This is a genomic window from Psychromarinibacter sp. S121 (assembly GCF_049801035.1).
In the GTDB taxonomy this organism is placed as follows: domain Bacteria; phylum Pseudomonadota; class Alphaproteobacteria; order Rhodobacterales; family Rhodobacteraceae; genus Psychromarinibacter.
Map to the genome: position 1 here is coordinate 113892 of NZ_JBNAGE010000005.1, position 57127 is coordinate 171018.

Annotated in this window: 56 protein-coding genes (2 of these 56 only partly in view); 23 read left to right on the plus strand and 33 right to left on the minus strand. The window is 64.1% G+C overall.

The features are described 5' to 3' along the window. Positions 1 to 675, plus strand: the end of a protein-coding gene (locus ACP156_RS21150) for a glycosyltransferase (RefSeq protein WP_425053520.1). It extends 2343 nt beyond the left edge of the window; 675 of the gene's 3018 nt are visible here — the last part of the coding sequence; its start codon lies off the left edge, out of view; it ends in the stop codon at positions 673 to 675. Between the two features lie 65 nt (positions 676 to 740). Here the strand turns inward: ACP156_RS21150 and ACP156_RS21155 are convergent, their stop codons facing one another. From ACP156_RS21155 to ACP156_RS21175, 5 genes are all read right to left on the minus strand, one after another. Continuing rightward, entirely contained in the window at positions 741 to 1457 is a 717-nt protein-coding gene (locus ACP156_RS21155; RefSeq protein WP_425053377.1) for a sugar transferase, read from the minus strand. 397 nt (positions 1458 to 1854) lie between these two features. Then, the gene (locus tag ACP156_RS21160) at positions 1855 to 3018 is read right to left on the minus strand and encodes a glycosyltransferase family 4 protein (protein ID WP_425053378.1); all 1164 of its coding nucleotides are present in this window, start codon (positions 3016 to 3018) and stop codon (positions 1855 to 1857) included. After that, on the minus strand, positions 3015 to 3995 hold the full coding sequence (locus ACP156_RS21165) for a glycosyltransferase family 2 protein (RefSeq protein WP_425053379.1): 981 nt from the start codon (positions 3993 to 3995) through the stop codon (positions 3015 to 3017). Before ACP156_RS21165 ends, ACP156_RS21160 begins: the two co-directional genes overlap by 4 nt. After that, positions 3982 to 5196, minus strand: a complete 1215-nt coding sequence (locus ACP156_RS21170) for a glycosyltransferase family 4 protein (protein ID WP_425053380.1) — start codon at positions 5194 to 5196, stop codon at positions 3982 to 3984. The genes ACP156_RS21165 and ACP156_RS21170 overlap by 14 nt, the downstream gene beginning before the upstream one ends. Beyond that, complete coding sequence (locus tag ACP156_RS21175) at positions 5189 to 6130, minus strand: sulfotransferase family protein (protein WP_425053381.1); 942 nt, start codon at positions 6128 to 6130, stop codon at positions 5189 to 5191. Before ACP156_RS21175 ends, ACP156_RS21170 begins: the two co-directional genes overlap by 8 nt. A 315-nt stretch (positions 6131 to 6445) precedes the next feature. Between ACP156_RS21175 and ACP156_RS21180 the strand changes: the two genes are divergently transcribed. From ACP156_RS21180 to ACP156_RS21195, 4 genes are all read left to right on the plus strand, one after another. Beyond that, complete coding sequence (locus ACP156_RS21180; protein ID WP_425053382.1) at positions 6446 to 7366, plus strand: sulfotransferase; 921 nt, start codon at positions 6446 to 6448, stop codon at positions 7364 to 7366. A gap of 163 nt (positions 7367 to 7529) precedes the next feature. Beyond that, complete coding sequence (locus tag ACP156_RS21185) at positions 7530 to 8621, plus strand: glycosyltransferase family 4 protein (RefSeq protein WP_425053383.1); 1092 nt, start codon at positions 7530 to 7532, stop codon at positions 8619 to 8621. 70 nt (positions 8622 to 8691) lie between these two features. Further along, positions 8692 to 9420 carry a class I SAM-dependent methyltransferase gene (locus ACP156_RS21190; protein ID WP_425053384.1) on the plus strand — a complete coding sequence of 243 codons (729 nt, stop codon included), beginning with the start codon at positions 8692 to 8694 and terminating at the stop codon, positions 9418 to 9420. An 88-nt stretch (positions 9421 to 9508) separates the two neighbouring features. Further along, positions 9509 to 11029, plus strand: a complete 1521-nt coding sequence (locus tag ACP156_RS21195; RefSeq protein WP_425053385.1) for a GMC oxidoreductase — start codon at positions 9509 to 9511, stop codon at positions 11027 to 11029. A 6-nt stretch (positions 11030 to 11035) separates the two neighbouring features. Here the strand turns inward: ACP156_RS21195 and ACP156_RS21200 are convergent, their stop codons facing one another. The 3 genes from ACP156_RS21200 to ACP156_RS21210 form a co-directional block, all read right to left on the minus strand. Continuing rightward, on the minus strand, positions 11036 to 12541 hold the full coding sequence (locus ACP156_RS21200; RefSeq protein ID WP_425053386.1) for a lipopolysaccharide biosynthesis protein: 1506 nt from the start codon (positions 12539 to 12541) through the stop codon (positions 11036 to 11038). A gap of 130 nt (positions 12542 to 12671) precedes the next feature. After that, the gene (locus tag ACP156_RS21205) at positions 12672 to 14408 is read right to left on the minus strand and encodes a GumC family protein (RefSeq protein ID WP_425053387.1); all 1737 of its coding nucleotides are present in this window, start codon (positions 14406 to 14408) and stop codon (positions 12672 to 12674) included. A gap of 34 nt (positions 14409 to 14442) precedes the next feature. Beyond that, entirely contained in the window at positions 14443 to 15537 is a 1095-nt protein-coding gene (locus tag ACP156_RS21210; RefSeq protein ID WP_425053388.1) for a glycosyltransferase, read from the minus strand. A 485-nt stretch (positions 15538 to 16022) separates the two neighbouring features. On the opposite strand from ACP156_RS21210, the gene ACP156_RS21215 reads away from it, so the two are divergent. The 3 genes from ACP156_RS21215 (at position 16023) to ACP156_RS21225 (ending at position 21519) form a co-directional block, all read left to right on the plus strand. Then, positions 16023 to 17279 carry an O-antigen ligase family protein gene (locus ACP156_RS21215; protein WP_425053389.1) on the plus strand — a complete coding sequence of 419 codons (1257 nt, stop codon included), beginning with the start codon at positions 16023 to 16025 and terminating at the stop codon, positions 17277 to 17279. A gap of 288 nt (positions 17280 to 17567) precedes the next feature. Continuing rightward, the gene (locus ACP156_RS21220; protein WP_425053390.1) at positions 17568 to 19958 is read left to right on the plus strand and encodes a calcium-binding protein; all 2391 of its coding nucleotides are present in this window, start codon (positions 17568 to 17570) and stop codon (positions 19956 to 19958) included. A 253-nt stretch (positions 19959 to 20211) separates the two neighbouring features. After that, entirely contained in the window at positions 20212 to 21519 is a 1308-nt protein-coding gene (locus ACP156_RS21225; RefSeq protein WP_425053391.1) for a protoporphyrinogen/coproporphyrinogen oxidase, read from the plus strand. A 54-nt stretch (positions 21520 to 21573) separates the two neighbouring features. Here ACP156_RS21225 and ACP156_RS21230 read toward each other — a convergent pair whose 3' ends face one another. The 6 genes from ACP156_RS21230 to ACP156_RS21255 all read right to left on the minus strand — a co-directional run bounded on the left by ACP156_RS21230 (position 21574) and on the right by ACP156_RS21255 (position 27152). Further along, entirely contained in the window at positions 21574 to 21945 is a 372-nt protein-coding gene (locus ACP156_RS21230; protein WP_425053392.1) for a DUF5368 domain-containing protein, read from the minus strand. Between the two features lie 12 nt (positions 21946 to 21957). Continuing rightward, on the minus strand, positions 21958 to 23274 hold the full coding sequence (locus ACP156_RS21235; protein ID WP_425053393.1) for an NAD(P)/FAD-dependent oxidoreductase: 1317 nt from the start codon (positions 23272 to 23274) through the stop codon (positions 21958 to 21960). Between the two features lie 128 nt (positions 23275 to 23402). Next, positions 23403 to 23525, minus strand: coding sequence for a cytochrome bd-I oxidase subunit CydX (gene cydX, locus ACP156_RS21240; RefSeq protein WP_425053394.1), 123 nt, complete (start codon positions 23523 to 23525; stop codon positions 23403 to 23405). A gap of 14 nt (positions 23526 to 23539) precedes the next feature. After that, positions 23540 to 24703: a cytochrome d ubiquinol oxidase subunit II gene (cydB, locus tag ACP156_RS21245; protein WP_425053395.1), complete on the minus strand. Its 1164-nt coding sequence runs from the start codon at positions 24701 to 24703 to the stop codon at positions 23540 to 23542. 5 nt (positions 24704 to 24708) lie between these two features. Then, the gene (locus tag ACP156_RS21250; RefSeq protein WP_425053396.1) at positions 24709 to 26322 is read right to left on the minus strand and encodes a cytochrome ubiquinol oxidase subunit I; all 1614 of its coding nucleotides are present in this window, start codon (positions 26320 to 26322) and stop codon (positions 24709 to 24711) included. Positions 26323 to 26507: 185 nt separating this feature from the next. After that, on the minus strand, positions 26508 to 27152 hold the full coding sequence (locus ACP156_RS21255; RefSeq protein ID WP_425053397.1) for a peroxiredoxin: 645 nt from the start codon (positions 27150 to 27152) through the stop codon (positions 26508 to 26510). A gap of 115 nt (positions 27153 to 27267) precedes the next feature. Here ACP156_RS21255 and ACP156_RS21260 point away from each other — a divergent pair, with 115 nt between their 5' ends. Beyond that, complete coding sequence (locus ACP156_RS21260) at positions 27268 to 28167, plus strand: LysR substrate-binding domain-containing protein (protein WP_425053398.1); 900 nt, start codon at positions 27268 to 27270, stop codon at positions 28165 to 28167. A 34-nt stretch (positions 28168 to 28201) separates the two neighbouring features. On the opposite strand, the gene ACP156_RS21265 is transcribed toward ACP156_RS21260, so the two are convergent. Genes ACP156_RS21265 through ACP156_RS21275 form a run of 3 tightly spaced genes read right to left on the minus strand, consistent with a single transcriptional unit; the run spans position 28202 to position 30542 of the window. Then, positions 28202 to 28660: an NUDIX hydrolase gene (locus ACP156_RS21265; protein ID WP_425053399.1), complete on the minus strand. Its 459-nt coding sequence runs from the start codon at positions 28658 to 28660 to the stop codon at positions 28202 to 28204. Beyond that, a complete protein-coding gene (locus tag ACP156_RS21270; RefSeq protein ID WP_425053400.1) occupies positions 28657 to 30354 on the minus strand; it encodes a Na/Pi cotransporter family protein in 1698 nt (565 codons plus the stop codon). The genes ACP156_RS21265 and ACP156_RS21270 overlap by 4 nt, the downstream gene beginning before the upstream one ends. Then, entirely contained in the window at positions 30351 to 30542 is a 192-nt protein-coding gene (locus tag ACP156_RS21275) for a hypothetical protein (protein ID WP_425053401.1), read from the minus strand. The genes ACP156_RS21270 and ACP156_RS21275 overlap by 4 nt, the downstream gene beginning before the upstream one ends. Positions 30543 to 30624: 82 nt before the next feature. Between ACP156_RS21275 and ACP156_RS21280 the strand changes: the two genes are divergently transcribed. The 8 genes from ACP156_RS21280 (at position 30625) to ACP156_RS21315 (ending at position 37396) form a co-directional block, all read left to right on the plus strand. Further along, a complete protein-coding gene (locus ACP156_RS21280) occupies positions 30625 to 31425 on the plus strand; it encodes a DeoR/GlpR family DNA-binding transcription regulator (protein ID WP_425053402.1) in 801 nt (266 codons plus the stop codon). Positions 31426 to 31489: 64 nt separating this feature from the next. Then, entirely contained in the window at positions 31490 to 32467 is a 978-nt protein-coding gene (phnD, locus tag ACP156_RS21285) for a phosphate/phosphite/phosphonate ABC transporter substrate-binding protein (protein WP_425053403.1), read from the plus strand. Positions 32468 to 32544: 77 nt separating this feature from the next. Continuing rightward, positions 32545 to 33333 carry a phosphonate ABC transporter ATP-binding protein gene (phnC, locus tag ACP156_RS21290; protein WP_425053521.1) on the plus strand — a complete coding sequence of 263 codons (789 nt, stop codon included), beginning with the start codon at positions 32545 to 32547 and terminating at the stop codon, positions 33331 to 33333. Continuing rightward, positions 33330 to 34163: a phosphonate ABC transporter, permease protein PhnE gene (gene phnE, locus ACP156_RS21295; protein WP_425053404.1), complete on the plus strand. Its 834-nt coding sequence runs from the start codon at positions 33330 to 33332 to the stop codon at positions 34161 to 34163. The genes phnC and phnE (ACP156_RS21295) overlap by 4 nt, the downstream gene beginning before the upstream one ends. Then, positions 34163 to 34981, plus strand: coding sequence for a phosphonate ABC transporter, permease protein PhnE (gene phnE / locus ACP156_RS21300; protein WP_425053405.1), 819 nt, complete (start codon positions 34163 to 34165; stop codon positions 34979 to 34981). Before phnE (ACP156_RS21295) ends, phnE (ACP156_RS21300) begins: the two co-directional genes overlap by 1 nt. A 5-nt stretch (positions 34982 to 34986) precedes the next feature. Next, entirely contained in the window at positions 34987 to 35883 is an 897-nt protein-coding gene (locus ACP156_RS21305) for an HAD-IIA family hydrolase (RefSeq protein WP_425053406.1), read from the plus strand. Positions 35884 to 36137: 254 nt separating this feature from the next. After that, positions 36138 to 36659, plus strand: a complete 522-nt coding sequence (locus ACP156_RS21310; protein WP_425053407.1) for a VOC family protein — start codon at positions 36138 to 36140, stop codon at positions 36657 to 36659. 35 nt (positions 36660 to 36694) lie between these two features. Further along, the gene (locus ACP156_RS21315) at positions 36695 to 37396 is read left to right on the plus strand and encodes an SDR family oxidoreductase (protein ID WP_425053408.1); all 702 of its coding nucleotides are present in this window, start codon (positions 36695 to 36697) and stop codon (positions 37394 to 37396) included. 18 nt (positions 37397 to 37414) lie between these two features. On the opposite strand, the gene ACP156_RS21320 is transcribed toward ACP156_RS21315, so the two are convergent. Beyond that, positions 37415 to 38317 (minus strand): LysR family transcriptional regulator, encoded by a 903-nt coding sequence (locus tag ACP156_RS21320; RefSeq protein ID WP_425053409.1) that lies wholly within the window; start codon positions 38315 to 38317, stop codon positions 37415 to 37417. Positions 38318 to 38580: 263 nt separating this feature from the next. Here ACP156_RS21320 and ACP156_RS21325 point away from each other — a divergent pair, with 263 nt between their 5' ends. From ACP156_RS21325 to ACP156_RS21350, 6 genes are all read left to right on the plus strand, one after another. Then, the gene (locus tag ACP156_RS21325) at positions 38581 to 39570 is read left to right on the plus strand and encodes a TRAP transporter substrate-binding protein (protein ID WP_425053410.1); all 990 of its coding nucleotides are present in this window, start codon (positions 38581 to 38583) and stop codon (positions 39568 to 39570) included. A gap of 5 nt (positions 39571 to 39575) precedes the next feature. Further along, on the plus strand, positions 39576 to 40097 hold the full coding sequence (locus tag ACP156_RS21330) for a TRAP transporter small permease (RefSeq protein ID WP_425053411.1): 522 nt from the start codon (positions 39576 to 39578) through the stop codon (positions 40095 to 40097). Continuing rightward, entirely contained in the window at positions 40090 to 41394 is a 1305-nt protein-coding gene (locus tag ACP156_RS21335; protein ID WP_425053412.1) for a TRAP transporter large permease, read from the plus strand. The genes ACP156_RS21330 and ACP156_RS21335 overlap by 8 nt, the downstream gene beginning before the upstream one ends. Positions 41395 to 41462: 68 nt before the next feature. After that, entirely contained in the window at positions 41463 to 42425 is a 963-nt protein-coding gene (locus ACP156_RS21340) for a VOC family protein (RefSeq protein ID WP_425053413.1), read from the plus strand. Between the two features lie 94 nt (positions 42426 to 42519). Then, the gene (locus ACP156_RS21345) at positions 42520 to 43620 is read left to right on the plus strand and encodes a DUF3500 domain-containing protein (protein ID WP_425053414.1); all 1101 of its coding nucleotides are present in this window, start codon (positions 42520 to 42522) and stop codon (positions 43618 to 43620) included. Next, positions 43602 to 44177, plus strand: coding sequence for a hypothetical protein (locus ACP156_RS21350; RefSeq protein WP_425053415.1), 576 nt, complete (start codon positions 43602 to 43604; stop codon positions 44175 to 44177). Before ACP156_RS21345 ends, ACP156_RS21350 begins: the two co-directional genes overlap by 19 nt. Positions 44178 to 44287: 110 nt before the next feature. On the opposite strand, the gene ACP156_RS21355 is transcribed toward ACP156_RS21350, so the two are convergent. The 15 genes from ACP156_RS21355 to ACP156_RS21425 form a co-directional block, all read right to left on the minus strand. Then, a complete protein-coding gene (locus ACP156_RS21355) occupies positions 44288 to 45097 on the minus strand; it encodes an HpcH/HpaI aldolase/citrate lyase family protein (RefSeq protein ID WP_425053416.1) in 810 nt (269 codons plus the stop codon). Further along, entirely contained in the window at positions 45097 to 45939 is an 843-nt protein-coding gene (locus tag ACP156_RS21360; protein WP_425053522.1) for an FAS1-like dehydratase domain-containing protein, read from the minus strand. Before ACP156_RS21360 ends, ACP156_RS21355 begins: the two co-directional genes overlap by 1 nt. Positions 45940 to 45982: 43 nt before the next feature. Next, positions 45983 to 47179: a CaiB/BaiF CoA transferase family protein gene (locus ACP156_RS21365; RefSeq protein WP_425053417.1), complete on the minus strand. Its 1197-nt coding sequence runs from the start codon at positions 47177 to 47179 to the stop codon at positions 45983 to 45985. Further along, complete coding sequence (locus ACP156_RS21370; protein ID WP_425053418.1) at positions 47176 to 48342, minus strand: CoA transferase; 1167 nt, start codon at positions 48340 to 48342, stop codon at positions 47176 to 47178. The genes ACP156_RS21365 and ACP156_RS21370 overlap by 4 nt, the downstream gene beginning before the upstream one ends. 22 nt (positions 48343 to 48364) lie before the next feature. Further along, the gene (locus ACP156_RS21375; RefSeq protein ID WP_425053419.1) at positions 48365 to 49585 is read right to left on the minus strand and encodes an FAS1-like dehydratase domain-containing protein; all 1221 of its coding nucleotides are present in this window, start codon (positions 49583 to 49585) and stop codon (positions 48365 to 48367) included. A 226-nt stretch (positions 49586 to 49811) separates the two neighbouring features. Continuing rightward, positions 49812 to 50390 carry a cysteine hydrolase family protein gene (locus ACP156_RS21380; protein ID WP_425053420.1) on the minus strand — a complete coding sequence of 193 codons (579 nt, stop codon included), beginning with the start codon at positions 50388 to 50390 and terminating at the stop codon, positions 49812 to 49814. Between the two features lie 66 nt (positions 50391 to 50456). Then, complete coding sequence (locus tag ACP156_RS21385) at positions 50457 to 51092, minus strand: GntR family transcriptional regulator (protein ID WP_425053421.1); 636 nt, start codon at positions 51090 to 51092, stop codon at positions 50457 to 50459. Between the two features lie 66 nt (positions 51093 to 51158). Then, positions 51159 to 51980 carry an N-acyl homoserine lactonase family protein gene (locus tag ACP156_RS21390; protein WP_425053422.1) on the minus strand — a complete coding sequence of 274 codons (822 nt, stop codon included), beginning with the start codon at positions 51978 to 51980 and terminating at the stop codon, positions 51159 to 51161. Positions 51981 to 51987: 7 nt separating this feature from the next. Beyond that, on the minus strand, positions 51988 to 52725 hold the full coding sequence (locus tag ACP156_RS21395) for an ABC transporter ATP-binding protein (RefSeq protein WP_425053423.1): 738 nt from the start codon (positions 52723 to 52725) through the stop codon (positions 51988 to 51990). After that, positions 52718 to 53494, minus strand: a complete 777-nt coding sequence (locus ACP156_RS21400) for an ABC transporter ATP-binding protein (protein ID WP_425053424.1) — start codon at positions 53492 to 53494, stop codon at positions 52718 to 52720. Before ACP156_RS21400 ends, ACP156_RS21395 begins: the two co-directional genes overlap by 8 nt. Then, positions 53494 to 54480 carry a branched-chain amino acid ABC transporter permease gene (locus tag ACP156_RS21405; RefSeq protein ID WP_425053425.1) on the minus strand — a complete coding sequence of 329 codons (987 nt, stop codon included), beginning with the start codon at positions 54478 to 54480 and terminating at the stop codon, positions 53494 to 53496. The genes ACP156_RS21400 and ACP156_RS21405 overlap by 1 nt, the downstream gene beginning before the upstream one ends. Then, positions 54473 to 55363, minus strand: a complete 891-nt coding sequence (locus ACP156_RS21410; RefSeq protein ID WP_425053426.1) for a branched-chain amino acid ABC transporter permease — start codon at positions 55361 to 55363, stop codon at positions 54473 to 54475. Before ACP156_RS21410 ends, ACP156_RS21405 begins: the two co-directional genes overlap by 8 nt. Next, positions 55360 to 56256 (minus strand): NAD(P)-dependent oxidoreductase, encoded by an 897-nt coding sequence (locus ACP156_RS21415; RefSeq protein ID WP_425053427.1) that lies wholly within the window; start codon positions 56254 to 56256, stop codon positions 55360 to 55362. Before ACP156_RS21415 ends, ACP156_RS21410 begins: the two co-directional genes overlap by 4 nt. 4 nt (positions 56257 to 56260) lie before the next feature. Then, complete coding sequence (locus ACP156_RS21420) at positions 56261 to 57010, minus strand: SDR family NAD(P)-dependent oxidoreductase (protein ID WP_425053428.1); 750 nt, start codon at positions 57008 to 57010, stop codon at positions 56261 to 56263. Positions 57011 to 57087: 77 nt separating this feature from the next. Continuing rightward, positions 57088 to 57127: the final stretch of an ABC transporter substrate-binding protein gene (locus tag ACP156_RS21425; RefSeq protein ID WP_425053429.1), read on the minus strand. It continues 1172 nt past the right edge of the window; 40 of the gene's 1212 nt are visible here — the last part of the coding sequence; its start codon lies beyond the right edge, outside the window — the gene reads right to left on this strand; it ends in the stop codon at positions 57088 to 57090.

The following is a 57127-nucleotide window of genomic DNA, read 5'->3' on the forward strand; positions in this document are numbered from 1 at the left end:
CAGATGCGTTATCTGGCGGACAACGGCTATCACGGCATCACGCTTGACGCGTGGCAGCGGTCGACCGATCGCTGCCGCGGCGTACCCGGCCGTGCGGTTTTGATCACTTTCGACGACGGTTATGTCGACTTCCGCGAGCACGCTTGGCCAATCCTGCAGAAGTATGGGTTCCCTGCCACGGTCTTCGTCGTGCCCGGGCTGGTTGGGAAAGCCGCGGAGTGGGACAGCAGGTTTGGCCCACCGGCGCCTCTTATGAATTGGGATCAAATCCGCGAGCTCGTCGCAGAGGGCGTGCAGATCGGCTCGCACACAATGACGCACCCTCTCCTCACCACGCTCTCGCACGACGAGGTCGCTTCGGAAGCGCTAATGTCGAGGACCGTGATCGAGCAGCAGATCGGTCATGCGGTCGACACCATCGCTTACCCCTACGGCGATCACAGCGAGATAGTCGAGCGGATCTTCGAAGATAACGGATATGCGATGGGTGTGACCACCAGCGGGATGCCGGCGAACGTGTTCGACCGTCATTTGCGGATAGGACGAATGGAACTATCGCCGACGGACGGGCCCGACGAAATGCGGGCAAAACTGCCAGCGCCCCGCCAGACGAACGCGCTGAGGCACCGGCGCGTCGCCCTGAAACAGGCAATGCGCAAGTTTCACAGCCGTTAACGGCTTATTAGGAACTTGCGCGCTATGGAGGGATCAGGACGTGCTGCGGCTTTGTGAAGGGGCGGTTAAAAAGCCCCTTCTCCGCTTAGCACAGTACGGCCGGTGCGAAGGATGATCCGCATGTCGCTATTGAAGGACCAATCACGGACGTAGCTCTCGTCCAGCTTACAACGCTCGGCAAAGGTCAACCGATTGCGGCCCGAGACCTGCCAAAGACCGGTGATCCCCGGACGTGCGCTGAGGTACGACGACATCCTTGGGCCGTAAAGGTCGACTTCCTTCCGCGTAACCGGGCGGGGTCCGACGACGCTCATGTCCCCGCGAAGAACGTTCACGAACTGCGGGATTTCATCGAGACTGCTTTTGCGGAGGAAATGACCGATCAGCGGAATAATCCGGGGGTCGTTCCGAAGTTTTCGGGTCGTTTCAAACTCTATTCGCGCCTTGGGGTTCGCAGCCAGATGGTCTTCCAGGATCTTGTCTGCACCGACTTTCATCGTGCGAAATTTGAGGCAGTCAAACCGAGCCCCTTGAAACCCGATGCGCTCGTGTCTGAAGATGATCGGACCCGGGCTTAGCAACCGGATCAGCACCGCGATAGCGACGAACAGAACCGCTCCTGCGGCGATCGCAAGGCCACTGAAAACCAAATCGAAGAGCCGTTTGGAAAACCGTCCTGCAGGCTGACTTTCCGCTAACGCAGCAGTGCTACAATTGAAGCAGGGACTGTTTCCGTTACACAGCGGGCAAGCCGCTCCTGCGGATACAAACGTCAAATCCATACTACCCTCATCCACAAATGATTCGTCCGGCAGTTGGCCGCCGTTAATTATTTTTGCTGCAACGATAGGTAGGCTTGTTGTGATTATCTCATTTAAATAGCTTCATTAATTTATTGGCAAACAGTTTCTGGCACGCGGACGCCGGAGCCGCCGAAAACCGACCATGCTGCGTCGCAGCGCCCGTCTGAGGGCAGCGAAAGGGCAAGATGGCTAAAATTAGGCAGAAGCTGGAAAATCTCCGGGCGCCGCTTTGGCTGCGACGGCCGGATCGATTGCTTTAAGCTTGGATGAATTTTTCTTTCAGACCGTTACGGCGATCGACAAAAGGCGCAAGGGCAGCCGGGCGCGCCCGATAGGCCCGCCACGACCGCAGTCCGGGCACGCTAGGAACAGCCGCTCAGTCCGCCGATGCGGACACCGCGTGAGGACTTATCCGCGCTTCAAGACCCTTCTTCCGGGCCAGGCCCAATAGGATCTCGTTGATCTTCGGCTCCATGCCCGCGACCGACCAGCGGGACAGATCGACCGCTCGCGAGGCACGCGCCATCCTCTCTGCAAGGCCATGCTCGCTCAGCAAGCGTTCAATCACATTCTCCATATCGTCGAACGCCTTCATTCCGACGACAAAGCCGTTCTCTCCGTCCTGAACGATTTCTTCGATACCCGGCAGGTCCGTGACCACGACCGGCTTCCCAGCAGCCACGTACTGAACGACGACGCGCGGCAGACCCTCGCGCAGCGACGGCAGGACGCAGATGTCAGCTGCTGTAATCCACTCCCCGACGTCCGAACGGAAGCCCATGAACCTGACGCTGTCCCCGACACCCAGGTCCGCCGCTTCCGCCTTCAGCTGATCTTCCAGTTCGCCTTGACCAAACAGGCACAGCGTCAGATCCGGATGACGACCGACCAGATTTGCGAAGATCCTGAGGAAGGCGCCGTGTTGCTTGCGCTCTTCAAGCGACGCAACGAAGACAATCATGCGTCCCGTCGGACGGCCATAGGGCACCGAGGCCAAGCGGAACCGTTCAAGGTCCATTCCGGAATAGACGATGTGATGCTGGTCAGGCTTGCCCAGACCGGCTGCAATGCCCGCATCCCGCATCCCCTTCGATACGGATAAGAAGGCGTCCGTATAGGGCGCTACAAGACGTTCCATCGCAAGATAAACTGCCCGTTTCGGCGCAGACACGTTCAGAAACGGCAGGATATGAACGCCATGCACAATGATCGGCACCTTTGCACGTCTGGCGGCATAGCGGGCCAGAAATCCGGCCTTCGACTGATGCGTGTGAACGACGTCCGGGGCAATCTCCCGAAAAATCCGTGTCAGGCGAAAGATGGCCTTTGCGTCGGCGACGGGTGAAATCTCTCGCAGGAGGATCGGCTCCTGCACGGTCTGCACCCGGTCATCGACCGTCGCCAGCGTCGATTGATCAACGTCGCGCCCGAAGACCAGCCACACGTCATGTCCACGGGCCGCCTGCGCATTGCAGGTTGCGATGGTGTTCTCCTCTGCGCCCGCGCGCAGCAGGCAAGTGATTGCGTGAACGATCCTCACTTGCGCGCGCCACCCAGCGAAAGGGACCGGGCACGGGACGCAAGATGGCGGGCGTGGGTCAGAAACGTCTCGGGCCGAGCGGTGACATAGGAAATCGCGAGGTAAAGCCGGGCTTTGCGCAAAGAGCCGTCAAGCGCGATGGCCTTGCGCAAATGAGCGCGGGCAGAGGCCTTGTCGTTTAGCCTGAAGTAGTGAACCGCCGTCTTGAACTCGATCTGTGCCTCACGTTTCGGCGCTACGCGTTCGAGGTCAGGCTGCAGGTTCAGCATGATCCTGGTGATCTCGCGCTTGCAGGCGATATTCTCCAGCCCGTAGGTCACCGAGCCAAGGCTTCCCTCCCATGCACGCCTGCGCACCAGCGCCTCGCGGATATGCTGCGCCCGCGACGTAGTCAGGATGCGAAGCCAGAATTCCTGTTCTTCGTTAAATCGCAGGTTCTCGTTCATCAGACCAGCGGCCCTGACCGCCTCGGCTGACACTACGGCGCACGACGGCAGGATCGGCCCGCCTCGGACGAAGATCTTCGCAAGCTGGTTGGTATCGTCCGCATCCACATGCGTGCAGACGGTGCGGCGGTCGTCGTAGTCCTGCGAGAAGGTCACGAAGTCGCAATAGATCAAGCCAACACCCGGATGCTTTTCCAGCACCGCTAGCTCTGTCTCCAGCTTGTGCGGCAGCCAGATGTCGTCGCCATCGAGAAAGGCGATATGACTGCCCTTTGCGATCCGCAAACCGTCGTTACGAGGCGCGGCGGCACCACCGCTGTTGGTCTCGCGCCGGACGATGCGGACCTTGGATTGCCCCTCTGCCGCTTTCTCCGCCGCCTCCACAGAGCCATCCGTCGACGCATCGTCTACCACGAGGATTTCAGCGATGCTGTCAAAAGCGGTCTGGGCCAGCACGCTTTCGATGCATTCTGCGATGCAGTCCTCCTGGTGGTAGGAGATGATGATGACTGTGAAGCTAGGCGACGGCATGTATCTGAGTTTCCGACAGCAAATCGTCATAGAGGCCGAGGTATCGCTTCGCCACCGCCTCTATAGAATAGAACTCTCGCACCCGGTGCTGTGCTGTTGCGCCGACGTTATCCAGCGCGGCGTCTTCCATCGACAGCGCCGTCTCCAGTTTGGCCCGAAGCGCGTCGGCGTCGCGGGGCGCTCCATAAAGCCAACCGGTCTCTCCCTGAACTATCAGGTCCGTGTTGCCCGAGACGCTGGACGCTACTTGCGGCACGCCGGCGGCCATTGCTTCCAGCAACGCATTGGACATGCCCTCGGCCAGCGCGGGCAGAACGAAAAGGTCAGAGGCGCCAAGGTAGCGCCCGACGTCCGAGACCCGCCCCACGAACACGGCTCGACCGTCAAGACCGACCGATTGCGCCATGTCGCGGTGAACATCCAGCAGGGCACCGTCGCCCAACAGCGCAAGTCGCGTCGGAAAGCGGTCATAGGGGATCTGCGAAAGTGCCGTCAGCAACGACTCGACGTTCTTTTGCCGCTCCATTCGCCCCACAAACAGCAGCAACCGTTCGCCCGGCAGAACGCCGAGTTCGCCGCGCAGGGCCGCTCGTTCTTCGGCTGTGATCGGGGTCACGGGTTCAACCCCGTTCGGGATAAGCTGACAGCGCGGCTCGGGGATACCGAAGGCCCGCGTGTCGTCGTACATTTCCTTGCTGATCGACACGATCCGCGTCGCATCCCTGGCAATCTCTTGCGCGGCGACTTTCCCCCAGACGAATTTCTTTCGCTCGAGGCTATAGAAATCAAGGTTCTGGCCCGCCGTTCCCAGCTTGACCAGCGACGGGACTCCAAGACGTTTCGCGGCACGCACCCCGACCCAGGCGTTCAGTTTCGCTTGGTGACAGTGGATCAACGAGATTTCGCCCGCGTGCTGCTTGATCCACTTCTGCGCCGCCAACATCCATTTCACCGAAGAGAAGATCCTGCGCCCACCCATCTGGGGCGGGGACGGCACCCGAAGACGGGTGATCGGAATGCCGTCCACAATTTCGTGCTCCGGGATGCCGTCGGTGCTGACGCTGGTCAGGATCTGGGGCCGCTCGCCCATCGCCTTCAGCGCCCGGCTCAGGCGGAGGCACTGCTGTTCGGCGCCCCCGAACACTTCGGGCATCATCTGACAACTGAGCATCAGGATTCCGCGACCGCCGGTTTCAGACATAACCAAACTTCCTAGCGGTGCGGCCACAGACGCAGCGAAGCGCAGCGGAATGCGCCATCGGAAGCCGCGGGACAGGCTTCGGCGACAGCGAAACGACCTGCGGGGCAAGTCGCGTGCGGTTTCCGCCGACGTTGTGCCCAGCCTCAAAGGCTTTGCCGTTTGTCACGGCGCGGCCGAGTTCACCGGTCTCTAGATCTGCGAACGTCCCGATGCGGCCTAGCACGGTCGCGGGGTCGCGCTGGAAATCTTCATAGCGCACGTGCATGTACCGATCCGGCCCTAGGGCCTGACCGATGCGCTGCGAAATCTTGTTGGCAAGCATCCAGCCCATGACGGGTCGCAGGGTATCCAAGGGCCGAGGTTTGCGGCGGCCTTCCAGCACCCAGTTGGACCCGGACTGCAGGTAAGAATTGGCCACCGCTCTCGGATCGCGGGTCAGGTGCAGGACGCGAACGTCAAGACCGCCCAGCCGCGCAAGCGCGATGGGCCGGCCGGCCGCGTCCTTTGCCGATTTGGAACTGTCCACGATCACTTCGGCATCGTGCTTGGCCGCCAAATGGTTGAACAGGCTGAGTGCATAGTCCCGGTAGACCGTGCAGTCGCCCTCTGCGATGTGACCCGCGATCAATTGGTCGAGATTGGCCCGCGACTCGACCCGGCGCACGACCCCGCCTTCTCCGTCCGGCCTGTCCGCAAGCCAATCCCCGTAGACCGGGCAGTCGCGGAAGATCGCGCCACAACTGCACGTCAGCGTGGTATCGGCCGCGTCATCGTGCAGGAAAGTAAGCTCGCCTGTCGACGCCACGTCCGGGTGGCCGTTCAACACCATGTCCATGATCGTGGAACCCGAGCGGCTGTATCCGGCAATGTAGAGAACGCGAGGCGTCTTTGGACTTTGCATCTGGTCCTGAGGGGAGCGGTCGTGTCTGGGCAACGTTAACTTATGGGAATTACGATGTCAGGCGCATTCCGGAAAACAGCGCCGTATACGTGGGATTTGACCTAACGATGAACAACTTAGCGCATTCCGCGCATCATCAACGCTCAATCCGTCGGCATCCTGAAAGAACCCGCTCGGTTTGATGGCTGCCACCATCACATTAGCATGCCCGCCGCGCACCCACGCCACCAATCCCCGAAGGGGCAGTTGCATCCGGTTAAGTTTCCGTGAACCCTAAGCCCATCATTCGGCACCATGCCGAAGGTCCGCGAAGGCGCTTGAAAACCGCCGGAGTGGACGGATGAAGGAATGCATATGCTGCCACATTTCCTCGTAGTCGGCGCAGAGAAAGCCGGGACCACGTGGCTCTATGATGTCATGCGCGGGCACCCTGCCCTGTTCCTCCCCGACACGAAAGAGGTGCACTTCTTCAACCGCCGGGATTCGAACCTGATCGAGACCGACAACTTTGCGCGTCGCGGGCTGGACTGGTATGAAAGGCACTTCGCGGCGGCGGCTCCGGACCAGATCCGGGGCGAGGCCACCCCGATGTACATCTGCGACGAAGACGCACCCGACCGCATCCGGAAGACTCTGGAAGATCCGCGGTTCATCCTGCTGCTGCGCGACCCGGTAACGCGAGCCATCTCGCACTACCGGATGGCGATGGCAAAATCCCATATCGACACCCCGCTCGACGCACTTGTCGACGCAGGCGACGCGCGCGTCCTCGAGCGCGGTCTGTATGCATCGCAACTGGAACGCTGGTTTTCGCTGTTTTCCCGCGAAAGCACGAAGGTCCTCATTTTTGAAGAGGTCATGGCCGCGCCCGAGACCGCGATGACGGAGATCGCGGACTGGTTCGGGATCGACCCCGAGCCGTTCATGGAGGCGCGGCTTGGCGAGCGCCGGAACGAGGCCAGCGGTTATCGCAGCGCCTGGGCCTATAACGCCTCTGTCCGCGGTGCCCGCGCCCTGCGCAATTTCCCCGCAACGCGCGGGATCGCCAAAAGGCTGAAGGCCATCGGCGTCTACGACTTTATCAAGTCCGCGAACCGGACCGCCCCACCTGAAACGAAGATCACCGCGACGGACCGTACGCGGCTTTGCGACTATTACCGCGACGACGTCAAACGCGTCGCCGCTTTGCTTGGTCGCGACGGACTTCCATGGGAGTGCGCCGCGCCGGCGGTGCCAGCGGATGGTCAGGACGTGGGCGAACTGATTTGAAGATCGACGTGAGACGAGTGGTGGAATGGTAACCTACGGAGTTTCAGAGCCGACCTATCCGACTCGTCGGGTGTCCACGCCACATGGGGCATTCAACGAACTCATCTATGTTCACCAAGTTCCGTTGCCCGGAAGCGCTGCGAACACCGTGCAGGTGGCGAAGATGTGCGATGCCTTCATCCGTGCGGGCGCGAAAACGACGCTTGTTCAGCCTGCGCCGCCTACCGATGCCGGCCACCGTCTCGCTGCATTCTACGGGCTGTCGCACCCGCCGAAAGTCGCGGCCGGCTTTGCCCCGAAGCTGCCCGGCCGGATGCTCATGTTCGGTCTCAGTGCCTGCCTGCGGCATGCCTGCAGGCGACACTCGCTGATCTACACCCGCTCGATCAGCGTGGCCTATGTTGCGGCGCGGCTGGGATATAACGTCGCCATCGAGATGCACGAGCCTCTTTGGGGCGACAAACCAAATGATCGCAAACGGTTCGAGAAACTCATCCAGGCGCGCGCGTTCACCTCTCTGGTCGTGATCAGCGAGAAGCTGGCCGACTGGTACGCCGAAACCTGCCCGGCGCTGGCCGGGCGCATCATCGTCGCACATGACGGGGCTGATCCGGTGACGAAGCCTGCCTCCCCCTTGGACCTGAAGGGAGACTTCCGCATCGGATATACCGGGCATCTCTACCCCGGAAAGGGCATGGAGTTGATCGCCGCTATCGCGCCGCTTCTGCCGGACGCCCAACTGCACGTCGTGGGAGGGCGGCCCGAAGACATCTCGTATTGGCAGGATGAGTTGGCGAAAGTGGGGACCGGCGAGAACATTACGTTCCACGGGCACCGGCCGCATTCCGAGGTCGCGGGCTATATCGAAGCCATGGACATCGTGCTCGCGCCATATCTGAGGTTCGTTCAGGGGCTTGGTGGCAAGGGCCGCAACCTGTCCGACTGGATGTCACCGCTTAAGCTGTTCGAATACATGGGACACGGCAAAGCCATCGTCTGCTCCGACCTGCCGGTCCTGCGCGAGGTTCTGACTGACGGCGTGAACGCCCGCCTTGCAAACCCCGATGCCCCGGAAGAGTGGGTCAGCGCGATCCGCGCGTTACATTCCTCGCCAGAGACGCGCGTGGCGTTGGGCGCTCGTGCCCGCGTCGACTTTGTCGAGAAGTACTCTTGGGACAGACGGGCCGAGCACATTCTTGACGGGTTGCGCATGGCCCGCACCCCAGCCGCCGAGGTATCGAGGGGGCAGCCTTGATGACGAGGTCTCTGCGCCGAGACAACTATCCGACCGCCAAAGCGGCAAACGACCCAAAGGACACCGACAGATGAACCAAACGACCGCGCCTGCCCCTCCGAAACCGACTGGCTGGCGGAAGAAATGGCGCAATGCGAAACGCTTTACCTTCTCGAAAAAAAAGCTCTCGACGCGCAACCTCGACCGACTGTGCCGAGACACCGCCACCGACGAGATGACGTTGGTCATCCACTCCGAAGACGTCGACCACGCACCTTATTTTCCAAACGCTTACACTGTCACAAAGCGCCCGGACGTTCCGGCGGACATGCACGTCGACTTGTACTACCGCGAACTCAACAAGATTGCGGACGAAAGCTACAACGTAATCCTCTGCACCGGGCTGCTGGAGCACATCCCCGATCCCGACCGCATCATTGGCGAGATGCACCGCATCCTTAAACCCGGCGGGCGTCTGATCATTTCTGCTTCGGCGGTGTTCTCGTTCCACGAATGTCCGAATAACTTCTTTCACTTCACGCCCTACGGTTTCCGGTTGCTGTTCAAGGATTGGCAGGGTTTCGACATGTTGCGCGGCGCCAGCCAACCCTTCGAGACTATCGGCATCTTGATCCAGCGCATCCTCCTGCAATGCGACATCATCCCGATTTTCCGTCCAATCATCGAGCTGATGGCGCACACAATGCGGCTGTTCGACTTTACAATCCTCAAACAGTACGAGACGCGAGAGTTCCGGGACGCCCGTAGCGAGTGCGACACCATGCTGCCGTCGAACATGCAGGCCGTGGTAGTGAAATGACACGCAGCGATTTGATTAAAGGCAGAGAGTTTCGCGACGCCTGGCATCCGCTGCGAACTGTTGGCCTTTAGCGTCGAGACTGATCTGAATGCCCAAACCGATCTGGTCGCTGCGTGACAGACCCGAGCTCACGACGCTCGACACCGATATCTGCATCGTGGGCTCGGGTCCGGCCGGCGGCGTGCCCGCGGTTGAACTGGCGCGGGCCGGTCGCCGCGTTCTGGTTCTCGAGGCAGGAACGGCGACAAAGCCGTTGCCCGATACCACCGTCCACGAAATGGTCCTCACAGGCACCGCAGACATTGCATTCGGGCGGGCGCTACAATTCGGCGGCTCTTCTAACCTTTGGGCGGGGCGCGTGGCGCCGCTGGACGCAGTGGATTTCGCCGAACGCCGCTGGGTCGATGGCAACTGGCCGATCCCTTACGAGGCGCTCGCGCCGTACTACGCCCGGGCGTTCGAGATGATGGGCGTGTCGCTAGGCAAGTGGCAGCCATCTAAAGGACTCGAAGGTCTCACGTACAAGCCCTTTGTCTGGTCCGAACCGCCCTTCCGCATCGGAACGCTGTTAAGGGAGGTGGCCGAGTCCTATGCGAACCTGCATGTCTGCACGGATGCGCCGGTCACGCGGATTCACGCGGATGAAGCAGGAACGGTAACAACACTAGATGTCGCGCATCCGGCGGGACACACACTATCGGTAAAAGCCCGCGTCTTCATCCTCGCCAGCGGCGGGCTGGAGGTTCCCCGGCTGATGCTAGCTAGTCGCAACGGCGATACGGGAATTGGGGGTCGCCTGCTGGGGCGATACTTCTCGACACATCCCAAGGCAGACATCGCGACGCTTACGCTGGGTCGCGCGGTCTCGACCCGCAACGCGTTGTTCAGCGACACGCGCGTTCAGGGGCAACTCATGCGGATCGGTATGGCCCTTTCGGCGCAGGATCAAGAAAGCATCGAAGGGCTGAATCACTATGTCCAGCTCAGCCCTTTCCTCGAATACCGCGCCAGCAAGCTGTTCGAAGCCGCGCGTCAGAAAGGCGTTTCTCGCAACTCTCTTGCGACCGGCAACCCGACCGCACGGCGCATTCTGGGAAGCATTGGGCTCAAGACGTTCAACACGCTGGGACGTCTCGGCAAGCTGGAGCCCCGCGCGAAGTCCTTCGTGCTACGTGGCTTTTTCGACCAGTTCCCGGACCCAGACAACCGGATCGCGCTAAGTGCCGAGCGCGACCAACTAGGAATGCCAAAGATCAATATAACTTGGCACTTCCGCGAGCGGGACCAGGCGTCGGTAGTCGGCTTCATGCAGCGGCTGGACGAACTGCTGAAGGCGCAACGCGTCGGCGCCGTGAACTACCGGAACCTCGCGGAGGCGAGCGACTGGGGGCTGACCGGGATTCACTCGCATTTTATGGGAACGACCCGCATGGGACACTCCGCGGCTAACGGTGTCGTCGACAGCGACAACTGCGTCTTTGGAACACCCAACCTTTATGTCTCTGGGCCATCGGTCTTTCCGACATACGGGAACGCGAATCCGTTCCTGACCATTGCCGCCCTCGGCATGCGCCTAGCGGACCACCTGATCTTGATGCACCCCCGTTAAGTCGGGCTACTTATGCTTCGGTGCCTTCTTCCGGCGCAGCTTCGCGATGATGAAGCTGCGCAGCCAGTCGCCGTGCGGGCCCAGAAAACGCCCCGGCAGCATCAAGACGATGGGAAGCGCGAGCAGCATCGACAGCAGCAGCAGACCGCCTTCCGCCCAGAAGCCCGCACCGGTGCCCACCGCCAACCAGCGGCCAGCCAGCGCCACAAGGGTGATGATCGCGGCGCCAAGCAGGCCGGGAAGAAAGTAACCAAGAAGGTGCGACTGCCGCATGCGCTGAGCCCGCATGATCACCGCGGTGAACACGACAAAGTTCAACCACGCTACCCCGGTCACTGCGCCAGCCACAGCGTTCAGCCCATAGGGCGCAGCGATGAGACAGGCGGCGATCAGGAAGGTCAGGTTGCTCAGCTGAAGCGCAGTACTGGTCCACAGACGCGCGCTAGCCTGAAATAGAGCCGCGTTGATACGGTTCGCCGTGCGCGGAACGATCCCCAGACCAAGCAGCGCAAACGGCACCACCGCTGCGGTCCACTGCGGACCCAGCATAAGCAGTACGATCCACTCGCTAAGAAAGCAGACTGGCACCGTGATCAGAGCGGCACCAAACACCGCACCCGTCATCGACCGCCCATAACCGGATTCCAGTCGTTCCGGCTGATCCTGAATCGACGAAAGGACCGGAAACAGGACGAAGCTGAACGTCTGGCCAAGCCTTTTCGTCTGCTGCACGATCAATAGGAACGCCCGAGAGTATATGCCTAGCGCCTCGGCGCCAAGCAGACGACCGACTATTACATAGTCCGCCTCACCCGCGATACGGGCAACCGCAGTCGAGCTGGAGTAGCCGATCCCGAAACTTAGAAGCCGTCGGGCCGAGGATAAGCTAAACCGAATGCCGGGCAACGGCGGGTAATAGAGGCTGTACAGAAGCAGCGTCACCAGTGACTGTCCGATCTGCGCAATCACCAGCGCCCAGACGCCCCAGCCCAGCCATGCGAGCGGCAGAACCACCGCCGAATACCCCAGAACCACCGAAGCCGACGCAACCTTGGCCGCCTTTGAGAAATGCAAATCCCGCGACATGCGTGCCTTTGCGAGCGCTGTGAGGCCTTGCATGAAAAAGATAATCGCAACGGCGCGGAGGTAGGGCACGATCTCGGGCATCGCGAACAGTGCGGCGATAGCGTCCGCGAAGAGCCAGACCAGCACTGTGAAGATGGTGGCGAGGCAGACTGACAGCGTTTGCGCCGTCATCATGTCTACGCGATCGATATCCTTCCGTTGGATCAACGCTGGTGCGAGGCCCACGTTTCCGAGTATTTCCGATATGTTGACGACGGTCATGACGGCAGCGAAGAGGCCGAACTCTGAGGGCGTAATGAGACGGGCCAATACGACCAAGGTCCCAAGACGCACCAGAGCCTGCATCCCGGTGCCCAGCGCGATCCAACCCAATCCGCCGAGAAGCTTGTCGGACAGGCTTCCGCCGCCCTTGCCTTTGTCAGTCAATTCGATGCCACCGTTGCGATTTCCTGCCTGAGCGGCTCGGCGTGGTTCTCCTGAGCGGCGGCACTCGCAACGGCATCCTGTATACTCCGTCCATCCCGCCGGACCGCTCGGACAGTCGGCACGATCAGGACTACGACCGCAAGTGTGACCGGTAAGACCGGCGCGATAGGAGTTTGCGGTTCATCCGGTTCAGCACGATCCCGTGCGGCGTCACCCCTGCCCGTTCCAGCATCTCAAGGCCTTGCAGGATCTTGCTGCGTGGCGTGCGGTTCCAGTTGACGACGTACAGGCAGGTGTCCGCCGCCTGAGCCACGGCGATTGCGTCCGACACGGCCAGAAGCGGAGGCGTATCGATGACGACCAAACCGTAGTGTTCGCGCGCCGACTGCATCAATGCGCCAAATTCTTCAGTCGCGAAAAAGTCGATTGGGCTGTCGACGCCATGACCGACCCCAAGAAACCCGCCGCCGATGGGCTCGGACTGCTTGATCGTCCAGTCGATTTCGTTTGTTGCGTCGGCTTTTTTATCGTTCTGAAGCGTCTTGGTAAGGGCCGAGGTGCGGAAGTCCCCGTCGATCAACAGCACCTCGTCTTTGCTCTTGGCGAAGCTGCGGGTCAAAGCGAGCGCGACCGAGGTCTTTCCCTCCCCCGGTACGGCAGAGCATACGGCGACGACCCGTCCGGGTTTTCCGGGTGGCGGCAGCGACAGCGACAGGCGCAAGTCGTTGACAGCCTCGAAGTGCATCCGATCCCGAGGGTTTACCAGCCGTGCGATCTTATGGTTTCGGTTCAACATGCCGACTTTCGGCAGTTCGCCGACGACCGGGTAACCCGACACCGCCTCCATCTCTTTGGTCGAGCGGATTCCACGGTTGAAGCTCTCGCGCCAGAACACGAAGAACATCCCAAGGAAAAGGCCGCCCACCGCGCCGACCGCGATCAGCCGCTTCTTCTTGGGCGAGGACGGGCCGAACGGCGTGATCGCCTGCGACAGGACGCGGGCGTCCGCGCGATGCAGACCGTCCTGCACAGAGATCTCTTTCAGCCGCGACAGGAAATACTGGTAAAGTTCACGGGTCGCTTCGACATCGTTGGTCAGTTGATCAACCACAATCCGGTTCTCCAGCCGGTCGCCGGTTGCGTTGAACCGGCTGTCTTCAAGCTGACGTTCCGCATCCCGAAGCTCTTGCTGCAATTCGGTCACCCGGGTCGACAGCCACTCGACGCCCTCCTGCGTCGAAAGTGACTTCAACTCGATCTGCTGGTCGAGGTAGGAGGCTGCGATCGCGTTGGCGATCTCGGCCGATTTCTCGGCACCCGAGGTGACGACGCTGACCTCGATGATGTAGGTCAGCGGTTCGTTCCGAACCTCGATGCTGTTCATCAACGAAGATACCGCAACATCGCGACCTCTGGCCCTGAAGAGATCGGCCTCGTCCGCCGGAACGTCCTCAGGATCGGTCCAGGCAAGGTAGTTGAACTCGGTGTCTTCGATCAGGTTCAGCCGGTCCACGACCTTGCCGAGAAGCTCCCTGCTTTGCAGGATGCCAACCTCTGAGTTTAGCGACGACTGGTTGACCGCGAAATCTTCGGTCGGGCTATCAAGATCGACGAACTGGTTCTTCCGCGTCTCGATCAGGATGGTCGTATACGAGCGATAAAGCGGGGTCGCGACGTAATTGACATAGTACCAGACCAGTCCCACCGACACAGCGACGGCCAGAAGAAGGATCAGTGCGTTGCGCGCAAGTGCCCGGAAAACGTCGGACAGGCTGATAAGGTCGGGATCCGGGTTGATCCGGGCGGACAGCGGCCTGATGTCGACCCGTGATCCCTGCGCAAGGTCTATTCCGGGTTTTTGCTGCACTGTCTTGCCTCAAGGTTCATGATGCATTCCCACCTCATGCGGCGGCCCGATTGCCGGGCGCACGAACGCCGCAGAGCGTGTCGTAGAGTTCCAGATGCTTATCGACAGCATAGCCGATGTCATAGCGGTCCGCGAATGCGCCATTGTCTCGACGTCCGTCGGCGATGCGGATGAGTGCCTCGGCCATCTGCCGTGTGTCGTGCGGGTCGAAGGTCGGTTGATCGGTACCGGCAACCTCGCGCAGCGTGTCGATTGCGGACACGGCGACCGGAAGTCCGGCTGCCAGCGCCTCGACCAGCGCATTGCAGAACCCTTCAAACACCGACGGCATCACGAAACCGTCCCACTCGTAGAGCCTTTGGTACACCGCTTCGCGGGGAATGCCGCCGCAGAAGGTGACGGAGCCCGCCACGCCCGCTGCGGATGCTGCACCTTCCAGTTCAGCGCGGAGCTTTCCGTCGCCAACGATCTCCAACCGTATGTCCCGTCCCGACTGGCTGCGTGCAAGCGTCAGCGCCTCGATCAGGCGCCGCTGGTTTTTCTGAGGCACAAGCCGCCCAACGTTGCCGATGACGACCGGCGCGTTCCCGGCGGGGGCCGTCCGCGCGCCGGACGGCGCATGCGCCCGCACTCGCCGCAGATCGACACCGTTATATATCCGCTGACGCTTGTTTTTGGTCAGCCACCCTTCAAGGCGAGAGAACGACTGAAGTGTTGTGTCGGAATTGCAGACGACACGGGATACGAACGGGTAGATGATCGGGTTTATGACGCGTTGGTGCCACGGCAGAAAGCGATGGTCGTTGTGCTCGGTCTTGACCAGCACCGGCCGGGGTTTCATCCCAGCTGCGATCCTCGTGCACCAAAGGGCCGAGACGGTGTGGTGCATGTGAACAATGTCGGGCTGGACGTCGCGCATCAGGTCTCTCAACCGGCGAATGGCCGGTTTATCGAAGGCACCATCCGCCTTTATCTGCCGTACGTCAGCCGCACGTCCAACAGCAGGATGATCGCTGCGCTCGTAGAAGCTGGCGATCACCATGCCCTGACGTCGGTCCGAGATCGCCAGAGCCAGTTCCAGCGGGATCGACTGCTCGTCGGCGGCATTAACCACGTGGAGGACCTTCACCGCAGGACCCCTCGTATGGTGCAGCGAAGCGTGACACAGCCATCAGCGGCATTCCGGGGCACCGGAAGCGCCCGATGAACAGTCGCCCCATCGAGGCAAGTGGCGCTTGGCTTCAAAGTGCCGAACGGAGAAAAGTCGGAAATGTGCATTTTCGCGCGAAGCTGGTTTTGCCCCTCTCACGGAACCATTTAACTCTCTTTGATTTTGCCCATCATCGCAAGGGACCGGCAAAATTGCCGTTCAAATCGTGATAGTTCGGTCGAAAGTGCTGCCATTTCGATCAAGGCGCGCTCGCTTTGGCACAAACCTGCGCCGGGCGCTTTCGCCAGCTTTCAGCAAAGGCACAAGACGTATACAGTTCGATGGTGCGTCAGCGTTCCGTCCGCACAAGCAATCGGTGCCACATCGCCTTGGATACGAAAGACCGATCCCTTTCCGGGGCCTACGCATGGATCCCCATAGCCTTGGGCATCAGTTCCGGGCTCATGTTCTTTTACGAGGACGTAAGCGCCGGTGGCGTCCGTATTCGCGTCTTCGACGTTGGCGTTCTGCTCGTCGCCGGGTTCACCCTGCACATTCTCATCCGCAAGGGCGTGAGGCGTGACTGGGGCGCTTTCCTGACCGTGTATGGCTTGTACACGATCTATACCGTCTGCAATGCCGCTGTAATGACCGGAGCGAAAACTGCGATCAAAGAGGCCATCCAGTTCAGCCTGTTCGCTGTCTTTTTCCTCGCCGTTGCGAAATTCGTCGCATCCCCCAAGGCAACGTGGCGCTTCGCTTCATGGTTTTTGGGCTCGCTTTGGCTGTTGGCGTTCTGGAACGCCGCCTACCACCTGTCGCTGGGCAGCATCTCTGGCTGGAAGAACTTGGGCGACATGAAGGTTACGCACGGCGTAGTTCTGATTGTCATGGCAGCAATCGCACTGGCGTTGCCCGCGCGGCTGAAGAGAACGCAACGGCTGCTATGGTGGGGGCTGTTTCTGGTGGCCGTGCTGTTCCTGTTTCTCGCTGGCGAGCGAAAGGCGTGGCTCGCCGCGACGCCATCTTTGCTGCTGATCGTTCTGCTGTCAGATGCCGGCGGGCTTCGCTGGCAAGCGGTAAACAGGATCCTGATCGTTGCTGTGGGGTCGGCCCTCGCGGTGCTCGCGATCTTCTCGCTGGCCCCGTTCGTTCCCTATATCGACAAGCAGCTGACAAGCATCGGCGACCTGATCGGAGCACTCGCGGGAACCCAGACGTCGGCGACATCGACCCTGTCCAATCAGGGCCGGCTATTTTCGCTCAATTTCGCGATCTCGCAGTTCATGGAACATCCGGTGTTCGGAATCGGTCTCGACAACTATCTACGCGTCGTTCAACGCCTGCCAATCGAAGAGCACCTGCAGAAAGCGCCCCACAACGAGCTTTTGCGCATTGGCTCGGAGATGGGCATCGTCGGCTTGCTGACCTACGGGCTGATGCAAGTGACCATTGCGGTGAGGCTGGGCATGCTGTCCTACGCCATTCAACGGCTGACCCCGGACGAACGGCTGCGCCTGCGGATTGCGGGCGGCATTTTCGCCTTCGGGTTCATCGTGAATATCTTCCTCGCAGGTGGCGGCCTGAATGTCTTTTTCTATGTCCTGCCCGCGGGTCTTGCCTATTCTATGCGCATGCCACGACGGGCGCCGGCCCGCACGCGCAAGGTTTCTGCGCGAAAATCTGCGCAGCAAGCCCCCGGATTGACCGCCAGGGCCTAAACACAAGACTTCGACACATCCACGTCACTCAGGCGCCTAAAATCACCGGCCCCTTGAACTGGTTGCCAAACCAGCAAACCCGCGGTTCGGTCGCAGCTTCGGTGCGACTGGCCCCGGCGAAGCAAGGGATGTCGGACGGATGATGATACGAAATGCAGAGCCGAGATGTGCCTCCAGCCTGCACCGCCGGGTGGATAACGGAAAAGCCGATGGGTGGTTCCAAGTCACTGGCTGTCGACCTCACCTGCCCTGCCCGACCGTGTCCCGCCCGATCCGGGAGGTGACAGCATGGTGACATCACCCGCACCGCAACCGGACCAGATCATCAACGTCAGCGATTTCGGAACCGTCGGCGACGGAAGCTACCATTCCGTAAGGGAATGGCTCGTCGGCGGCGCGCTTGATATGGGCTACGAGAACCTGCGCGCCATCCAGCAGGACTATCCATGCGTGACCTCGCTGGACGACAGCATCGACCGCGTCGCGATCCAGACCGCGTTTGATGCACTTCCCGATGGTGGCCATATCCAGTTCGAGGCGGGCGCCAATTACATCTTCGACGCTCCGGTCCTTGTCGAAGGAAAATCCCTGAGCGCGGACATGACCGGCGCCACCGTGACGATGGCGGCCGACAGTTCTTACAATGCCTTCCGGATCGCTGGCACAGACGCAGAGAAGCTTGAGTTCGTGAAATGGACCGGCGGCACCATCGACGGCAACAATGACGAGATCGACTGGCCCGGCTCGGACCGCCCGGACACGGAATTCATCGTGATCGGCGACGAGACCGACCGCGACCTGAGGGATACGCCTGATATCTGGCGCTATGAAGGCGAGGTGGTCGACCACAACACCGCGCTGTGGAACTCGTATCAGGTCTTCGGCAACAACGGCTTGCTGGGCATCCACAACGCGGAAACCGCCCTTGTCGACGGTGTCACCCTGATCGACCCAGTGTCCGACGGGATTGTCCTATCCAACGTGGTGGATGGGACGATTGCCAACAGCCTTGCCTACGGCGGGGCACCGCTTGAGTTCATGGAGACTCTGGAACTGTACGGGCGCGGCACCCAAAGCACGTATTTCAAAGGCCGGCAGGTCGAAACCGACACATTCGACGGTGGTACGTTCACCGTCATCGACTCCCACACCAAGGGCGGCAGCATCGGCATCGCGATGTCCACGCCGGGGCAGCAGGACGTGCTGCCCAATTCCAAGATCGTCGTCGAAGACTCCTCGGTGACGAACGCCCTGATGGAAGGGATCCACATAGAGCACTCGACCTTCGTCGAGATCTACGGCACCGACCTCATCCGCACCGATCTTGAGTTCAGGACGAACATCCACATCGGCAACGGTACCGAATACGCCATTCTCGAAGACGTTCAGGCACTTGGCACCTACATCACGTTCCGCGAGGCGAGCAATCTCGTGGAAGGCAAGGTCATCAACACTACGGTGATCAACGACGACCCCAACATCGCGAATGCGATCCAGAACGCGACCCATGTCATCGGGTCCTACGTCGAAACGGCGGGCGAGGCCGCGATCCTTGCGGACAACGTGATCGACACGACAATCGCCCGGTTTACCACGACAGGCATACGCAAGGCCTATGTGGTCGAAGGTGTGACCATCGACAACGCGCTTGGCGGTGGCGGCGGCATCGGCATGGCGAACTACACCGGCGGAGAAATCGTCAACTCGACCTTCAGCAACCTTGAGCGGGGGTTCCTGCTGGTCTCGGGCAGCGTCAAGGTGACGGACAGCGTCTTCGAAAACATTCAGACGAACGCGATCCAGCATACCGACGTCGGCACCATCGAGATCTATGGCTCCACCTTCATCAACTACGGCACCGAAGCAGTTGAAGAACTGAAAAGCCACGCGGTCACCGGGCTAAGGACGTACCACACCGCAGAAACGATCATCATCGACGACAGCACCCAGTTCATCAGCGACGCCGAGAATGCCGCGTTCCGGGAAACCGATGAAATCCAAATCGTCGAGGCCGCCGAGGTGGCCGCGGAAGACTCGGGTTTCACCAGCGGCACGGCAGATGCGATTGCCGCAAGCGAGGATGAAAACCGGATCGACGGATCGGCGGGCGACGACACGATCCGGGGCCGCAATGGTGACGATCACATCTACGGCGACGACGGCAACGACCACATCCGAGGCGGTGCGCAGAACGACCTGCTGGACGGCGGACGGGGCAATGACTCGCTTGCGGGCGAGAACGGCCGCGACACGCTGATCGGGGGTGACGGCGACGACACGCTGGAGGGCGGCGCGCACAACGACGAGATCCACGACGGCGACGGGAACGACCGTATCCACACCGGATCGGGCGCAGACACCGTCTATCTTGGTGCGGGGGCCGATACACTGGTCTTCAAAGCCGCAGATGTCGGTCAGACCGACCGGATTTTCGGCTTCAACGCTGCCGAGGGTGACGGTCTTGATCTGACCGGCCTGTTCGAAACGTCGCCCGGCGTCCCGTTCGACTTGGGGGATCACGTGACCATCGTAGACAAGGGAGACGGCGTGTTCGTTCTGTTCGCCGATCGCGATGGAGCCGCCGGCCCGGAAGATCCCGTCAAGCTTGCGGCGTTCTACGACACGCTCGGGGGACTTTCGCTCGACCTGTTGGTCACAAGCGAACAGGTCGATTTCTGAGCCCCAGGATCCACGGCGCACTGCGCGGCAACTGCTCCAACCCTTCACAAGCGCCCGGCTGGACATTTTTCGCCGGGCGCCTGCGTAATGGCCGCCGATGTCCTTACGCCAAGCGCTTCTGTCTCGGCCAATCGTGCAAACGACCACTTTCGCCCCTGTGCCTTGACACACTGGCATCGCGCAACACGGTTAGACCCTAGCCCGCGGTTGATATCGTGGCCCGGATGCAGGCAACTCGAGAGTGTCTCTGATCATGCAGGACGTAGTCATTCTCGGCGGAGGCGTGTCGGGCTGCATCGCGGCACAGCTTTTGGCGTCGGAAGGTCTAGAGTCCGCTATCGTCGAACCACTGGCACGGCCCGGCGGCAACCACCAAAGCTGGGACCACGACGAAATGACCTTCGATGTCGGTTCGATCTTCTTTCGGACCGGCACGCCGTTCCTTCGGATGTTCCCTTTCCTTGCCGACATCTGCGTCCCCGTGAAGCCTGCCTTGCAGCGGATCGTGGACGATGGCGGGCTTTTCACTTATCCCTTTGACTTTCGGGGCGATTTTGCCGACCGGGGCGCGCTTGAGAAGCTGATGATCCTTGGCGACATCACGTTGAACAGGCTGTGGCAGCGGCGGCCCGGAACCGCCCAAGAGTTTGTGCATCATCGGATGGGCAGTCGGTTGGGCAGGACGACAGGGCTGCTGACCTATATGGAGCGTATGTTCGGCGAACCCGCTGACAGCCTGAGCATCAGCCTGGCGGACAAGCGTATGGGTCAGGTCTCGCGCGCTTCGACGCTGCGCAAGATCCGCAAGCTGATCCGGCAGGACCCCGCCCGACGAGCGAAGCCGCCGCAACACATGGTGCGCCCACAGGCCGGGTTCGCCGCCATGTACCGGCAGATTTACCAGCACCTCGAAAGCCAAGGAGTCCGGATAGACCTGGACTGCGTGATAGAGAGCATTCGCCATAGCGGAGACGGGTTCACGATCCAGACGGCTGACGGTATTCAGCAGGCGCGCGCCGTGGTGAACACGATGCCGCTGAATATTCTGTGCAACCTTGCAGATATTCCCGTCGCGAGGGCGCTGCCGCAGGTCTCGCTCAAAACGGTATGCTGCAGTTTTCGTGGCGATCGCAATTTCGATGGCAACGTGCTTTACAACTTCCTATCGACCGGGATGTGGAAACGGATGACGGTTCATTCGGACTTCTACGGAAAGACGCCCGACGGACGCGCCTATATGAGCGTCGAGTTCCCTTACAGATCTGAAATCGCCTCGGACATCGCGCTGCTTGAAGACCTGCGATCCTCGACCCGGAGCGTTGGTCTCTTCGACGGCGACCTGCAGATGGCAGGGTCTCATGTGACGCCCTACGCCTATCCGGTCCCGACGATCGCGAACGAACGCACCTCGGCCGAGATGCTGGAGGCAATCACTGCCTTTGGTATTTGCAGCGTAGGGCGGCAGGGACGTTACGATTACATCCCGTCCGCCAACAAGGCCGTCAACGCCGTGACCCGAATCCTGAACGCATCGATGACGCGTCCGGAGGGGACCCCTTGAACCATCACCCCCGCTCACCGCACCGGGTGCCGCCTTCCGAGTGCGCCCTTACCGTCAGCCGCGCTCGGCGGGGGCTGTGGTGCGGGGTCTGCGGATCAGGGATTGCAGCGTGTAGACCAGAACGGCGAAGCCGACTGCGCCGGCGGCGGCGATGCCAAGCAGCACGATCCAGTCGATCGGGCCGCCCATGTTGGCCAGTTCGGAATGCGTCATGTGCAGCACGAACCAGACCGCCGCCACCGCGCCCACGGGCATCGACAGCTGCGCTAGCAGGAACTTGCGCCAGCTGATGCTGCGGTCCCGGATCAGGACATAAAGATAGGCCAGCGTCACCAGAACGGCGGCGGCGACCATGCCCCAGAACAGGGCGCGTCCGAAGATTTCCTCGAAGACGGCGATCAGGGTTTCGAATGTAAGGTCTTTCATATCCCGCCCTCCTCAGGCCTTGCCGCGCAGCATCGCGTTATACGTCGCCTTCAGCGCGACTTCCTTCATCAGCCAGCTGATCCACAGCTCCTCGAGCGGCGCGATGATGCCCGGGAAGGACGGCGTCAGGTTGTTGTCGTAGTCAAACTCGACCAGCATCGCGCGGCCGATCCGGGTGATCATCGGGCACGACGTGTAACCGTTGTAGGTCTCGGTCGGGTCAGTCCCGGCGATCGCCGAGACGATCTGGTCCTCCACCACCGGCACCTGCCATTTGACCGAGGCGGCGGTCTTGCCCTTCGGCACGCCGGCCACGTCGCCAAGCGCCCAGATCTCGGGATAGCGCAGGTGGCGCAGCGTGGCCTTGTCGGCCTCGACCCAGCCCTGATCGGTCCACTTGTCGGCCCATGACAGGCCCGACTGGCGGATCACCTCGGGCGCGCGCTGCGGCGGGATCACGTGGATGTAGTCATAGTCGATCTCGGCATCGCCTGTGGGCGTGGCGAACGTGGCGCGCCGCGCGCCGGGGTCGATGGCCTTGAGGACATGCGAGTAGCCGGGCTGGATGCCACGGTCGCCAAACAGCATCCGCACCTTCTCGGACACGATGGGCACCCCGAACAGCGTGTCGTTCTGCGCGGCATAGGTGATGTCCATCTTGCCGCGCGTCCCGGCCCGGCGAGCGAGATCGTCGATCAGGAAGGTGTGCTTCAACGGCGCGCCCGCGCATTTCATCTCGGTCGCGGGGCGGTTGAAGACGCCCGTCCCCCCGGTCTCGATGAAGGTCGAGGCGGCCTTCCACGTGGCGGCGGCGTATTGCGGGCCGGCGTAAAGCGCGCCGATGCCGTTCTCGCCGACCATGTCCAGCGAGAAGCCCTCGATGGCGTCGTGATCCAGCACGAGGCCCGGCGCGACGACGAGGTAGTCATAGGACAGCGTCTGCCCGCCCTCGGTCGAGACCGTCTTTGCCTCGGGGTCGATGGCCGCCGCTTTCTCGGCGATCAGGGTGACGCCCTTCGGCAGCCAGTCCGTCGTTTCGGACACGACGTAGCCTTCAGGCTTCAGACCCGCGGCCACCAGCGTCAGGCCGGGCTGGTACAGGTGCGCCTTGCGGGGGTCGATCAGCGTGATCCGCGCCCCGTCGAGGCGGCGGACAAGCCGGTTGGCAAGGGCCGTCCCCCCTGCCCCGGCGCCGATGATGACGATGTTCGCATTGGTCTCGACCGGCGCGGCTGTGGCCTCTCCGGATGCAGCGGCCAGCGCCGCCGCGCCGGCGGCCAGCCCAAGGAAACCACGACGGTCGACGCGATGATCAAAGCTATGTGGCATCGGCGTTCTCCTCTCTCATATTGCAAATTGGGAATGTGTTTGGGCACATTCCAGCCCCAAGGCGCAAAAATCGGGGGTCGCGTCCCGTCCGGCGCCGCCGAAGTCCCGCTCCGGCGGCGCGGGGGCGGTCAGTCGAGCGGTTCGTCCTCGCCCGCCATCCGCGCATCCTCGCGCATTTCCAGCCACATCGAGTTCAGCACCGCGAACATCGCGGCCAGCGGAAGGCCAAGAAGCCAGGCAAAATACCACATGGTGAGTGTCCTTTTCAGTAGACGCTATCGGCGTTTTCGGTCACGTCGGCCTCGGTCACCTTGCCCCACAGGACTTTGTAGACCCATGCCGTGTAGGCCAGGATGATCGGCATGAAGATCACGGCGCAGACGAGCATTACGAACAGCGTCTGGTGCGAGGACGAGGCGTCCCACACGGTCAGCGAACTGTCGGGATCGACCGTCGACGGCAGGATGAACGGGAACATCGTCAGACCGACCGAGGCGATGATCCCGGTGATCGCCAGCTTGGAATACAGCAGCGTGCTGACCTCGGCGCCCGCGCGCAGCCCCCGGACGGCAAGCGCGATACCCGCGAACCCCATCAGCGGCGCGATGGCGATCCACGGACGCGCGGCATAGGCCGCGCCCCACGATCCGCCACGGGCGATCTCGGAATACAGCGGGTTGGACGGGCCGTCCGGCACGATCTCGGACACGAAGGAATAGCCGTCGATGCCCAGCATCAGCCACAGCCCGGCCAGCGCATAGCTGACCGCCGCCACCAGCCCCGCAACGGTCCCGATGGCGCGGGCGCGCTCTGCGACCGGCCCCTCGGCCTTCAGCCCGAGCCATGCCGCGCCGTGCATCAAGAGCATCGACAGCGACACGACGCCGGCGAGAAGCGCGAAGGGGTTCAGCAGGCCGAACAGCTTGCCAAGCGCACTTCCGTCGTACATCGGCATCAGGTCGGCGGTCAGGTGAAACGGCACGCCCTGCAAGACGTTGCCCACCGCCACGCCGAACACCAGCGCCGGAACCGCGCCGCCGATGAACAGCGCCCAGTCCCACGTGCTGCGCCACGTCGCGCTGTCGCGTTTGGAGCGATACTTGAACCCCACCGGCCGCAGGATCAGCGCGGCGAGGATCAGGAACATCGCCAGGTAGAAGCCCGAGAAGCTGACGGCGTACAGCGGCGGCCACGCGGCGAAGATCGCCCCGCCGCCAAGGATGAACCATACCTGGTTGCCTTCCCACACGGGGCCAACGGTGTTGATGACCACCCGCCGCTCGGTATCGGTATGGGCCACGAAGGGCAGCAGCGCGCCCACGCCCATGTCGAAGCCGTCCGTCAGCGCGAAGCCGATCAGCAGCACACCCAGCAGCAGCCACCAGATCACACGCAGGATCTCGAAAGAGATGAGTTCATACAGGATCATGTCTCTTACTCCGCGGGGGTTTGGGCAAAGGGACCCTTGCCGTCATGGGTGCGCAGGCGATGCTCGTGGCGGTCCATCCACGCATCCGTGGCGTCGACGTCCATGTAAGGGCCCTTGCGGATGTACTTCAGCATCAGGCCCATCTCGACGACGAACAGCACCGAGTAGAACGTGACGAAGCCGGCAAGCGTGAACAGAAGATCCCCGACGCTGAGATGGCTGGCCGACAACGCGGTCGGCAGCACGCCGTCCACCGTCCACGGCTGGCGGCCGAACTCGGCCACGAACCAGCCCAGCTCGGCGGCGATCCATGGCGCCGGGATGATGAAGACGGCGGTGCGCAGCGCCCAGCGGGGGAAGCGCATGCCGTGAAACGAGGCGCGGTAGAAGAAGTAAGCCATCACCGCGATGAACGAGAAGCCCAAGGCCACCATGATCCGGAACGCCCAGAACAGAGGACCAACGCCGGGAATGGTGTCAGCGGCCGCCAGCGCGATCTGCGCATCTGTCGCGTCACGCGGATCGTCGACGTAGCGTTTCAGCAGGAATGCGAAACCAAGGTCGTCGGAATGCGCCTCGAAGGCCGCGCGGACCTCGGCCGGGGCGTCCGCCCGCTGTTCGCGGATGGTCATCAGCGCGTCATAGGCAAGCAGGCCGTTGCGGATCTTGTCTTCCGCCTGATCGACAAGATCGTTGATCCCCGGGATCTCGGTGTTCAGCGACCGGGTGCCGATCAGCCCCATCACCCACGGGATCTCGATGGCGTAATGCGTCTCGCGCGCCTCGCTGTCGGGAAAGCCTATGGCGGTGAACGGCGCCGGCGCGGGATGCGTCTCCCACATCGCCTCGATTGCGGCGAGCTTCATCTTCTGGGTGTGGCTGGCCGAATAGCCGGACTCGTCGCCCAACACCACGACCGACAGGGCCGAGGCCAGACCGAAGGCCGCCGCGACCGAGATCGAGCGGCGGGCAAGATCCACGTGCCGCCCCTTCAGCAGATACCAAGCCGACACGCCCAGCACGAAGACCGACGCGGTCACATAGCCCGCCGAGACGGTGTGCACGAACTTCGCCTGCGCCACCTCGTTGAAGACCACCTCGAAGAAGCTGGTCATCTCCATCCGCATGGTGTCCGGGTTGAACACGGCCCCCACGGGGTTCTGCATCCAACCGTTCGCGATCAGGATCCACAGCGCCGAGAAGTTCGAGCCAAGCGCCACAAGCCACGTCACCACAAGGTGCGCGGTTCTCGACAGCTTGTCCCAGCCGAAGAAGAACAGCCCGACGAAGGTAGCTTCGAGGAAGAAGGCCATCAGGCCCTCGATCGCCAGCGGTGCGCCGAAGATGTCTCCGACGTAGTGGCTGTAGTAGGACCAGTTCATCCCGAACTGGAATTCCATCGTGATCCCGGTGGCCACGCCCAGCACGAAGTTGATGCCAAAGAGCGTGCCCCAGAATTTTGTCATCTGCCGCCAGATCGGGCGGCCGGTCATGACATAGACCGTCTCCATGATCGCCACGACGACGGACAGGCCCAGCGTCAGCGGTACGAACAGGAAGTGATACATGGCCGTCATCGCGAATTGCAGTCGCGACAGTTCGACGAGTCCGAGTTCCATTTCGGTTCCTCCTTCCCGCAGGGGCGAAAGTTGCCTCGCGGATGCAGATTATCGTCTTATATGCACTTTAAAGAATGTGTTCTTGATCCAGATCAACGCCGGAATTTTTATGTCCGGCGCGTCTGAAAGGGGCGCGAAAGCCAATGAAACAAGGGCCGGGCGCATGTGCGCCCGGCCCCGTGTGGTTACAGATGACGTGTCGAGAAATACCAATCGACGGTGTCATACCCCTCGCCGAGTCGCGCCTCGGCGGCGTCCGGGGTGGCGGGCGTCGGCACGATCACCGGGTCGCCGGGCACCCAGTTCTCGGGCATGGCGCATGCGTTCGCGTCGGCGGTTTGCAGCGCGACCAGCAGGCGGTGGATCTCTGCCACCGAGCGGCCGGCGTTCATCGGGTAATAGACCATCGCCCGCAGCACGCCCTCGGGGTCGATGATGAAGGTCGCGCGCACCGCCGCGGTGTCAGACGCGCCGGGCTGGATCATGCCATAGGCGGCGGCCACGGTCATGCTGAGGTCCGCGATGATCGGGAAGCGCACCTCGACACCGAACTTCTCCTTGATGTTCCGCACCCATGCGATGTGCGAATAGTGGCTGTCGATCGACAGGCCCAGCAGTTCGGTATCCAGCGCGGCGAATTCTTCCTGCCGTTTGGCGAAGGCCATGAACTCGGTCGTGCAGACCGGCGTGAAGTCGGCCGGGTGCGAGAACAGGATCAGCCACTTGCCGCGATAGTCGGCCAGCGTCCGGCGGCCTTGGGTGGTCGGAGCGTCGAAATCGGGGGCAGCTTCGTTCAGGCGGGGCATCGGGATGGGGGTTTGGTCGGTCATCGCTTGTCTCCTTCTATGTGCTTGCGTCGTCTCGATGCAGCAGAGATAGCCCCTCCCCTGTTATTATAGAAATTGATATAAATTTCGATCTTGATAGATTACCTCTATGATACCCATGCCCGCCATCACCCTCCGCCAGCTGCGGTTCCTGCTGGCCGTTTCGGAAGAGTTGAACTTCTCGCGCGCCGCCGAAGTCTGCGGCGTCACCCAGCCGACGCTCAGCGCCGGGCTGCGGGAACTGGAAGAGCGGCTGGGCGTGACCCTTGTCGAACGCTCGCGCCGGTACGTGATCATGACGGACACCGGGGCCCAGATCGCCGAGCGTGTGCGGGCGCTGCTGATCGGCGCGATGGAGATCGAGGAACTCGCCGCCGCGCATCTGCGGCCCTACGAGGGCGACCTGCGGCTGGGCGCGATCCCCACGGTTGGCCCGTTCCTGATCCCGAGGGCGCTTCCGCTGATCCGCGAACGCCTTCCCAAACTGCGGCTGTTCCTGCGCGAGGAACTGACCGACAGCCTGCTGGACGCCGTCGAGACGGGCCGCCTTGACCTGGCGGTGATCGCCCTGCCCTACGACATCGGCGGGCTGCAAAGCATGGCGCTGTTCGACGACGGCTATACGCTGGCCGCGTCGGTGCAGCGAACAAAGCCGCCGACACTGGAGGGCGGGCAGCTTTTGCTGCTGGAGAAGGGGCACTGTCTTCAGCGGCACGCCCTGTCCGCCTATCCCGAGCGGCACCTTGTCCGCGACGAGACCTTCGCGGCAACAAGCCTGACGACGCTGGTGTCGATGGTCAGCGAGGGGCTGGGGATCACCCTGCTGCCCAACCTCGCCGTGTCCTCGGGGTTCGTGGCGCAGTACAACATCGCACTGACCCCGCTGCCCGACGCCTGCCCGCGCCATGTCGTGCTGGTCTGGCGAAAGACATCGCCGCGCGCAGAGGTCTTTGCGGAAATCGGCGAGGTGCTGCGCGCGTCGTATCTTGCGATTCAAAATCAGGCGCACAGCGCGTGACGCGGCCAAGGGCCCCGCGCTGCCGGTTGCCGGGCTATGCCGCTTTCAGAAGATCGCGCAGGGCCGGTTCCTTCTTGGGCTTCCGGTCGATCCTGCGCAGCAATTCGGCCAATTCGGGCTCGTGTACGGACTTCGCGGCGGACTTGGCCGAGAACCAGCGGCGCTTGCGCTCTTTCCGCTCTTTCCAATCGCGTTTCAGCTTCTGGACGATCATTGGATAGACGCGAACCCGGCAATGCACGACCGAGCCGTCGTCCATCACCTTGTCGTAGTGATAGCTGCCGATGGACTGGCGCGAGATGCGGCCCTTCGCGCCCGCCTCTTCCAGCGCCTCGATCTCGGCGGCGGCCCATGGCTTCTTGCCGTCCATCGTCCAGCCCTTCGGCATCACCCAGCGCCCGGTCTCGCGCGAGGTGACCATCAGCACCTGAAGCTCGCCCTTGCTGCTGTAGCGCAGCGGCAGCGCCGCGATCTGTTCAGCGGGCTCGGTCATGCCTCGGCCTTCCTCTTGCGGCGCGGGCGGTCCTTGGGCGGCGCGTCCGCCTGCGGGCGCGCGATGCGGCTGGACAGCAGGTCGCCCGCCTCTTCCGCGATCGGATAGGCGATGAAGCACAGCGCCGTGTTCACAAGCTTCAGCGCGCGGATCGTCTCCTGATGCAGGTTGCTGGTCTCAAGCGTTTCGGACCCGCCCTGCCGCAGACGTTCAAGGTGGCGCTCTTGCAGATCCCGTTCGATCTGGCGGACGCGGTCCTTCTGTTCCAGCAGTTGCCGCGCCACGTCGGCGTCGTCCGACATCAGCACATCAAGCGCAAGCTGTGCATTGGCGACGACGAGGTCGTGGAAATCCTCAAGGTCGCGCCAGCCATCCTTCGAGAACGACAGCCCCTCGGTCCGCATCCGGCGGGCCATGCCCATCAGGTCGGTCGAGATCCTGTCCCCCGCGTCTTCAAGGTTGTTGGCGACCGAGACAAGGTCCATCGCGCGGCGGCGCTGATCCTCGGACAGGTCGCGTTCCTGCAAACGGGCAAGGAACAGCTTCGACTGGAAATGCATCCGGTCGACGTCATCCTCGGCCAGCCGGATCGCGTCGGCCACGTCATCGTCCCACGCGCGGTACAGGGCCAGCGCGGGCACCAGCATCGCCGCGACCCGTTCCGCCATGCGCAGCGTCTCGCGCCCCGCCGCGGCCAGCGCGCGTTCCGGCTGGTCCAGCGCGCCCTGGTCCAGCGCGGGGATCGGCGCGGTCAGGTCGCCGCCCGTTCCGTCGCGCAGCGCACCACCGACGGCGCGGGTGACCATGCCGGTCAGCGGCAGGCCAAGCACCAGCAGCACCGCGTTGAACGCGAGGTGGAAGTTGATCACCTGCCGGTACTCCGCGGCCCCCAGCGGCGACAGGTCGGGCTGCAGGAACACAAGGGCCGCCAGCAGCAGGATGGCGCCGCCGCCGCGCAGAACCAGGTTCGACATCACCACCCGCCGCGCCGCGACCGGCATCGACAGCGTCAGGATCACCGGGATCATCGCGCCCCCAAGGTTCGCGCCCAGCACCATCGCCGCGCCCGCCGACACGGAAAGCACGCCCGCCGCCACGAAGGTCACGAACATCAGTACGGCGGCGAGGCTTGAATGCACCGCGTAGGCCAGCACGCCGCCGATCACGAAGGCCGAGACCGCGTCGCCCTCGAGATAGCCGACCAGGGTCGCGACGACGGGGCTGTCCTTCAGCGGTTCGGTCGCAAGCTGGATCATGTCGAGAGAGACGAACACCAGCGCCAGCCCGATCAGCACCCGCCCCGTCTGCCGTACCGCCCGCCGCCGGGCGCGAAGGAACATCAGCGTTCCGGCCAGAAACAGCAACGGCTCGATCCAGTCGGCGCGGACCAGAAGGATCTGCGCCGCGATGGCCGAACCAAGGTCCGCCCCCAGCAGGATCGCCAGCCCGCCCGCGGCGGCCAGCCCGCCCGATATGGTGAAGCCCGCGACGATAAGGGCGACGGCGGTCGAGCTTTGCAGAAGGATCGCCGCCAGTAGCCCGCTTCCGGCGGTCAGCACCCGCGAGCGTTCGGACCGGCGCAGGGCAAGGCGAAGCTGTGGCAGGAATGCACGTTCCACCCCCGTGCGGATCAGCCGGACGGACCAGATCAGCAGGGCGGCGGCGCCCGCGAGATGCAGCAGGAACAGCATCATGCCGGCACCCGCCCGACCGGGTCCGCCGCATGCCCTTCAGGACATCCGCCCGCCCGGTTTCCCAGTCTGCGCAGATCGCCGTGCGTGATGCTCACCTCGTTGCCTTCCCGCGTCAAAGCGGACTCGTTGTATCGTTGATCTGCAAGGATAACACCAAAGTTGCGTGGATATTTCAACAAAAACGACATGAAAAAAGTGGCAATTCCCTCGAAATCTTTCTTGATGGGATACCCGATGTCAAATTAACAATGCATTAAGACAGGAGTCTGAATGGCACTTACCGAAGACACCTTGGAGCAGCCGCGCGCCCGATTGCGGAAGTCCGAGAGGCGCGAGCAGATCCTGATGGAACTGCGTCTGCACTCTCACATCCGCATCTCGGACATCGCCGAGCGTTTCGGGGTTTCCTCGGAAACGGTCCGCCGCGATCTCGACAAGCTGTCGAAGGACGGGCTGATCAACCGCGCCCACGGCGTCGCCTCTGCCGCAAGCCGCCACTATCCGGATTTCAACGAACGCAGTCTCGCCCGGCTGGGAGAGCGCGAGGCGATCGGACGCCACGCCGCCAGCCTTGTGGAACCCGGCGAGACGATCCTGATCGATTCCGGGTCCACCACCGTCGAACTGGCCCGGTTCCTTGCCTATAACAACACCCCCTGCACTGCGATCACCAACAGCCTGACGGTGGCGATGACGCTTGGCGCCAGCGAGGCCGCCGAGGTGATCCTGTGTCCCGGCGACTACCTGCCGTCCGAGGCGGCGGTGGTCGGCACCGACACGCTGGAGTTCATCGACCGCATGCGCGTCGACCGCTGCCTGATCGGCGCGTCGGCCCTGACCGAGGAAGGCGTTTCGGAAACCGTGCGGGGGTTCGCGGCCGTCAAGCGCGCCATGCTGCGCAGCGCCGGGACGTCGCATCTTCTGGTGGACAGCGAGAAGTTCGGCCGCGTCGGCATGACCCGCGTGGCGCGCCTGGACGAAATCAATTCGGTCGTCGTCGACCGGACGCCCGACACCGGCCTGGAGGAGGCCATGTCGGCAGCAGGAGTAGAGATACTCGTAGCGGCCTGATCCGAACACCGGACAGGCCGGAACAGATGGGCGGAAAGCCCGGCATGGAATGGGAGGAGAATCCATGATCGACAAGCTGAAACTGCCGCTTGCAGGCGCATTGCTGGCGTCGGCGGCCCTTGCCTGGACGCCCGCCGCGGCGCAGGACTGCCCGCGCGGCGATCTCGACGCGCGCTATTGCGACGAGGATGGCGACTTGATCGCCGATATCCCGACCGACGAGTCGCAACTGATCGACCCCGACACCCTGATCTTTGCCTACACGCCGGTTGAAGATCCCGCCGTCTACAAGACCGCCTGGTCCGACTTCCTGACCTATCTCGAGGAAGTCACCGGCAAGGACGTGATGTTCTTCCCGGTCCAGTCGAACGCCGCCCAGATCGAGGCGATGCGCTCGGGCCGTCTGCACATCGCGGGCTTCAACACCGGGTCCAACCCGCTGGCCGTCAACTGCGCCGGGTTCCGCCCGTTCACCATCATGGCGTCCGCGGACGGCAACTTCGGCTACGAGATGGAGATCATCACCTACCCCGGCTCGGGCATCGAGAAGGTCGAGGACATCGCCGGCAAGCAGCTGGCCTTCACCTCGCCGACGTCGAACTCTGGCTTCAAGGCGCCGTCGGCGATCCTGAAGGCGGATTACGACATGATCCCCGACCGCGACTTCGAGCCGGTCTTCTCGGGCAAGCACGACAACTCGATCCTCGGTGTCGCGAACCAGGACTACCCGGCGGCCTCGATCGCCAACTCGGTCATGAACCGGATGATCGAGCGCGAGGTGATCTCGGCCGATCAGGTGGTGTCGCTGTACAAGTCGCAGACCTTCCCCACCACCGGCTTCGGCACCGTCTACAACCTGACGCCCGAGTTGCAGGAGAAGATCAAGGAAGCGTTCTTCACCTTCGACTGGGAAGGCACCACGCTTGAGGCCGAATTCTCGAAGTCCAACGAGGCCCAGTTCCTCGAGATGAACTACAAGGACTTCTGGGACGTGATCCGCAAGATCGATGCGGCCAACGGTGTCAGCTACGCGTGCGAGTGACGCACACCGGGCGGTCCCCCAAGGGACCGCCCGACCCTTCAGAAATGCAGAATGTCATCAAGATGCGGGAAACGCCCATGTTGCGGCTTGAGAAGCTGGTCAAGACATACAAAACCGGCGACCAGGCGCTGAAAGCGGTCGACCTTGAGGTTCCGAGCGGTCAGGTTCTGGCGCTGATCGGACCCTCGGGCGCCGGTAAATCCACCCTGATCCGGTGCATCAACCGGTTGGTCGAACCCACGTCGGGCAAGGTCTGGCTGGGCGATACGGAACTGACCGGCCTGTCGCAGTCGGCCCTGCGCCGCGCGCGCCGGAAGATGGGCATGATCTTCCAGGAATACGCGCTGGTGGAACGGCTGTCGGTGATGGAGAACGTCCTGTCCGGCCGGTTGGGCTATGTCGGGTTCTGGCGGTCCTTCACCCGCCGCTATCCCCAGGCTGACGTGGACGAGGCGTTCCGCCTGCTGGACCGCGTGGGCCTTTTGCATATGGCCGACAAGCGCGCCGACGAACTGTCGGGCGGCCAGCGTCAGCGGGTCGGCATCTGCCGCGCGCTGATCCAGAACCCCGAGCTGCTGCTGGTGGACGAACCCACCGCTTCGCTGGACCCCAAGACCAGCCGCCAGATCATGCGGCTGATCTGCGAGCTGTGCGAGGAACGCGGGCTGGCGGCGATCATCAACATCCACGACGTCGCGCTGGCGCAGCGCTTTGTGCAGCGGGTCATCGGCCTGCGGTTCGGCGCCATCGAATTCGACGGCAAGCCCGACGCCCTGACGCCCGACGTGCTGACCACGATTTACGGCGAGGAAGACTGGGAGGCCACGATCCAGAAGGTCGAGGAAGACGAGGTTGCTGCGGAATGAGCACCTCGTCCCTGCACACGCACCGCGAACTGGACGACATGCTTGGCACGCGGTGGCGCAAGCCGAAGCTGGTCAAGCAGACATGGCTGCGATGGGCCCTGTGGATCGGTCTTGTCGCCTATCTGATCGCTGCCGTCCTGACGATCCCGGTGGACTGGAGCCGCGTCTACGAGGGGCTGGACCGGGGCTGGCAGTTCGTGCTGGCCTTCATGACGCCCGACTTCGTCACCCGCGCGGCGGACATCCGCGACGGCATGCTGGAATCGATCATCATGACCATCGCGGCCTCGGTGGTGGGCATCGCCATCTCGATTCCCATCGGACTGGGCGCCGCCCGCAACATCGCGCCGCTGCCGGTCTACATGATCTGCCGCGGCATCGTGGCGGTCAGCCGCGCGCTACAGGAAATCATCGTCGCGATCCTGCTGGTGGCGATCTTCGGCTTCGGTCCGCTGGCGGGTTTCTTGACCCTGTCCTTCGCGACCATCGGCTTCCTGTCGAAGCTTCTGGCCGAGGACATCGAAAGCATGGACCGCGTGCAGGCAGAGGCGATCCGATCGTCGGGTGCAAGCTGGATGCAATGGATCAACTATGGCGTCCAACCGCAGGTAATGCCAAGACTTATCGGTCTTTCGATGTACCGTCTGGATATCAACTTCCGCGAAAGCGCGATCCTGGGCCTTGTCGGCGCGGGGGGCATCGGGGCGACGCTGAACACCGCGTTCGACCGCTATGAATACGACACCGCCGCGGCCATTCTCATCATCATCATCGTGATCGTCATGGGGCTGGAGTACCTATCCGGCCTGATCCGCGCGAGGGTTCAGTAATGCCTGTCTACGAAACCGCGGGCAGCCCGCCGATCTGGCGCCGCCGCAACCGCAATCAGGCGCTGGCCCACTGGGCGGTGTGGCTGACCGGCACGGCGATCTTCGTCTATTGCTGGATGCAGATCTCGGGCGCGACCACGTGGTTCTTCGTCTGGGACGCGCCGCGTATCGCGGGCGACATCTGGGACCGCGCGACGCCGCCGAGGTGGGAATACATCACCCAGCTTGGCCGTCCGATCTGGGACACGCTGAACATCGCGACGCTGGGCACCATGATCGCCCTGTGTTTCGCGGTGCCGGTCGCGTTCCTTGCCGCGCGCAACACCACGCCCTCGCGCTATATCGTCCGGCCCATCGCGCTGCTGATCATCGTGTCGACCCGGTCGATCAACTCGCTGATCTGGGCGCTGCTGCTGATCGCGATCATCGGCCCCGGTGTCTTTGCCGGTGTCGTCGCCATCGCGATCCGGTCGATCGGGTTCTGCGCCAAGCTGCTGTACGAGGCCATCGAAGAGATCGACGAGACGCAGGTCGAGGCCATCACCGCCACCGGCGCCAGCCGCTGGCAGGTCATGGCCTATGGCATCGTCCCGCAGATCCTGCCCGCCTTCGCCGGCATAGCGGTGTTCCGGTGGGACATCAACATCCGCGAAAGTACCGTGCTGGGCCTTGTCGGCGCGGGCGGTATCGGGCTTCAGCTGAACGCCTCGCTGAACGTGCTGGCATGGCCGCAGGTCAGCCTGATCCTGTTGGTGATCCTTGCCGCCGTCGTGATCAGCGAATGGGTCTCGGCCAAGGTCCGGGGTGCGATCATTTGAGACGGATGACCGCCGAGGACGCGCTGGCCGCCTACGAGGCCGCGCGCCCTCGCCTTCCCCGCGCCGCGCCCGGCGGCCCTGCCCGCAAGGCCGCCCATCTTGGCGAGATCGCCGAGGGCTTCGACGCGTTCCTGCTGGACGCTTTCGGCGTGCTGAACATCGGCGAGACGGCCATTCCCGGCGTCGCCGACCGGATCGCCACCCTGCGCGGCGGCGGGCGACCCGTCATGGTCCTGACGAACGCCGCTTCGGTCCCGGCAGAGGCGCTGGTCGCGAAATACGCCCGGCTTGGGTACGACTTTGGCCCCGCAGAGGTCGTGTCCAGCCGTATGGTGTTGCTGGACGCGGTGCGCGCCGCCCCGGCCCGGCACTGGGGCGTGATGGCCCAACCGGACCTTCAGGGCGAGGATCTGTCCGGGCTCGACCTGACCTATCTGGGCGACGGGCCGGCGGGCTATGACGAGGCCGAGGCGTTCCTGTTCCTGGGCAGCGGCAGCTGGACCGAGGCGCGGCAGGACCGGCTGGAGACCGCGCTGCGCCGCCGTCCGCGACCTGTCTGGGTCGGCAATCCCGACCTTGTCGCACCGCGCGCCGACGGCTTCTCGGTCGAGCCCGGCTTTTACGCCCACCGCCTTGCCGCGATACCGGGGGTCGCGTTGCAGTTCTTCGGCAAACCCTTCCCCGGCATCTTCGAGCAGGCGCTGGATCGGATCCCGTCCTCGATCCCGCGCGGACGGGTTCTGATGGTCGGGGACAGCCTGCACACCGATGTTCTGGGCGCGCAAAGCGCCGGCGTCCGCTCGGCGCTGGTCACCGGCTACGGGTTCTCGGCCGGGATCGCCTTGAAGGACGCCATCGCCGCGACCGGGATCGCGCCGGACTACATGGTCGAACGCCCCTGATCGGGCTTTCGCACGCCGCCCAGCGCGGCTTGTCTGACCCAGCCTCTTCCCGAAAAGACCCATAAACGCGGTCACCCGCGCAAAGCTTGACGCGCAGACCGAGGCAACGCGCCAGACGGCCGCGCCAGCAGGCTTGGCCGCCGCGCAATCTCGTCCACCGCCCATATCAATCTGTCCGGATTTGGTGACTTCGTCGCTTGCAGGAATAGGTTCACCTGCCTGACTGACGCATCTCCCAAAAGGAACACCCTCCCATGAGCCACGTTCGCGGCATAGAACACGTCGGCATCACCGTGCCCGATCACGCCAACGCCGTCGCGTTCCTCAAGGCGGCCTTCGGCGCGGAAGAGATCCTGTCCCAGACCGATGCGCACGGCGGCCCGTTCACCGCACAGGACGTGGGGCGGATGAACGGATTGCGCGCGGGGACGCGGATGATGCACGTCTCGATCCTGCGGCTGCGCAACGGGGCCAATATCGAAGTCTTCGAGATCGACCGCCCCGGCGGCACGTCCGAGACCAATATCTCGGACCTCGGCATCAGCCACATCAGCATCAATGTCGACGACGTCGACGCCGTCGCCGACGCATTCACCGACGCGGGCGGAACCCTTCTTAGCAAGCCTTACGACCTTGGTCCGCCGGAAGACGGGCCGGGAAATCGCGGCGTTTTCGGGCGCACGCCCTGGGGCCTGCTGATCGAGATGCAGCAGTTCGCCTCTTCCCTCGACTACCTGCCCGGCGCATCGTCCGGTCGCTGGTTCCCGAAACCCTGATGGCACGCGCCACGACAACCCATGCGAGGACACCCATGACACTTGAAGGCAAAACGGTACTGGTAATCGGTGGCAGCTCTGGCATCGGCTTCGGTACCGCCAAGGCGGCGCAGGACGCAGGCGCCGAAGTCACCATCGCCTCGCGCACGGCTGAGAAGGTTTCGTCCGCCGCCCGGAAACTGGGGGCCGAGGGCGTTACGCTCGACACCGGGGATGCGGCCGGGCTGGAGGCCTTGTTCGCGGCGCGCAGTTTCGATCACGTATTCTGTTCCGCCGCCAGCACCAAGGTCGCCGCGGTACGCGAGCTGCCGCTTGAGGATGCCTATGGCTCGGTCGACTCGAAGTTCTGGGGCGCCTACCGGGTCGCGCGGGCAGCGAATATCCGCGAGGGAGGCTCGTTGACGCTGGTTTCGGGCTTCCTGTCCGTGCGCCCCAAGGCGGGCGCAGCCATTCAGGGTGCGATCAACGCGGGGCTCGAAGGGCTGGCCCGCGGGCTGGCGCTGGAATTCGCGCCGGTACGGGTCAACTGCATCTCTCCGGGGCTGGTGATGACCGAGATGTATGACGGTCTGGAGGGCGACGGCCGCAAGGCCATGTTCGACGGCGCAGCGGCGCGCCTTCCGGTGGGCCGGGTCGGCACACCCGAGGATGTGGCCGTGCAGGCGCTGGCGCTTATGACGAACCCCTACATGACCGGCACCACCATCTTCGTCGACGGCGGCGGCGCGATTGCCTGATCCGACGACCTGACGGCGTCAGGTGGACAGCCCGGCACAGGCCTCGGCAAGGAAGTTCAGGAAGACACGCACCCGTGGCGAAAGCAGCCGACGGCCCGGATAAACGACCGTCAGCGTCACCGCGTTGACGTCGAACACCACGTGGCGGCCGATTTCCACCAACTCGCCACGGGCGATGTGGTCGCGGCAGTAATGCGCCGGCAGCGGCGCGATCCCTGCCCCGCCAAGCACGGCGGTGCGGACGACGAGCGGGTTGTTGACGTGGGCGATCCCCCGGTGAAGGTCCAGTGACACCGCCCGGCCGTCCTCGTGCACCGGCATCTGGTCGTTTCCATAGCGGGTCTCGCAGATCTGGACATGGGCACGGATGTCGGCGGCGGAATGGCCGATATCATGCGCGGCAAGGTAGGACGGGCTGGCGACCCAGATCAGCTTTCCGGTGATCAGAGTCCGGGCGATCAACTCGCTGTCGTCCAGCGGCCCGACGGCAACCGCGAGATCGACCTGATCGCGCAGCAGCGACACCCCGTCGGGGGTCAGGATAAGATCCACGACGAGCTTGGGATAGGCTTTCTGCAGCCCCGCCAGCCGGGGCGCCACGACTTCCTGACAGAAGGCCGTCGGCAACGCCACGGTGACGCGGCCGGTCGGTTCCGCCGTCATCCCCGCCATTGTCGCGTTCGTCTCGCGCACCTGATCCATGATCAACTGGGCCTGCCTGTAGAAGGTCTCGCCCTCGCTTGTCACCCTGAGGTTCCGAGAGTTCCGGTCCAGAAGGCGCAGCCCCAAACCGTGCTCCAGCCGGGTGACCGCGTTGCTGACGGTGGATTTGGGCATGCCGATCGCGTCGGCGGCGGCGGTGATCCCGTTGTGGTCGACCACCGCGACGAACACCGGCACGTCGTTCAGGCTCCAGCTCATCGAAACGCTCCTTCCCGTCAGGTTCAGTCCGGCTAGCATAGCGACCGCGCCAGATCGTTCAATAATCTGAACGCAACGTCCATCACAGCCCAATTGTTCGCCTCACCGAAAGGCGATAGCACCGTCGCGAACAGGAAATCCGGCATCGCGTGACTGCCGGATCAACGCGTCCGCTTATCCGGGACGCCGCTGAACCATCGCCGCAGCCTTGTCAAAGCGGCCGGTTCCGAAACGACACGTCTGCCCAACAGGGAGGAAACGCCATGGGTATCTTCAACAAACTGACCGTCTCTGCGTTTGCAATTGGCCTTGGGGCCGGCACGGCATCCGCTGACGAACTGAAGCTTGCTGACTTCCAGCCCCCGACCCACTTCATCGTAGAGAAGGTCTATACCCCCTTCGCCGAAGCCGTCTCGGAGGCCACCGGCGGCGACGTGACCGTCGAGGTGTTCATGGGCGGCGAACTTGGACCGGGCCCCGCCGAGCAATACAACCGCGTGGTGGACGGCGTGGCCGACATCGCCTTCTCGCTGCCGGGCTACACGGCGTCGAACTTTCCCATGACGCTGCTCGCCGAACTGCCGGGCGTGATCGACGCCGAGACCGGAACCCAGCAAATCGTCGAACACCTCGACATGCTGTCCGACGAGTACCGCCGCGTGCATCTTGTCGCGCTTTGGAACAACGCGCCGAACCTGCTGCTGATGGCCGAAAAGCCCGTCGAAACGCTCGACGACCTGTCGGGCCTGAACATCCGCGTGCCGTCGCGCAACGCCGGTCTGGTGGTGCAGGCGTGGGGGGCGAACCCGGTTTCGATGCCCGCCCCCGAGATTTACAACGCGATGCAGACCGGCGTGATCGACGGCGCGATGATCGACGCGACGACCCTGAACGCGTTCAAGCTGGCCGAAGTCACCACCTACGTGACGCAGGGCATGGACAGCACGATCTCCGAGTTCTTCATGATTATGAACCGCGACGTGTTCGCCGATCTCGACGCCAGCGCGCAGGACGCGATCACCGAAGCCGGCAAGCAGGCCGCCCTGAACGGCCATGCCGCATGGCAGACCGCGGCGGAAGGCGCCCTCGATGCGTTCGAGGCGACCGAGGGCAAACAGGTCATCACCCTGTCCGACGAAGAGGCGGCCCGGTTCAACGCCGCGTCCGAGGCCGTCGTCGCCCAGATCATCAGCGACGCCGAAGCCGAGGGCATCGCGGCTCAGGCGTATATCGACGCTCTGAAGGGCAACTGAGCCTCATGCTCGCATCCACGCTTCGCGCCTGGTCGGTTTATACCGGCCGGGCCACCCTTGTCCTTGGCTGGGTCGCCGGACTGCTGCTGGTCCTGATGACCGCCCTGATCACGGCCGCCGTCATCATGCGCTATGCGGTCGGGCAACCGATCCTTGGCGTGAACGAGATCGTGCAACTGAACGCGGTCGCGCTTGCCATGCTGGCCCTGCCCTACGCCACCTACTCGGGCGCGCATGTGCGGGCCGATATCTTCGATCCCGCGCTTGGCCGCTGGGGCCGCTGGCTGGCCGACCTGCTGACCCGCGCCGTGTCGGTCGGCGCGCTGTATTTTCTTGTGACCCGCGCTTGGGACAAGGCGCTGGACGCGCGCGAGTTCGGAGACGCGACGAACATGCTCAACCTGCCGATCTGGCCATTCTACGGGCTTATCGCGCTAGGCATGGCGCTGTGCGTTCTCGTCTTCGTTCTGGAGTTCGCCACCATCCTGCTGACCGGTCACCCGAAGGGAGAGTTCCCGAATGGCTGACCTTACGATCGGGCTGCTGGGTTTCGTCGCGCTGTTCGTCCTGATGGTGCTGCGCACGCCGGTCGCCTTCGCGATGCTGCTGACCGGCTTTTTCGGGACATGGCTGCTTGACGGCCTGCGCCGGGCCGGGGCGGTTCTAATGACCGAAACCTACTCTGCCGTCGCCAACTATTCCCTCATCGTGGTGCCGATGTTCATCCTTCTGGGCAACGTCGCATCGGAAAGCGGGTTCTCGCGCGGGCTGTACGATGCGGCCCACGCGTGGGTCGGCCGGTTCCGGGGCGGTCTGGCCTCGGCCTCGGTTATCGGCTGCGCCGCGTTCTCTGCCGTCTCGGGCTCGTCGGTGGCCACCGCCGTCACGATCGGCAAGGTCGCCCTGCCCGAGATGAAGCGTCTCGGCTACGGCGCGTCCCTGTCGACCGGCGCCATCGCGGCGGGTGGCACGCTGGGCTTCCTGATCCCGCCGTCCACCGGCTTCGTGATCTACGCGATCCTGACAGAAGAAAGCATCGGGCGACTGTTCATGGCGGGCATCCTGCCGGGCCTGCTGATGATGGTACTGTTCACGCTGGCGATCTGGATCGTCACGCTGCGGGACCCCGCCGCCGGGCCGCGCGGAGAGGCGGTGCCCTTCGCCCAGCGCTTCGCCCTTCTGTTCAAGGCGCTGCCCCTGATCGTCGTGATCGTGGTGTCCATCGGCGGCATCTACCTTGGCGTCTTCACCCCGGTCGAAGCATCGGGCGTGGGCGCGGCACTGACCATCGTGCTGGCCTTCGCAACCGGCAGCCTGTCGCTGTCTGGACTGCGGACCGCGGTGATGGCGACGGTTTCGACCTCGTCCATGCTGTACATGATCGTCATCGGCGCGAATGTCCTGAACCCGTTTCTGGCACTGACCGGCGTTCCCGCCGGGCTGGAGTCCGGGCTGGCCGCGCTGGGGCTTGGGCCCTATGGGACGCTGTTCGTGATCCTGCTGTCCTACGTGGTGCTGGGCATGTTCCTTGACGGCCTCGCCATGCTGGTGATCACGATCCCGATCTATTTTCCGGTCATCACCGCGCTTGGCTTCGATCCGATCTGGTTCGGCGTGGTCGCGGTGATCGTGATCGAGATGGGAATGATCACGCCGCCCGTTGGGCTGAACGTCTTCGTGGTCAGGAACGTGGCCGGAGACGTCTCGCTTGGGACCGTGTTCCGCGGCGTGACGCCCTTCCTGCTTGCGATGGTGGTCTGCCTGCTGCTGATCATCCTTGTGCCCGAGATCGCGCTTCTGATCCCCAACTCGATGTTCAACTGACCGGTCCCGCCGCGGCGCGACGCGACCGGCGGCGGGACATACCACAACGACAGACCGGAGGAACGACCATGTCCGATCCCACCAATCCCAGTTTCGATCTTGCCCACCTTGGCCATGTCGAGATGCTGACCGACCGTTTCGAGGACAGCCTCGACTTCTTCACCCGAATCTACGGCCTGAAGCTGTCCGGTCAGGACGAGACCTCGGCCTATCTGCGGGCGTGGGACGATTACGAGTATTGCACCCTCAAGCTGACCCGCGCGGAAACGACCGGGGTCGGCCACATCGGCTATCGCGCAGCCTCGCCCGAGGCGCTGGACCGGCGGGTGGCCGCGATCGAGGCGTCGGGCTACGAGGTTCTGGGCTGGAACGACGGCGACCTGTCGCACGGCCGGGCCTTCCGCTTTCAGGACCCGTTCGGCCATGTCTTCGAGATCTACTATGACACCCGCTGGTACGAAGCGCAGGACGAGGCCGAGCGCGCCGCTCTCAAGAACACCGCCTCTGCGTTCGAGGGTGCGGCCCCCCGCCGGATCGACCACCTGAACCTGCTGTCCGAGGACGTCACCGAGTTCCGCCGCTTCATGGAAACCTGTCTTGGCAGCCGGGTGACCGAGTACATCAAGCTGGACAATGGCAGGTTGGGCGGGTGCTGGTTCACCGTGAACAACAAGACCTACGACCTCGCCTGCACCGAAGAGCACGGCGGCGGCAACGGGCGGCTGCACCATGTCACCTATGCAACCGACCAGCGCGAAGACATCCTGCGCGCCGCCGACATCTTCCTGCAGAACGGCGTCCACATCGAAACCGGCCCGCACAAGCACGCGATTCAGGGCACGTTCTTCCTGTACGTCTGGGAACCGGCCGGCAACCGGGTCGAGCTTGCCAACGCAGGCGCCCGGCTTGTCCTTGCGCCGGACTGGAAACCCGTCGAGTGGACGGAAGCCGACCGCAAGAAGGGGCAGGCATGGGGTCTCAAGACGATCGAGAGCTTCCACACCCACGGCACCCCGCCCGTGCCGAAATAAACGCCCGCGCGGCGCAGGCATCTTCCGTCCTGTGCCAAACCTGCGACGGAACTGCCGCGCCCGTGCGTTTAGGCCAAAAGACATGGAGATCTACATGACGAGAACGCGAAACCTCGGCATCGCTGCGTGCGGTGCCGTGGCCGCAGTGGCCGGCATCTGGCTTGGCTATGGCGAAGTATGGGGTCAGAACGGCAATTTGCAGACCCCGCCGGTCGACATCACGATCAGGGACGATCTGCAGGTTGCGCCGGCCGACCAGCAGTCTCAGCAGATCGTCGCTGCCGCGCGTGCGTTTCTGGACACTCTGAGCGAGGACCAGACGCAACAGGCGCTGTTCGACTTCGCGGACAATACGCAAAGGTCGAACTGGTCGAACTTTCCCGATGGTCCCGTCGTGCGCAAAGGCGTCATGCGGGGCGATCTTCAGGCCGACCAGCTGGACGCGCTGGACGCCCTGCTGCGCACGGTGATGAGCGAGGACGGCTACCGCAATATCCTGCTTCAGCTTGCGGCTGAAGAAACGCTCGACACCGGCGGCGGCGGTCCGAACTTCGGCGACGAGTACTATTACGCCTCTTTCCTCGGAGAGCCGTCGACCGATGCGCCCTGGATGTTCCAGTTCGGTGGACATCATCTGGCGATCAACGTCACCGTGGCGGGCCCCGACCTGGCCTTTTCTCCGATGCTGACCGGGGGCGAGCCGCTCAATATCGAGTTCGACGGCGCGGATGTCTTCATCACCGAGGCCGAAACCCGCGCCGCCGCGGCCCTGATGGACAGCCTGACGGTGGACCAGAGGGCCATGGCGATCCGCAGCGACGAGATCATCAACCTGCTGCTGGGCCCCGGCGCGTTCGGGACCGTCCTTGCCCCCGAGGGGATTCAGGCGACACAACTCGACGACGCGCAGCGGCAGCTGTTGCTGGACGTGATCGCGGCCCGTCTGGGCTTCATGAACGACGACGATTTCGCGGCCAAGATGGCGGTTATCGAGGCCGATCTGGACGCGACGTGGTTTGGCTGGTGGGGCCCGGTGGACGAACTCGGCGCGGCCTACTTCCGCGTCACCGCGCCCTCGGCCATCATCGAATACGCCCCCCAGAACATGCGCGGCGACATTCCGACCGACCATGCCCACAACATGTACCGCGATCCCGGCAACGACTACGGCATCGCGTGGATCGCCGAACCGTGATGCGAGGGCTTGCCATGCTGCTTGCGCTGGTGGCGGGCATGCCCGCGCTGGCGCATCCGCATTTGTACGTGGATCAGCAGGTTCGGCTGTCTCTGGGCCTTAGCTCTGCAGAAGCCGTCCTGACCATCGTGCCCTCGGTCGAGGACGGAGCCGCGATCTTCGATTACATCGATGCCGACGCAAACGGCAAGATCGACGCCGCCGAGACCGCTGGCTTCGGCCAACAGGTCACGGCGGCTGTCCGGCTGATCGTGGACGGGACCAGCATACCTTTCGCGATCACCGGCACGACACTGGCCGACCGCGCCTCGCTTGCCGCGGGGGCTGGCCGGATCGAACTGCGCGCCACGGCAGAGTTCGCCCTGTCGGGTTCGGGCCCGCATGACGTGGAATTCGCCGTCTGGTTTTATGCATTCGACCACGACTGGTTCGTGCAGCCCTTCTACTTCCCCGACTTGGTCGAGGCCGCCGGCTACCCAGACTTCACCCGTTCGGAAGACGGCAGCCGCGTGACCTTCCACATCGACCCCACGGCGGCGGACCCCGGCGGCTTGTAACCCGGCGGGTCTGGCGGCGGGGCCGCCGCAGGCAAAATGTGACCGCCGACCTCCGGACTGGATATCACCGCCTTTGGAATAGCAACGGGCTGTTCACCCGCCCGCGTTTCTCAGCTTGCTGCGTGGGCCAGGATCCACTCGGCCCGTTCTATCAATGGTGCATCCACCATTTTTCCATCCACCTGCACCACCGAGCCCTTGGCCGCTGCAAGCGCCGAAAGCACACGGCTGGCCCAGCCACGTTCATCTTCCGTGGGTGTGAAGCCGCGATTGACGATGGCAAGCTGCGCCGGGTGAATACACAGCTTGGCCGCGAACCCGCAGGATCGTGCGTGTGCGACGTCGGCGGCGATTTCCATCTCGTCCTTCAGCGCCATGGTCACCCCGTCCACCGGCGGCGGCAGGTCCGCCAGACGCGACGCCAGCACCAGTTCGACGCGCGCGGCATCAAGCACGGGGCTCCCCGGCGGTACCCGGGCGTCCGTGCCGAAGTCGAGGTTGCCGAAGGCGAGCCGCCGAACGCCCGCTGTCCGCGCGGCGCTGCGGACCTCGGCGATGCCCGCAACCGTTTCGACCAGGGCCACCAGCCCGCGCCCGGGCAGCGCCTTGGCCGCCTGTGACAGGCTCGGCGCGTCGGATTTCGGCACCATGACGCCTGCTATCTGCACCTCCGCAAGCATGGCTACGTCATCCGCGAACCACGGAGTGTCCACCCCGTTCACCCGCACCAGCGCCGTGCCGCCGCTTTCGAGCCAATGCCGCACGGCCGTTCGCGCCGCGTCCTTGTCGTCTGGTCCGACGGCGTCTTCGAGGTCGAGGATCAGGGCATCCGCTTCGGAGGCTGCGGCCTTGGCGAAGCGGTCCGGACGGTTGCCCGGCACAAACAGGTAGCTTTTCGGAATGCGCGTGACGTCGGGCATCAGAAAAAGGCTTCCGCGCGCATCGCAAGTTCGCCATCCGGTCCGCGCGCCCAAAGCGACAGGTCGTCCGGACCCTCGCCGCGCTTGGCCTCAATTCGGAACGGCCGTGTCACGAAAAGCGGCGCCATCCCCCGGAAGGTGAACTGACGAAGACGCAGACCCGGGCGGCAACGCGTCGCCAGACCTTGCAGCAGCGTGGCCGTCAGAGGTCCGTGCACCACGAGGTCGGGATAACCTTCGTTTTGCTGCGCGTAGGTGCGGTCGTAGTGGATCCGGTGCCCGTTCGAGGTCAGTGCGGAATAGCGGAACAGCAGGGTGGGATCGGGCACGATCTCTTCCGACCATTCCGCCCCGTCCGGCGCGGCGGCTGGCTCTGGCGGCTGAACCGCGGGATCGGGCGGCTCTCGATAGACGATGTCTTGCTCTTCCTCGATGCAAAGCACCCCGCCCTGCGAAATCCGGTGCTGGACGGTGACGAAACACAGACGCCCCGCGCGGCCCGATTTTTCGCTCACATTCTGGATGCGGCTTTCCTTGCGGGCGCGCTCTCCGATCTTCAGCGCCCCCGGATACGAAATCCGCCCCCCGGCCCACATCCGGCGCGGTAGGCCCGTTTCTGGCAGGAAACCGCCCCGCTTCGCGTGACCATCGGGGCCAAGCGAAGACCGTGGCAGGAATGGGTTGAAATACATCCAGTGCCAGCCCGGCGGCAACGGATCGCCTTCTGCCGGGACGGCGCCCAGATCGAGCGTTGCGGCAAGCTGCGCTGCGGGTTCGGGCCGGATCGGGGCGTCGGCGGTTTCGCGGCGGCCGATTGCCTCGGCCGGGGTGTGGTCCATCACGTCGTTCAAGGTGGTTGCTCCCGCAGTCGCCGCGCAGGCGGTTTCAGTAAATGGCCCGTTCGGCGATCAGGTCCCGGATCCGGGCCTGCGCCAACCCGAGGAGGTCGCCGAAGACATAGGCCTCGTGTTCCCCCAGCTCCGGCGTGCCGCGGGTCATCCCCGGCTGATCGCTCCCCGAGAACCGCGCCGGGAACCCCACGGCGGCGCGCGTGGCCCCGTCGGTCTCGGTCACGTCGACGATGGCGCCCCGCACCCGCATGTGGGGGTCGGCGACGATATCGGATGCCCGCCAGGACAGATGCGCCGGGATGCCCGCCCGCTGCAGCGAAGCCGCGGCGGTTTCGGGCTGTTGCGTGCGGCTCCAGCCCGTCACCGCCGCATCGACTTCGGCGCGATTGGCAACGCGGTCGGCGGCGGTGCTGAACCTTGGATCGCGTCCCAGTCCGGGCTGCCCCATCAGGGCGGCAAGCCTGTGCCACGCGGCATCCGTGCCGACCGCGAGACTAAGCCAGCGGTCCGCCTCAGCCGTCGGGTACAGCCCGTGCGGCGCGCGCTGCGGGTCGTCGTTGCCCATGCGCTCGGGCGCGGCACCCGCGCTCGCGGCGGCCAACGCGTCGCCCACCAGCGACGAGGCCACCTCGCGCGCGGCCACGTCGACATGGCTGCCCCTGCCGGTGCGGCGGCGCTTGTGCAGGGCGGCAACCGTGGCGAGCGCCGCGTTCATGCCGACGGAATGGTCCATCACGTGCCGCATCTCGACCGGCGGGCCGTCGCGGTAGCCGGACAGATAGCCCAGCCCGCCCCACGCGCCGAACAGCGGGGCATATCCCGCGAAGTGACTGTCCGGCCCGGTCTGGCCCGAGGACGAGACCGAGACCATGACGATATCCTCGCGGACCTCGCGCAGCGCGTCATACCCAAGGCCCAGCCTTTCCATCACGCCCGCACGGAAGCTTTCGGCGGCGACATCGGAAACGGCGACCAGCTGTTTTGCCAGTGCGACGCCATCGGGATGTTTCAGGTTCAGCCGCACCGACAGCTTGTTCGACGCCACCTGATCGAAGGTTGCCGGTCCCGCGCGGCCATAGACCGCGTGCGGCTTGCGGAAGATGTCGGGCCGCAGGGCGGTTTCGATCTTGATGCACTCTGCGCCCAGTTGCGAAAGCATGTGGGTGCAGAACGGACCTGCGGCATGAACGGTGAAATCGGCGATGCGTATGCCTTCAAGGGGTCGCGTCATGCCTGCACCTTTCGGGCTTCACGCGGCGGGTGCGCGACCAGCAGATGCTGATCTGCCCCCGGCGCGGGCGCCGCCTGAGCCACCGGCAGCGGTTGCGCGCCAAAGCGGAACGGAGCCGACTGAATCCGCACATTCTCTTCGCCGGGCCCGGCGACCTCGCGGAAGATCCCGCGCGCCGTTTCCTGACGGCCGGCAAGGATCTCGTCCGGCGTGTTATAGGGCGCCATCGGCACCCCGAGTTCCTGCGCGCGCGCCACCAGATCCGCGACCGGCTGATCGCTTGCCCAGTCGCGGATGTTGGCGTTGATCGTGTCACCGCGGCGGCTGCGCTCGGCGGCGTCGCGCAGCGCCGGGTCGGTGGCCCAGTCGGGCCGCCCCAGCAGGTCGACGAGCCCCTCCCACTGGCGTTCTTCCAAAGTCAGGAGTTCGACGAACCCGTCGCGGCACTCGATGACCCCGCCATAGCGGAACGACCGGGTCGAGCGATGCTCGACCGAGCCGTCGCCGAAGCGCTGAACGGCGAAAGCGCCCACCGCGACATTGGCGTCCTGAACCGAGGCATCGACGAATTGCCCCTGCCCCGACCAAAGCGCCGACAGCCCGGCGAGCGCCGCGGCGACGCCGCCCTGCATTTCGGCAAAGTGGCCTGCAATCTTCAACGGCGGGCGGTCGGGGAACAGGTCCGCCGACAGACCGTTCGGCAGCAGGAACCCTTCGCCACCGGCATGGATCATGTTGATCTCGGCGCCGCACCAGCCCGCCTTGGGGCCCTCTGCCCCGAATGGCAGGACCGACAGGTGCACAAGATGCGGATGACGGGCATCCACAGAGGCAGGGTCAAGCCCCTGTCCCGCGCGGTCCGCCACAGGCGTATCGTCGATCAGGATCTGGGCCGCCGCCACGAGGCCATGGAACGCCTTGCGGTCGACGGGATCGGCGAGGTCGCACAGCACGCTGCGCTTTTCTGCCGCGAGATAGGCGAACAGCGCGCTGCCGCCCCCCGGCAGGAACGGCGCCTCGCGCCGCAGCGGGCTGTGATCCGGCGGTTCCGCCATGAAGACCTCGGCCCCCATCGCGGCCAGAAGCCTTCCGGCGTAGGCGGCGGCCACGCCCGAAGCGCGCTCCACCACCCTTATGCCGTCCAGTGGTCTCGGATCCTCCATTCCGATCGCCCCCGGCCCGTGTTCAGCGCACGACCGGCAGCTCGAGATCGAGCGCGGCGCCGTCGAAGAACACCGGGGTGTTCGGGTCGCGGCTGGGCAGGATGACCGTGGCCAGACCGGGCGTGGTGATCTCGCCGCGCTGGTTCTCGCCCCAGATTTCCAGATCGACCAAGGCGTGACCGTCCTTGGTGTACTTGCGCGCGACCTTGCCCTTGCACCAGGTGCTGTCGCCCATCGTGTTGAAGCGCCGCATCTCGGTGCGCACCCGCTTCAGGAAGGCGGCATCGCCCATCCAGTTGGTGACAAGCGAGGCCATCCACGACGACCGCTGCGGGCCGTAGTCATAGACGCCGGGCACGCCCACCTCTTTTGCGGTGCTCTCGCGGTGGTGGCCGATGCCGGTGTACTCGATGCCGCCGCCCGCTTCGGGGTTGCGGAAGAAGTGGCCGGGATGCTTCATCGCCGCCTGGAACACGACGCCATGGGTGTGGCCGCGCCCGCAGCCGACAAGGAAGCCCATCGTGTCCATCAGCGACAGCGGGCCGCGCACGATCGGGTCCAGCGTCTCGCCTTCGGTCACGTCTTCCCAATACCGGACGTTGCTGCCGCGGATGCGTTCGGGCTCGCGCAGGATCGCCTCGTCCAGCGCCTCGTATTCCTCGGCGGTGTATTCGTGGGTCTTGATGTCCTTGTACTTGCCCGCGTCGCGCGCCGCCTTGCGTTCGTGCCGGGTGCAGGTGCCAAGCGCGCGGGCGACCAGTTCGCCGCGCTGGTTGGAATAGCTGGCTTCCACGTATTGCAGCACCAGCCGGCCTGAGAACTTGCTTTCCTTCTCCTCGACGCCGACCACGCGCTCGATGGCGCTGATGCGGTCGCCGGGGCGGATGTGGCGGAACAGTTCCCAGTCATTGCCGGCATAGAAGCCGTGAACCCCCGGCAGCCCCCAGCGCGTGCGCCCGACCCAGCCGAAAGCCATCGGGAACATCGGATGCGCCACCTGCCCGCCATAGCGCGAGTTCCGGCCGTATTCCTGTTCGCGGTACATCGGGTTCAGGTCGCCGATGCCGTTGCACCAGTTGCGCAGCGTGTCGGTGGTCGCGTCCTGCAGGTACGGCCCTTCCGGGCGCAATTGCAGACCGATCATGCCGCGCGCCGCGGCAACCGCCTCGTCGGTGATCTTGCCCTCTGCCGGCGCGCCGCCGACGTCTGCGTTCTTCTTGTCCATGGTGTCTGCGGTGGTCACGAGACTTGCCTCCCTATCGGTATCCATTGCCCTCCGGATCGGGCGTGTAAGGCCCCCTCTCTGATCCGTCGGTCTGGATTTTTGATGCATTATTTTCACAGACCGGTCAACGGATGGCGGGCAAAATAATGCATTTTCTTGCGAATATCCGTAGTTTATTGAGAAAAAACAGGTATCAGACGACGCGAAAGGTCGCGCCGTCCGTCATTATAATGCATTTTATAGGTCAGAAATCGACGTCGGCAGCCGTCGTTATCTGGGCGTAACGCTTCAGTCCCGACAGCGCGTACTCATGCTCGTCCCGGGTCGCCCCGGCACAGCAGTCTTCAAGCAGAACGCAGTCGTAATCCCGGTCGTGCCCCTCGCGCACGGCCGCCGAGACGACACCGTTGGTCGAAACACCCGACAGAATCAGCCGCCCCACGCCCTGCGCCCGCAGCAGCGGTTCCAGCTTGGTGCCGTAGAACGGGCTGACGCGATGTTTGACGATGTCGGGATCGCCCGGTTGCGGGGCGAAGCCCTCGTAGACCTCGGTCCCCCAGCCACCCAGAGTGAAAACGCCATTGTCCCGCGCCTTCGAGAAGACCGGCGAGCCCGACGGGCATTCCGCGTAGTCCGGCGAAAAACCGACCCGCACATAGCCCACCATCACCCCTGCCGCGCGGGCGCGGCTGATGGCCAGTTTCGTCGCATCGTAGACGCCACGCTCTTCGCACAGCGGGACATAGCTTTTGCCGCCCATACCGTCCGGGTGAACGAGGTCATTGAGCATGTCCATGACCAGAAGGATGCTTTTCGGGGCCATCGCCGTCTCCTTGCTTTCAGCGTTCCGATGTCGAACCCACACCGGAACCAGAGACGGATGCCCGGGCTACTCGGTGTAGCTTTCCTTGAATTCTTCCCAGCCGGCGCGGATGTGCGTGCGCAGCGCGCTCAGCATCTCGCCCTCGTCCCGTGCGAGGATGGCGCTGAGCATCGCGCGATGCTCGGCCGAGGCGCGGTCGATGCGGTTGTCCAGCTTGTTGATCAGGTCGAACGGATAGCGCGCCCAAAGCGCGCGGACGAACCGCAGGGTCTGCGGCAGGTCCGCCGCCTGGTACAGCAACTCGTGGAAGCGGTAGTTGATCGAACGCACCGCGTCCCGGTCGCCCTTCTCCGAGGCGTCTTCGATCTCGCTCTGCAGCGCGGTGAGTTCGTCCAGTTCCTTCTTGCCAAGCCGCGACATCGCCTTGAGCGCCAGCTTGCATTCCAGCGTGACGCGCAGGTCCACGATCTCTTCGGTTGCGTTCATGTCGAAGGGCGCCACCACGGCGCCGCGATGGGACGAGCCCAGCACGAAGCCCTCGGCCTCCAGCAGCTTGATCGCCTCGCGCACGGGGGTGATGCTCATCCCCGTCATCTCGGCAATCTGTGCCTGTTTCAGCTTGGATCCGCGCGGGAACTGGCCGGAAATGATGCCTTCCCGCAGGAAATCCGCGACCTGCTCTTCCTTGGTCTGTGACTTCAAACCCTTGGCCTTCCGTGACTTCTGGCCGACACGTATAGCACGCCCCCGATGGGATGATGCAATATTTCACTGCCCCGCCTCCCGAAGCCGCACCGGAGGCACGTCCAGCCGCAGGATCTGACCCGCGCGGGCCGTATCAAGCGGCGGATAAAGCTCGGTCATGCGCGGGTCGTGGGCGGGAAGGACATGGTCGTCGCTGTCCACCAGCTCGCGAATGCGGTCATGCGCGGCGATCATGTCGGACAGGTTGAAGGCCACGGCGAAGGGCACGCCGCGCTCGTATTCCTCGTAATAGTGCAACGCATCCGAGGCCAGCACGACCCAGCCGCGCCGGGTCCGGACCCGCACCACCTCTTGTCCCGCGCAATGGCCGCCGACCCAGTGGACCGTCACGCCGTCGGCGATTTCGGCTTCGCGCCCGTGCAGCGTCAGGCGGTCGGAATGCAGCAGGGTCACCAGCCGGCTGATCTCGTCCGGTTCATAGGCGCGGCGGAACCACGGCTTTTCCATCCACGGGCCGGTGACATAGGCCATCTCTTCGGCCTGCATGTGGAAATGCGCGGCGGGAAAAGCGTCCAGAAAGCCAAGGTGGTCGTAATGCGCATGGGTCAGGATCACCGTGTCCGCCGTCGCGGCATCGACGCCCAGCATGGCCAGCGCGTCCACCGGGCTTAGCAGGTGGCGATGGCCGTGTTTCGCAGCCTTGGCCGGATCCATGCCGGTGTCGACAACGATGGTCCGGTCCTGCCCGATCAACACCCAGGAATAGAAATCCAGCACCAACGGCGCAGCGGGGTCGGACTCCAAAATGAAGTTGTTGCCCCGCGTCCGCGTGTCGTTCACCGCGTGGCGGATGGCATAGACCTCGTATGTCGCCTGCCCGGTCATCGCCGCCTCACGCCGCCGAGGCGCTGGCGCCGAGGTAGGCGTCGATCGCCGCCTGCCGCGCTGTCGGGTCGCGCAGGGTTTCGGCGCCCTGATGCCCGACAATCCGCCCCGAGCGCAGGAAATGCACCTCGTCGCACAGGCGGATCGTCATGGCCAGGTTCTGCTCGACCAGCACGATGGACAGGTCGGTTTCCTGCCGGATCGCCCCAAGGCGATCGAACACCCGCCGCACCAGAAGCGGCGCAAGGCCCAGCGACGGCTCGTCGAGCAGGAGTAGCCGAGGTTCCGCCATCAGCCCACGCCCGATGGCGAGCATCTGCTGCTCGCCGCCAGAAAGCCGCCACGCCGAGCGGTCGGCTTTTTCGGCAATCTCGGGGAACAGGTCCAGAACCATCTCCATCCGCGTCTTCCGCCGCGCGCCGGGCAGTTGGTAGCCGCCCAGCACAAGGTTCTCGCGCACCGACATATGGCCGACGATCTGCCGCCCCTCGGGCACGTAGACGACACCCTGCGCCACGCGCTTGCGGGCCGGCATGTCCGAGATATCGGCACCCCGGAAAGCAACCTTGCCCTCGGCCGGGATCAGCCCTGCGACCGCTTTCATGATCGAGCTTTTGCCCGCGCCATTGGCCCCCAGCAGGGCCACCACGCGCCCCTGCCCGACCGAGAAGGTCACGTCCTCGACCGCCTGCGCCCGCGCGCCGTAGAACACGGACAACTCCTTCACCGTCAGCACATCAGTCATCGTCGCTTCCCAGATAGATACGGATCACGTCGGGGTCGCGCCGCACCTCGTCGGGGGCGCCACAGGCGACGAATTCGCCGAAATTCAGGACATAGATCCGGTCGCAGATCGACATGACGAGATCCATGTCATGCTCCACCACGACCATCACCAGCCCGCCAGAGCGCAGCTTCTGCAGGGTTTGCATCAGGTCGCGGGTTTCCGAGTTGTTCAGCCCCGCCGCCGGTTCGTCCAGCAGCAGCACGTCTGGCTTGCCCACGATGGCGCGGGCGATCTCGACCAGCCGCAGCATCCCCGGCGGCAACGCGTCGGGCAGGCTGTGCGCCGCGTCGGCAAGACCCAGATCGGCCAGCGCCCCCATCGCCGCACGCTCCATCTCGGCCCGCTCGGCGCAGCCGCGCGGCAGCGGCAGGAAGGCGCTCAGCCATCCCGCGTCATGGTTGCGCGCGACCCCGATCATCACGTTCTCAAGAACCGTCAGGTCGGGGCTGAGCGCGACGTGCTGGAAGCTGCGAACGATCCCCTTGCTGGCGCGCGCGGCGGGCGACAGGCCGTCAAGACTTTGTCCGGCGAAGGCGATCTGCCCCTCCTGCGGCGAATAGGCTCCGGTCAGGCAGTTGAACAGGCTGGTCTTCCCGGCGCCGTTGGGACCGATGAGGCCGGTGATCTCTCCGGCACGGAACGAGACATCGAGGCCCTTCAGCACCTTGATGCCGCCGAAGGACAGGGAAATTCCCTGCCCCGTCAGCGCGTTGGTCAGGACGTCCATCACGCGCCTCCTTTCCGGCGACCCATCGCCTGTGTCAGTTGCGGCAGGTAGTGGCCGGCAAGGATGACGCCCAGCAGCGCCACACCGTACAGCACCGGGATCCACGCCCCCGAGGCCGACAGGAACTGCGGGATCAGCGTCAGGAACGCCCCGCCAATCAGCGCCCGGGGAAACGTCAGGCCATAGACGCTGACCACCGAGCCCACGAGCAGGAAGATCGCGGCCCAGAAGGTGAAGCCCGACGGCGACACGGTCGAACCGGCGAAGGCCAGCATCGCCCCGCACAGCGCGGCAATCCCGCCCGAGATGCCCATCACCGCGATCCGGGCCCAGACCCGCCGGGTGCCGAACGCATCCGCCGCCGCCGGATGCGACTTTGCCAGCAGCAGGGTCAGCCCCTGCCGCGAATGCCGCAGCCGCGACAGCCCGTAGGTCACCGCCAGCAGCACCGCCAGCGCGGCGTAGTATCGTTGCAGCGACATTTTCACCCCCGGCACCAGCGGCTTGGAGACGTAAAGACCCTCGTAGCCGCCGGTCAGGCCGTCGGCGTTGTTGATGATCTCGGGCACCGCCAGCGCCAAAGCCAGCGTCGACACGGCAAGGTAGATCCCCGACAACCGCCGCGACGGCCAGGCGAACAGGATGCCGGCGACCACGCCAAACGCCAGCGCAAGCGGCACGCTGAACCACAGCGGGACGCCATAGCGGGTGTCCAGAATGGCGACCGTGTAGGCGCCGACCGCAGAAAAGAACGTGTGGCCGATGGACACCTCGCCGCCGTATCGGACAAGCACGCTGACCGACAACACGCCGATGGCGTTGGCGAAACAGACGCCCAAGGCGAAGACCCACGAGCCTCCGACCACCATCGGCAGGCACAGGGCGATTGCGATCAGCAGCCACGTCCCGACCCGCGCCGACACCATGCCGCGCAGCCCGGACCGGTCCACCGAAGACAAACGAAGGGTTGCGTTCTGGTCAGACACGGAAGCCCTCCACCCTGGCAAGAATCCCGTTCGGGAAGATGTTGAGCGCCAGAAGGATCAGGCCCAGCAGGAAGGTGCTGGAATATTCCGGCGACACGTAGAAGGTGAACAGGTTCATCAGAACGCCGACCAGGATGCCGCCGACCAGCGCGCCCGGCAGGCTGGCGAACCCGCCGATCACCGCCGCCGCGAAGGCCTGCAGCATGAAGGCCGCGACCGTCGTCACGCTGAGGAAGGTCGTCGGCACGATCAGCAGCGCGCCGACCACCCCCAGGATCGCCGCGACGATCCAGGCGAACAGGTGAACCGAGCGCAGGTTCAGCCCACAAACCTCTGCCGCAAAAGGGTTTTCCGAGATGGCGCGAAAGGCGATGCCCAGCTTGGTGAAGTCGATCACGAAGAACAGCGCGCCGATGGTCACGACCGCCACGGCAAGCACGGTCAGGTCATAACCGGTGATCCGCAGGCCCAGAACGGCGGTGCTGAAACGCGGCACCGGCAGGTCAAGGCTGACGATATCCGCCCCGAAGGTCAGCAGCGTCGCGCCCTGCGCGATCAGGCCGATCCCCAGCGTCGCGATGGTCGCGGTCAGGTCGGATTCGAACACCAGCGGCGACACGATGGCATAGGTCAGGAAGGCGATGGCGATGACCGCGAGGATCGTCAGCAGCACCGCCGCACCCCAGGACAGCTCTGGCAGCACACCGCTGGAAAACCCGTAGATCAGGAAGGCCGCGAAGCCCGCCACGTTGCCGTGGCTGAAGTTCACCACCTTCGAGCACTTGAAGATCATCACCAGCCCAAGCGCGCCCAACGCGTAGAGGCAGCCGGTGATCATCCCCGACCAGACCAGCGGAAAGAGATCCTGAAGCAGCCCGCTCATGCCGGCTCGACGGACATCGACCCGTCCTCCACCAGCTGGATCACACAGGGAAAATAGCGGTCGCCAAAGCCGCGCTCGACGGCGCGGGCGTAGTAGCTGCGCGCGGTTTCCGCCGCCGGCAGGTCCAGTCCCAGTTGCGCTGCGAGTTCAAAGACATAGTCGATGTCCTTCACAGCATAAGCGGGCGAGAACGCCTTGGCCGGGAAGCTGCGCGGCGCCATCGCCTTGCGGCCGTGGTTGCGCAGAACGAAGCTGTCGCCCGAGCCCTTCGACACCGCGTCCAGCAGCGTCTCGGCATCGACGCCGGCCTTTTCGCCCAGCACCATCATCTCGGACAGGGCCACGGTGTTGGCGAAAACCAGCATGTTGTTCGCCAGCTTCAACACCTGCCCCGCCCCGATCGCGCCGCCGTGGGTCACGTCGGTGGCGATGTAGTCCAGCATCGGACGAATGCGGTCGTGCACCTCGTCCGCGGCGCCCACCATGATCGACAGCGCGCCCTTCTGCGCCGCCTCTCGGGTGCGGGCGACTGGGGCGTCGGCGAAGGCGATGGCCTTTGCGGCCAGCGTCTGCCCGACCTTTCGGGCGGTGGCGACGGGCGTCGTCGACAGGTCTACCACCGCAGTTCCCGGCGCGGCCGCCGAGGCGATCAGCGCTGTGACCTTCTCGACCTGCGGGCCGCCGGGAAGCGACAGGAAGATCACATCCGCCTCCGCCGCCAGCGCCTCGACCGACGCCGCGCGTTCGGCCTTGGTGTCCGACAGCGCCGCCAGCGCGTCCTCCGACAGGTCGAAGACCAGCACGCGGCCGGGATGTTTCAGGGCCATGTTGCGGCACATCGGGCCGCCCATGACGCCAAGACCGATAAATCCGATTGTCTCTGCTGCTGCCATTGTCTCAGTCCATCAACATGCCGCCGTTCACGTCGAGAACGGTGCCGGTTATCCAATGCGATTGCGGGGACGCGAGGAACAGGATCGCCTGCGCGATGTCCTCGGGCTGACCGAAGCGGCCCAGCGGGACGCTTCCGTGCGGCGACGGGGCCGCGCGCTGGGTGACGGTCTCCCACATCGGGGTTTCGACCGGGCCGGGCGCCACGGTCGAGGCATAGACCCCGTGCGCCGCACCGTTCTTGGCCACCCATTTCATCAGCCCGTGCACCGCCGACTTGGCCGCGACATAGGACGGGCCGGACGCCACGCCGCCGATCTTGGACGCGATGGACCCCAGCGCGACGATCTTGCCCATCCCCTGCTCGGCCATGACCGGAAAGACTTCGCGCACCGGGTTCACGACGCCCATCAGGTTCACGTCCAGCATCTGCCGCCATTCGTCGTCGGTCGACTCGACCAGCGGACGGTGCGAGATCGCGCCGGCACACAACACCAGCGCGTCGATGCTGCCATGCTGGGCTTTCACGCTTGCGACCAGCGCGGTCGTCTCGTCGCGCGAGGTGACGTCGTACCTGTGATAGTGGATGCCTGCCACGCCGTAGTCCGGCGCTTCTGCGATGTCGGTGGCGATCACGGTGGCGCCGGCGTCGGCGAAGGCCAGGGCCGTTGCCCTGCCGATGCCCCCGGCCGCCCCGGTGATGATGGCGACCTTGCCGTCAAGGCGTGCGGGTCCGCTGACCGGAATACTGCTCATCTTTCCTCCCAGGATGTTCGTGCAGTCGATGGAAACGGTGGCCGGCTCCTCACCCGGCCACCGCCGCTTTCATCAGACTACTGGGTTTTCGCGCCGTCAAAGACGACGTCGGGATAG

Bases quoted from the DNA above. Each gene is read 5' to 3' on its own strand.
- ACP156_RS21155 (WP_425053377.1), bottom strand. From the start codon at position 1,457: ATGGATTTGACGTTTGTATCCGCAGGAGCGGCTTGCCCGCTGTGTAAC.
- ACP156_RS21165 (WP_425053379.1), bottom strand. From the start codon at position 3,995: ATGCCGTCGCCTAGCTTCACAGTCATCATCATCTCCTACCACCAGGAG.
- ACP156_RS21170 (WP_425053380.1), bottom strand. From the start codon at position 5,196: ATGTCTGAAACCGGCGGTCGCGGAATCCTGATGCTCAGTTGTCAGATG.
- ACP156_RS21180 (WP_425053382.1), top strand. From the start codon at position 6,446: ATGCATATGCTGCCACATTTCCTCGTAGTCGGCGCAGAGAAAGCCGGG.
- ACP156_RS21185 (WP_425053383.1), top strand. From the start codon at position 7,530: ATGTGCGATGCCTTCATCCGTGCGGGCGCGAAAACGACGCTTGTTCAG.
- ACP156_RS21190 (WP_425053384.1), top strand. From the start codon at position 8,692: ATGAACCAAACGACCGCGCCTGCCCCTCCGAAACCGACTGGCTGGCGG.
- ACP156_RS21195 (WP_425053385.1), top strand. From the start codon at position 9,509: ATGCCCAAACCGATCTGGTCGCTGCGTGACAGACCCGAGCTCACGACG.
- ACP156_RS21215 (WP_425053389.1), top strand. From the start codon at position 16,023: ATGTTCTTTTACGAGGACGTAAGCGCCGGTGGCGTCCGTATTCGCGTC.
- ACP156_RS21220 (WP_425053390.1), top strand. From the start codon at position 17,568: ATGGTGACATCACCCGCACCGCAACCGGACCAGATCATCAACGTCAGC.
- ACP156_RS21225 (WP_425053391.1), top strand. From the start codon at position 20,212: ATGCAGGACGTAGTCATTCTCGGCGGAGGCGTGTCGGGCTGCATCGCG.
- ACP156_RS21230 (WP_425053392.1), bottom strand. From the start codon at position 21,945: ATGAAAGACCTTACATTCGAAACCCTGATCGCCGTCTTCGAGGAAATC.
- ACP156_RS21235 (WP_425053393.1), bottom strand. From the start codon at position 23,274: ATGCCACATAGCTTTGATCATCGCGTCGACCGTCGTGGTTTCCTTGGG.
- cydX (WP_425053394.1), bottom strand. From the start codon at position 23,525: ATGTGGTATTTTGCCTGGCTTCTTGGCCTTCCGCTGGCCGCGATGTTC.
- cydB (WP_425053395.1), bottom strand. From the start codon at position 24,703: ATGATCCTGTATGAACTCATCTCTTTCGAGATCCTGCGTGTGATCTGG.
- ACP156_RS21250 (WP_425053396.1), bottom strand. From the start codon at position 26,322: ATGGAACTCGGACTCGTCGAACTGTCGCGACTGCAATTCGCGATGACG.
- ACP156_RS21255 (WP_425053397.1), bottom strand. From the start codon at position 27,152: ATGACCGACCAAACCCCCATCCCGATGCCCCGCCTGAACGAAGCTGCC.
- ACP156_RS21260 (WP_425053398.1), top strand. From the start codon at position 27,268: ATGCCCGCCATCACCCTCCGCCAGCTGCGGTTCCTGCTGGCCGTTTCG.
- ACP156_RS21265 (WP_425053399.1), bottom strand. From the start codon at position 28,660: ATGACCGAGCCCGCTGAACAGATCGCGGCGCTGCCGCTGCGCTACAGC.
- ACP156_RS21270 (WP_425053400.1), bottom strand. From the start codon at position 30,354: ATGATGCTGTTCCTGCTGCATCTCGCGGGCGCCGCCGCCCTGCTGATC.
- ACP156_RS21275 (WP_425053401.1), bottom strand. From the start codon at position 30,542: ATGTCGTTTTTGTTGAAATATCCACGCAACTTTGGTGTTATCCTTGCA.
- ACP156_RS21280 (WP_425053402.1), top strand. From the start codon at position 30,625: ATGGCACTTACCGAAGACACCTTGGAGCAGCCGCGCGCCCGATTGCGG.
- phnD (WP_425053403.1), top strand. From the start codon at position 31,490: ATGATCGACAAGCTGAAACTGCCGCTTGCAGGCGCATTGCTGGCGTCG.
- phnC (WP_425053521.1), top strand. From the start codon at position 32,545: ATGTTGCGGCTTGAGAAGCTGGTCAAGACATACAAAACCGGCGACCAG.
- phnE (WP_425053404.1), top strand. From the start codon at position 33,330: ATGAGCACCTCGTCCCTGCACACGCACCGCGAACTGGACGACATGCTT.
- phnE (WP_425053405.1), top strand. From the start codon at position 34,163: ATGCCTGTCTACGAAACCGCGGGCAGCCCGCCGATCTGGCGCCGCCGC.
- ACP156_RS21305 (WP_425053406.1), top strand. From the start codon at position 34,987: ATGACCGCCGAGGACGCGCTGGCCGCCTACGAGGCCGCGCGCCCTCGC.
- ACP156_RS21310 (WP_425053407.1), top strand. From the start codon at position 36,138: ATGAGCCACGTTCGCGGCATAGAACACGTCGGCATCACCGTGCCCGAT.
- ACP156_RS21315 (WP_425053408.1), top strand. From the start codon at position 36,695: ATGACACTTGAAGGCAAAACGGTACTGGTAATCGGTGGCAGCTCTGGC.
- ACP156_RS21320 (WP_425053409.1), bottom strand. From the start codon at position 38,317: ATGAGCTGGAGCCTGAACGACGTGCCGGTGTTCGTCGCGGTGGTCGAC.
- ACP156_RS21325 (WP_425053410.1), top strand. From the start codon at position 38,581: ATGGGTATCTTCAACAAACTGACCGTCTCTGCGTTTGCAATTGGCCTT.
- ACP156_RS21330 (WP_425053411.1), top strand. From the start codon at position 39,576: ATGCTCGCATCCACGCTTCGCGCCTGGTCGGTTTATACCGGCCGGGCC.
- ACP156_RS21335 (WP_425053412.1), top strand. From the start codon at position 40,090: ATGGCTGACCTTACGATCGGGCTGCTGGGTTTCGTCGCGCTGTTCGTC.
- ACP156_RS21340 (WP_425053413.1), top strand. From the start codon at position 41,463: ATGTCCGATCCCACCAATCCCAGTTTCGATCTTGCCCACCTTGGCCAT.
- ACP156_RS21345 (WP_425053414.1), top strand. From the start codon at position 42,520: ATGACGAGAACGCGAAACCTCGGCATCGCTGCGTGCGGTGCCGTGGCC.
- ACP156_RS21355 (WP_425053416.1), bottom strand. From the start codon at position 45,097: ATGCCCGACGTCACGCGCATTCCGAAAAGCTACCTGTTTGTGCCGGGC.
- ACP156_RS21365 (WP_425053417.1), bottom strand. From the start codon at position 47,179: ATGACGCGACCCCTTGAAGGCATACGCATCGCCGATTTCACCGTTCAT.
- ACP156_RS21370 (WP_425053418.1), bottom strand. From the start codon at position 48,342: ATGGAGGATCCGAGACCACTGGACGGCATAAGGGTGGTGGAGCGCGCT.
- ACP156_RS21380 (WP_425053420.1), bottom strand. From the start codon at position 50,390: ATGGCCCCGAAAAGCATCCTTCTGGTCATGGACATGCTCAATGACCTC.
- ACP156_RS21390 (WP_425053422.1), bottom strand. From the start codon at position 51,980: ATGACCGGGCAGGCGACATACGAGGTCTATGCCATCCGCCACGCGGTG.
- ACP156_RS21395 (WP_425053423.1), bottom strand. From the start codon at position 52,725: ATGACTGATGTGCTGACGGTGAAGGAGTTGTCCGTGTTCTACGGCGCG.
- ACP156_RS21400 (WP_425053424.1), bottom strand. From the start codon at position 53,494: ATGGACGTCCTGACCAACGCGCTGACGGGGCAGGGAATTTCCCTGTCC.
- ACP156_RS21410 (WP_425053426.1), bottom strand. From the start codon at position 55,363: ATGAGCGGGCTGCTTCAGGATCTCTTTCCGCTGGTCTGGTCGGGGATG.
- ACP156_RS21415 (WP_425053427.1), bottom strand. From the start codon at position 56,256: ATGGCAGCAGCAGAGACAATCGGATTTATCGGTCTTGGCGTCATGGGC.
- ACP156_RS21420 (WP_425053428.1), bottom strand. From the start codon at position 57,010: ATGAGCAGTATTCCGGTCAGCGGACCCGCACGCCTTGACGGCAAGGTC.